At 68.4% G+C, this 54,373-nt stretch carries 58 protein-coding genes and 1 pseudogene (2 of these 59 running past the window's edge); 27 read left to right on the forward strand and 32 right to left on the reverse strand.

What is annotated here, in order from left to right:
* Together ACMGER_RS03335 and ACMGER_RS03340 are read right to left on the reverse strand one after the other, a co-directional pair.
* On the reverse strand, nt 1-125 hold the start of the coding sequence (locus ACMGER_RS03335) for a class I SAM-dependent methyltransferase (protein ID WP_436810697.1). The gene continues 616 nt to the left of window position 1, outside the view; 125 of the gene's 741 nt are visible here — the first part of the coding sequence; the start codon lies at nt 123-125; its stop codon lies beyond the left edge, outside the window.
* Between the two features lie 16 nt (nt 126-141).
* On the reverse strand, nt 142-558 hold the full coding sequence (locus tag ACMGER_RS03340) for a GtrA family protein (RefSeq protein WP_436810698.1): 417 nt from the start codon (nt 556-558) through the stop codon (nt 142-144).
* A gap of 152 nt (nt 559-710) precedes the next feature.
* On the opposite strand from ACMGER_RS03340, the gene ACMGER_RS03345 reads away from it, so the two are divergent.
* A complete protein-coding gene (locus ACMGER_RS03345) occupies nt 711-2,507 on the forward strand; it encodes an AcrB/AcrD/AcrF family protein (protein WP_436810699.1) in 1,797 nt (598 codons plus the stop codon).
* Between the two features lie 204 nt (nt 2,508-2,711).
* On the opposite strand, the gene ACMGER_RS03350 is transcribed toward ACMGER_RS03345, so the two are convergent.
* The 7 genes from ACMGER_RS03350 to ACMGER_RS03380 form a co-directional block, all read right to left on the reverse strand.
* A complete protein-coding gene (locus ACMGER_RS03350) occupies nt 2,712-3,332 on the reverse strand; it encodes a MarC family protein (RefSeq protein ID WP_436810700.1) in 621 nt (206 codons plus the stop codon).
* The gene (locus tag ACMGER_RS03355) at nt 3,329-3,607 is read right to left on the reverse strand and encodes a hypothetical protein (RefSeq protein ID WP_436810701.1); all 279 of its coding nucleotides are present in this window, start codon (nt 3,605-3,607) and stop codon (nt 3,329-3,331) included. The genes ACMGER_RS03350 and ACMGER_RS03355 overlap by 4 nt, the downstream gene beginning before the upstream one ends.
* A gap of 134 nt (nt 3,608-3,741) precedes the next feature.
* Nucleotides 3,742-4,617 (reverse strand): bifunctional methylenetetrahydrofolate dehydrogenase/methenyltetrahydrofolate cyclohydrolase FolD, encoded by an 876-nt coding sequence (gene folD / locus ACMGER_RS03360; RefSeq protein WP_436810702.1) that lies wholly within the window; start codon nt 4,615-4,617, stop codon nt 3,742-3,744.
* A gap of 95 nt (nt 4,618-4,712) precedes the next feature.
* Nucleotides 4,713-4,805 (reverse strand): DUF167 family protein, encoded by a 93-nt coding sequence (locus tag ACMGER_RS03365; protein WP_436811659.1) that lies wholly within the window; start codon nt 4,803-4,805, stop codon nt 4,713-4,715.
* Nucleotides 4,806-4,911: 106 nt separating this feature from the next.
* Nucleotides 4,912-5,211 carry a YggT family protein gene (locus tag ACMGER_RS03370; RefSeq protein WP_436810703.1) on the reverse strand — a complete coding sequence of 100 codons (300 nt, stop codon included), beginning with the start codon at nt 5,209-5,211 and terminating at the stop codon, nt 4,912-4,914.
* A gap of 53 nt (nt 5,212-5,264) precedes the next feature.
* Nucleotides 5,265-6,164 (reverse strand): acetylglutamate kinase, encoded by a 900-nt coding sequence (gene argB, locus ACMGER_RS03375; RefSeq protein ID WP_436810704.1) that lies wholly within the window; start codon nt 6,162-6,164, stop codon nt 5,265-5,267.
* A 10-nt stretch (nt 6,165-6,174) separates the two neighbouring features.
* Entirely contained in the window at nt 6,175-6,825 is a 651-nt protein-coding gene (locus ACMGER_RS03380; RefSeq protein ID WP_436810705.1) for a queuosine precursor transporter, read from the reverse strand.
* A 233-nt stretch (nt 6,826-7,058) separates the two neighbouring features.
* On the opposite strand from ACMGER_RS03380, the gene ACMGER_RS03385 reads away from it, so the two are divergent.
* The 9 genes from ACMGER_RS03385 (at nt 7,059) to ACMGER_RS03425 (ending at nt 16,019) form a co-directional block, all read left to right on the forward strand.
* Nucleotides 7,059-8,360 (forward strand): NupC/NupG family nucleoside CNT transporter, encoded by a 1,302-nt coding sequence (locus ACMGER_RS03385; protein WP_436810706.1) that lies wholly within the window; start codon nt 7,059-7,061, stop codon nt 8,358-8,360.
* 10 nt (nt 8,361-8,370) lie between these two features.
* On the forward strand, nt 8,371-8,886 hold the full coding sequence (locus ACMGER_RS03390; RefSeq protein WP_436810707.1) for an MAPEG family protein: 516 nt from the start codon (nt 8,371-8,373) through the stop codon (nt 8,884-8,886).
* Between the two features lie 232 nt (nt 8,887-9,118).
* Complete coding sequence (gene coxB / locus ACMGER_RS03395) at nt 9,119-10,249, forward strand: cytochrome c oxidase subunit II (protein ID WP_436810708.1); 1,131 nt, start codon at nt 9,119-9,121, stop codon at nt 10,247-10,249.
* 4 nt (nt 10,250-10,253) lie between these two features.
* Entirely contained in the window at nt 10,254-11,918 is a 1,665-nt protein-coding gene (gene ctaD / locus ACMGER_RS03400) for a cytochrome c oxidase subunit I (RefSeq protein WP_436810709.1), read from the forward strand.
* 103 nt (nt 11,919-12,021) lie between these two features.
* Nucleotides 12,022-12,684: a peptidylprolyl isomerase gene (locus tag ACMGER_RS03405; RefSeq protein WP_436810710.1), complete on the forward strand. Its 663-nt coding sequence runs from the start codon at nt 12,022-12,024 to the stop codon at nt 12,682-12,684.
* A 66-nt stretch (nt 12,685-12,750) separates the two neighbouring features.
* Nucleotides 12,751-13,653 carry a heme o synthase gene (locus ACMGER_RS03410; protein ID WP_436810711.1) on the forward strand — a complete coding sequence of 301 codons (903 nt, stop codon included), beginning with the start codon at nt 12,751-12,753 and terminating at the stop codon, nt 13,651-13,653.
* Entirely contained in the window at nt 13,650-13,787 is a 138-nt protein-coding gene (locus tag ACMGER_RS03415; RefSeq protein ID WP_436810712.1) for a cytochrome c oxidase system small membrane protein, read from the forward strand. The genes ACMGER_RS03410 and ACMGER_RS03415 overlap by 4 nt, the downstream gene beginning before the upstream one ends.
* A 47-nt stretch (nt 13,788-13,834) precedes the next feature.
* A complete protein-coding gene (locus ACMGER_RS03420; protein WP_436811660.1) occupies nt 13,835-14,326 on the forward strand; it encodes a cytochrome c oxidase assembly protein in 492 nt (163 codons plus the stop codon).
* A gap of 157 nt (nt 14,327-14,483) precedes the next feature.
* Nucleotides 14,484-16,019, forward strand: coding sequence for a tryptophan halogenase family protein (locus tag ACMGER_RS03425; protein ID WP_436810713.1), 1,536 nt, complete (start codon nt 14,484-14,486; stop codon nt 16,017-16,019).
* Nucleotides 16,020-16,102: 83 nt separating this feature from the next.
* On the opposite strand, the gene ACMGER_RS03430 is transcribed toward ACMGER_RS03425, so the two are convergent.
* The 4 genes from ACMGER_RS03430 to ACMGER_RS03445 are packed head-to-tail and all read right to left on the reverse strand — an operon-like array spanning nt 16,103 to nt 18,362.
* A complete protein-coding gene (locus ACMGER_RS03430; RefSeq protein WP_436810714.1) occupies nt 16,103-16,474 on the reverse strand; it encodes a tRNA-binding protein in 372 nt (123 codons plus the stop codon).
* Complete coding sequence (locus ACMGER_RS03435) at nt 16,475-16,822, reverse strand: GFA family protein (protein ID WP_436810715.1); 348 nt, start codon at nt 16,820-16,822, stop codon at nt 16,475-16,477.
* A 27-nt stretch (nt 16,823-16,849) separates the two neighbouring features.
* Entirely contained in the window at nt 16,850-17,845 is a 996-nt protein-coding gene (locus ACMGER_RS03440) for an ATP-dependent DNA ligase (RefSeq protein WP_436810716.1), read from the reverse strand.
* Between the two features lies 1 nt (nt 17,846).
* The gene (locus ACMGER_RS03445) at nt 17,847-18,362 is read right to left on the reverse strand and encodes a YciE/YciF ferroxidase family protein (RefSeq protein WP_436810717.1); all 516 of its coding nucleotides are present in this window, start codon (nt 18,360-18,362) and stop codon (nt 17,847-17,849) included.
* Between the two features lie 189 nt (nt 18,363-18,551).
* Here ACMGER_RS03445 and ACMGER_RS03450 point away from each other — a divergent pair, with 189 nt between their 5' ends.
* Nucleotides 18,552-19,313 (forward strand): endonuclease III domain-containing protein, encoded by a 762-nt coding sequence (locus ACMGER_RS03450; RefSeq protein ID WP_436810718.1) that lies wholly within the window; start codon nt 18,552-18,554, stop codon nt 19,311-19,313.
* 96 nt (nt 19,314-19,409) lie between these two features.
* A complete protein-coding gene (ung, locus tag ACMGER_RS03455) occupies nt 19,410-20,108 on the forward strand; it encodes a uracil-DNA glycosylase (protein ID WP_436810719.1) in 699 nt (232 codons plus the stop codon).
* Nucleotides 20,109-20,317: 209 nt separating this feature from the next.
* Here ung and ACMGER_RS03460 read toward each other — a convergent pair whose 3' ends face one another.
* Both ACMGER_RS03460 and ACMGER_RS03465 read right to left on the reverse strand, forming a co-directional pair.
* On the reverse strand, nt 20,318-20,611 hold the full coding sequence (locus ACMGER_RS03460; protein WP_436810720.1) for a LysR family transcriptional regulator: 294 nt from the start codon (nt 20,609-20,611) through the stop codon (nt 20,318-20,320).
* A gap of 405 nt (nt 20,612-21,016) precedes the next feature.
* On the reverse strand, nt 21,017-21,595 hold the full coding sequence (locus tag ACMGER_RS03465; RefSeq protein ID WP_436810721.1) for a 2'-5' RNA ligase family protein: 579 nt from the start codon (nt 21,593-21,595) through the stop codon (nt 21,017-21,019).
* A 104-nt stretch (nt 21,596-21,699) separates the two neighbouring features.
* Here ACMGER_RS03465 and ACMGER_RS03470 point away from each other — a divergent pair, with 104 nt between their 5' ends.
* From ACMGER_RS03470 to ACMGER_RS03500, 7 genes are all read left to right on the forward strand, one after another.
* Complete coding sequence (locus ACMGER_RS03470; protein WP_436810722.1) at nt 21,700-23,157, forward strand: S41 family peptidase; 1,458 nt, start codon at nt 21,700-21,702, stop codon at nt 23,155-23,157.
* Nucleotides 23,158-23,282: 125 nt separating this feature from the next.
* The gene (locus tag ACMGER_RS03475; RefSeq protein ID WP_436810723.1) at nt 23,283-24,080 is read left to right on the forward strand and encodes a Coq4 family protein; all 798 of its coding nucleotides are present in this window, start codon (nt 23,283-23,285) and stop codon (nt 24,078-24,080) included.
* A 21-nt stretch (nt 24,081-24,101) separates the two neighbouring features.
* Nucleotides 24,102-25,157 (forward strand): DNA replication/repair protein RecF, encoded by a 1,056-nt coding sequence (recF, locus tag ACMGER_RS03480; protein WP_436810724.1) that lies wholly within the window; start codon nt 24,102-24,104, stop codon nt 25,155-25,157.
* A 94-nt stretch (nt 25,158-25,251) separates the two neighbouring features.
* Nucleotides 25,252-26,607: a methyl-accepting chemotaxis protein gene (locus ACMGER_RS03485; RefSeq protein WP_436811661.1), complete on the forward strand. Its 1,356-nt coding sequence runs from the start codon at nt 25,252-25,254 to the stop codon at nt 26,605-26,607.
* Between the two features lie 15 nt (nt 26,608-26,622).
* Nucleotides 26,623-27,993, forward strand: a complete 1,371-nt coding sequence (locus tag ACMGER_RS03490; RefSeq protein ID WP_436810725.1) for a methyl-accepting chemotaxis protein — start codon at nt 26,623-26,625, stop codon at nt 27,991-27,993.
* Nucleotides 27,994-28,136: 143 nt separating this feature from the next.
* Nucleotides 28,137-28,835 (forward strand): SDR family NAD(P)-dependent oxidoreductase, encoded by a 699-nt coding sequence (locus ACMGER_RS03495; protein WP_436810726.1) that lies wholly within the window; start codon nt 28,137-28,139, stop codon nt 28,833-28,835.
* On the forward strand, nt 28,832-29,737 hold the full coding sequence (locus ACMGER_RS03500; protein ID WP_436810727.1) for a 50S ribosomal protein L11 methyltransferase: 906 nt from the start codon (nt 28,832-28,834) through the stop codon (nt 29,735-29,737). Before ACMGER_RS03495 ends, ACMGER_RS03500 begins: the two co-directional genes overlap by 4 nt.
* Before the next feature lie 212 nt (nt 29,738-29,949).
* On the opposite strand, the gene phhA is transcribed toward ACMGER_RS03500, so the two are convergent.
* Nucleotides 29,950-30,825, reverse strand: coding sequence for a phenylalanine 4-monooxygenase (gene phhA / locus ACMGER_RS03505; protein WP_436810728.1), 876 nt, complete (start codon nt 30,823-30,825; stop codon nt 29,950-29,952).
* Between the two features lie 24 nt (nt 30,826-30,849).
* Here phhA and ACMGER_RS03510 point away from each other — a divergent pair, with 24 nt between their 5' ends.
* Nucleotides 30,850-31,536, forward strand: a complete 687-nt coding sequence (locus tag ACMGER_RS03510) for a TIGR02117 family protein (RefSeq protein WP_436810729.1) — start codon at nt 30,850-30,852, stop codon at nt 31,534-31,536.
* Complete coding sequence (locus tag ACMGER_RS03515; RefSeq protein ID WP_436810730.1) at nt 31,482-32,267, forward strand: esterase/lipase family protein; 786 nt, start codon at nt 31,482-31,484, stop codon at nt 32,265-32,267. Before ACMGER_RS03510 ends, ACMGER_RS03515 begins: the two co-directional genes overlap by 55 nt.
* 92 nt (nt 32,268-32,359) lie before the next feature.
* Here the strand turns inward: ACMGER_RS03515 and ACMGER_RS03520 are convergent, their stop codons facing one another.
* Together ACMGER_RS03520 and ACMGER_RS03525 are read right to left on the reverse strand one after the other, a co-directional pair.
* Nucleotides 32,360-32,656, reverse strand: a complete 297-nt coding sequence (locus ACMGER_RS03520; RefSeq protein ID WP_436810731.1) for a hypothetical protein — start codon at nt 32,654-32,656, stop codon at nt 32,360-32,362.
* Nucleotides 32,657-32,665: 9 nt separating this feature from the next.
* On the reverse strand, nt 32,666-33,706 hold the full coding sequence (locus ACMGER_RS03525) for a glycerophosphodiester phosphodiesterase (protein ID WP_436810732.1): 1,041 nt from the start codon (nt 33,704-33,706) through the stop codon (nt 32,666-32,668).
* 126 nt (nt 33,707-33,832) lie between these two features.
* Here ACMGER_RS03525 and ACMGER_RS03530 point away from each other — a divergent pair, with 126 nt between their 5' ends.
* Both ACMGER_RS03530 and ACMGER_RS03535 read left to right on the forward strand, forming a co-directional pair.
* Nucleotides 33,833-34,750: an XdhC family protein gene (locus tag ACMGER_RS03530; RefSeq protein WP_436810733.1), complete on the forward strand. Its 918-nt coding sequence runs from the start codon at nt 33,833-33,835 to the stop codon at nt 34,748-34,750.
* Nucleotides 34,737-35,360, forward strand: coding sequence for a nucleotidyltransferase family protein (locus tag ACMGER_RS03535; protein ID WP_436810734.1), 624 nt, complete (start codon nt 34,737-34,739; stop codon nt 35,358-35,360). The genes ACMGER_RS03530 and ACMGER_RS03535 overlap by 14 nt, the downstream gene beginning before the upstream one ends.
* Nucleotides 35,361-35,412: 52 nt before the next feature.
* Here ACMGER_RS03535 and ACMGER_RS03540 read toward each other — a convergent pair whose 3' ends face one another.
* The 4 genes from ACMGER_RS03540 to ACMGER_RS03555 form a co-directional block, all read right to left on the reverse strand.
* Complete coding sequence (locus ACMGER_RS03540; protein ID WP_436810735.1) at nt 35,413-36,621, reverse strand: ABC transporter permease; 1,209 nt, start codon at nt 36,619-36,621, stop codon at nt 35,413-35,415.
* Nucleotides 36,622-36,778: 157 nt separating this feature from the next.
* Nucleotides 36,779-37,495 carry an ABC transporter ATP-binding protein gene (locus ACMGER_RS03545; RefSeq protein WP_436811662.1) on the reverse strand — a complete coding sequence of 239 codons (717 nt, stop codon included), beginning with the start codon at nt 37,493-37,495 and terminating at the stop codon, nt 36,779-36,781.
* 1 nt (nt 37,496) lies between these two features.
* Nucleotides 37,497-38,891: an efflux RND transporter periplasmic adaptor subunit gene (locus ACMGER_RS03550; RefSeq protein ID WP_436810736.1), complete on the reverse strand. Its 1,395-nt coding sequence runs from the start codon at nt 38,889-38,891 to the stop codon at nt 37,497-37,499.
* Nucleotides 38,891-40,402, reverse strand: a complete 1,512-nt coding sequence (locus tag ACMGER_RS03555) for an efflux transporter outer membrane subunit (protein ID WP_436811663.1) — start codon at nt 40,400-40,402, stop codon at nt 38,891-38,893. Before ACMGER_RS03555 ends, ACMGER_RS03550 begins: the two co-directional genes overlap by 1 nt.
* Nucleotides 40,403-40,539: 137 nt before the next feature.
* Here ACMGER_RS03555 and acs point away from each other — a divergent pair, with 137 nt between their 5' ends.
* Nucleotides 40,540-42,471: an acetate--CoA ligase gene (gene acs, locus ACMGER_RS03560; RefSeq protein WP_436810737.1), complete on the forward strand. Its 1,932-nt coding sequence runs from the start codon at nt 40,540-40,542 to the stop codon at nt 42,469-42,471.
* A gap of 28 nt (nt 42,472-42,499) precedes the next feature.
* Here acs and ACMGER_RS03565 read toward each other — a convergent pair whose 3' ends face one another.
* Complete coding sequence (locus ACMGER_RS03565) at nt 42,500-43,201, reverse strand: NnrU family protein (RefSeq protein ID WP_436810738.1); 702 nt, start codon at nt 43,199-43,201, stop codon at nt 42,500-42,502.
* A 62-nt stretch (nt 43,202-43,263) separates the two neighbouring features.
* Nucleotides 43,264-44,865, reverse strand: a complete 1,602-nt coding sequence (locus ACMGER_RS03570; protein ID WP_436810739.1) for a peptide MFS transporter — start codon at nt 44,863-44,865, stop codon at nt 43,264-43,266.
* Nucleotides 44,866-44,981: 116 nt separating this feature from the next.
* On the opposite strand from ACMGER_RS03570, the gene ACMGER_RS03575 reads away from it, so the two are divergent.
* Both ACMGER_RS03575 and ACMGER_RS03580 read left to right on the forward strand, forming a co-directional pair.
* Nucleotides 44,982-45,560, forward strand: coding sequence for a nitroreductase family protein (locus ACMGER_RS03575; protein WP_436810740.1), 579 nt, complete (start codon nt 44,982-44,984; stop codon nt 45,558-45,560).
* A gap of 37 nt (nt 45,561-45,597) precedes the next feature.
* On the forward strand, nt 45,598-45,954 hold the full coding sequence (locus ACMGER_RS03580) for a GntR family transcriptional regulator (protein ID WP_436810741.1): 357 nt from the start codon (nt 45,598-45,600) through the stop codon (nt 45,952-45,954).
* Between the two features lie 31 nt (nt 45,955-45,985).
* Here the strand turns inward: ACMGER_RS03580 and ACMGER_RS03585 are convergent, their stop codons facing one another.
* The 8 genes and pseudogenes from ACMGER_RS03585 to ACMGER_RS03620 all read right to left on the reverse strand — a co-directional run bounded on the left by ACMGER_RS03585 (nt 45,986) and on the right by ACMGER_RS03620 (nt 53,657).
* Nucleotides 45,986-48,058 carry a S9 family peptidase gene (locus tag ACMGER_RS03585; RefSeq protein ID WP_436810742.1) on the reverse strand — a complete coding sequence of 691 codons (2,073 nt, stop codon included), beginning with the start codon at nt 48,056-48,058 and terminating at the stop codon, nt 45,986-45,988.
* A gap of 9 nt (nt 48,059-48,067) precedes the next feature.
* The gene (locus ACMGER_RS03590; protein ID WP_436810743.1) at nt 48,068-48,244 is read right to left on the reverse strand and encodes a hypothetical protein; all 177 of its coding nucleotides are present in this window, start codon (nt 48,242-48,244) and stop codon (nt 48,068-48,070) included.
* A pseudogene (locus ACMGER_RS03595) lies at nt 48,211-48,591 on the reverse strand (beta-propeller fold lactonase family protein); the annotation flags it as partial. The pseudogene ACMGER_RS03595 and the gene ACMGER_RS03590, both read right to left, overlap by 34 nt.
* Nucleotides 48,592-49,429: 838 nt before the next feature.
* The gene (locus ACMGER_RS03600; RefSeq protein WP_436810744.1) at nt 49,430-49,963 is read right to left on the reverse strand and encodes a glycine zipper 2TM domain-containing protein; all 534 of its coding nucleotides are present in this window, start codon (nt 49,961-49,963) and stop codon (nt 49,430-49,432) included.
* A 354-nt stretch (nt 49,964-50,317) separates the two neighbouring features.
* On the reverse strand, nt 50,318-51,340 hold the full coding sequence (locus ACMGER_RS03605) for a sensor histidine kinase (RefSeq protein WP_436810745.1): 1,023 nt from the start codon (nt 51,338-51,340) through the stop codon (nt 50,318-50,320).
* Between the two features lie 184 nt (nt 51,341-51,524).
* Entirely contained in the window at nt 51,525-51,833 is a 309-nt protein-coding gene (locus ACMGER_RS03610; RefSeq protein WP_436810746.1) for a hypothetical protein, read from the reverse strand.
* On the reverse strand, nt 51,830-52,276 hold the full coding sequence (locus tag ACMGER_RS03615; RefSeq protein WP_436810747.1) for a ferritin-like domain-containing protein: 447 nt from the start codon (nt 52,274-52,276) through the stop codon (nt 51,830-51,832). The genes ACMGER_RS03610 and ACMGER_RS03615 overlap by 4 nt, the downstream gene beginning before the upstream one ends.
* Before the next feature lie 481 nt (nt 52,277-52,757).
* Nucleotides 52,758-53,657, reverse strand: a complete 900-nt coding sequence (locus tag ACMGER_RS03620; RefSeq protein WP_436810748.1) for a LysR family transcriptional regulator — start codon at nt 53,655-53,657, stop codon at nt 52,758-52,760.
* A gap of 128 nt (nt 53,658-53,785) precedes the next feature.
* Here ACMGER_RS03620 and ACMGER_RS03625 point away from each other — a divergent pair, with 128 nt between their 5' ends.
* Nucleotides 53,786-54,373: the 5' portion of an SDR family oxidoreductase gene (locus tag ACMGER_RS03625; RefSeq protein WP_436810749.1), read on the forward strand. The gene runs 153 nt beyond the window's last position; 588 of the gene's 741 nt are visible here — the first part of the coding sequence; the start codon lies at nt 53,786-53,788; its stop codon lies beyond the right edge, outside the window.

Raw genomic sequence — 54,373 nt, forward strand, 5'->3', positions numbered from 1 at the left:
ACGCGCGCGCCCTGCGGCAGCCTGCCGTAACGGATCAGGTAATCGGCCAGGATGTCGCGCCGGGCGCGATACCACCAATGGGTGGAATCGTGCGCCGCCATGCGATCGTAGACCACGCGTTCCATCAGAGGATCCTGGCCATCAGCCGAACACCCAGTTGCGGTTGAGCGCGAAGGTGGCGAGCGGCGTCACGAACAGGAGCGGCACCACCGGCGTCCATTCCGGCAGGTGCAGGATGTTGATGCAGAACCAGGTCCAGAAGGCATTGAGGCCATAGCTCACCAGGCTGACGACGAAGAAGCGGGTGGTGGTGCGCGCCACATTGTCGCGGCTGCCGTGCCCGCGGAAGCTCCACCGGCTGTGGAGCACATAACCGACCGCCACGCAAACCACGTAGGCGGCGAACATCGCGAGCTGCGGATGGATCGCGCTCGCCAGCACCAGCCCGGTATAGAGCACCGCGCCAAGCAGCGTGACGCCGCCACCCGTGATCGCATAGCGCACGAGCTGGCCGAGGACCGTATTGGCGTTGAGGTGATCGAGAGCCTTGGAAACCACTTGTCACTCCCCGATCCGTTCGCCCTGAGCTTGTCGAAGGGCCGCCCTTTTCTTTTTCGCCGGAAAGGTGAAAGGCGACCCTTCGACAAGCTCAGGGCGAACGGTGGTTGGGCGCGCGCACTATCTCCAACCGATTGAAGAGGGAAGCGGAATTGAACGACAGCCCGTCTCCGTCCCGGTTCGAGATCGAGATCGATCGCCGGTGGCTGACCGTCACCCTCGCCGCCTGGGCGATCATCGTCGCCTGGTATCTGTGGCAGCGCTGGAACAACATCTACTGGCTGTCGCTCGGCGACACCGACGACAACATGCGGCTGATGCAGGTGCGCGCGCTGCTTGGCGGTCAGGGCTGGTACGACCTGCGCCAGTACCGCCTCAACCCGCCGCTCGGCTTCGACATCCACTGGTCGCGGCTGGTCGACCTGCCGATCGCGGGGCTGATCCTGATCCTCAAGCCCTTTCTCGGCACCGCCTGGGCCGAGCGCTGGGCGTGCGGCATCGCGCCGCTGCTGCCGCTGGGCGTAACGATGGTGGGGATGGCGCTCGCCGTCCGCCGGCTGGTGGCGCCGGCCGCCTACCTCCTGGCCGGGATCATCCTGTTCGGCACCGGCGCGTCGATGACGATCGGCATGTTCGTGCCGATGCGCATCGACCATCACGGCTGGCAGCTCGCGATGCTGAGCCTCACCGCTGCCGGCCTCGCCGATCCGCGGCGGGCGCGGGGCGGCGCGACGGTCGGGCTGGCCACGGCGGTGTCGCTGACCATCGGGCTCGAGATGCTGCCCTATGGCGCGATCGCGGGGGCGATGGTGGCGCTGCGCTGGGTGTGGGACCGCGGCGAGGCGCGGCGGCTGGCCGCCTATGCGCTGACCCTGGCGGGCGGCAGCGCGCTCGGTTTCGCCGGCTTCGCCTCCTACGCCAACATGGCGATGCGCTGCGACGCGCTGACGCCGGTGTGGCTGTCGGTGATGGTCGGCTGCGGCGCGCTGCTGTTCGTCCTCGCCTGGGTCAGCCCGGAGAACCGGATCGTGCGGCTGGCGCTGGCGGCGACCGCCGGTGCGATCGTCGCCGGCGCCTTCGCCCATAGCTTCCCGCAATGCCTCGGCCGGCCGGAGGGCGTGTCGGACGAGCTCGTGCGGACCTGGCTCAGCAACGTGCGCGAGGCCAAGCCGATCTACCAGCATCCGCTCCGCGTCGCCTTCCCGATGGCGGTGCTGCCGGTCTCCGGGCTGGTCGGCGCGATCGTCGCCACCTGGCGCGCGCGCGGCACCGATCGCTTCGCCGGTTGGGTGTCGGTGACGCTGTTCGCCGCCTTCGCCGCCGCGATGCTGCTGTGGCAGATCCGCGCGGGGCCGGCGGCGGCGCTGATCGGCGTGATCGGCGCGACCGCGCTCGCCTGGATCGTGGTGCCGTGGTTCCTGACCCGCTCCTCGGTGGCGGTGCGGGTGCTGGGATCGGTCGCGGCCTTCCTGCTGATCTCCGGCCTCTTCGCGGGCATGACGCTTCGCCTCTTCCCGATCGATCCGCCCAATGCGCGGACCAAGATCGTCAACCGGGCCAATGCCCGCTGCTCGACCATCCCGGCGATGCGCCCGCTCGACCGGCTGCCGGCGACGGTGATCTTCACCCACGTCGACCTGGGGCCGCGGCTCATCACCCTCACCCATCACGATGCCATCGCCGGCCCCTATCACCGCAACGGCGACGCGATCCTCGACGTCCACCATGCCTTCACCGGCACGCCCGATGGCTTCCGCGCCATCGCCAGGCGGCACGGCGCGCGGCTGCTGCTGGTGTGCCCCAACATGGCCGAGACGACGATCTACCGCAGCCGCGCCAGGAACGGCTTCTACGCGCAGCTCGCCAAGGGCAGGATCCCGAAATGGCTGGTGCCGGTGCCGCTGCCGAAGAACTCGCCGTTCCGGCTGTGGCGGATCGACTATGACTAGGATGGCCATGCCGCGCGCGCCTTCGCGAAAGTGACGCGAAAGTGAAGGGAGTCGCGCCGCATTCGTTCACTTTGCTCCACTTATCCCCGCGGCTGCGCCACGGCAGCCGCCGGCGGATCCAAGCAGGGCAAATCCTATTAGGAAAGCGATTTCTTCGGGCCGGTATTTCCCACTGTCCCTCTCCCAATGGGAGAGGATTTTGGGTTACGCCAGGCTCGCCTTCACCCCGTCGATCACGAACTGCGCGGCGAGCGCGGCGAGGAGGACGCCGAGGAGGCGGGTGATCACCGCCTCGATCTTGGCACCCAGAAAGCGCATGATCGGCCCCGCCGCGAGCAGCGCCACCAGCGTCAGCGCCAGGATCGCCAACATCGCCCCCAGCACCACCAGCGAGCGCTCCAGCCCCTGGTTCTGCGACATCAGCAGCATGACCGTGGCGATCGAGCCCGGTCCCGCGATCATCGGCATCGCCATCGGGAAGATCGAGACGTCCTCGATTTCCGGCGTCTCGGCGATCTTCTGCGCGCGCTCCTCGCGGCGCTGGGTGCGGCGCTCGAACACCATCTCGATCGCGATCAGGAACAGCATGATGCCGCCGGCGATGCGGAAGGCGTCGAGCCCGATGCCGAGCGCGCGGAGCAGGTCCTCGCCGACCAGCGCGAACACCAGCAGGATGACCGTGGCGACGACCACCGCGCGGATCGCCATCGCCCGCGAATGGGCCGGCGTCGCGCCCGCGGTGAGACCGGCGTAGATCGGCGCGCAACCGGGCGGATCGATCACCACGAAGAAAGTGATAAGCGAGGAGACGAACAGCTCGATCATTTCGGCGGCGCCGCGATGCAATCGTCAATCACGGCCTCATCGCCGCGCCCTGTCCACAGCTCGGCGATGAAGCTGCGTGCGCCATCGGGCGCGACCTGCCAGCGCAGCGTCGCGTCGCCCGACGCGCCATAGCCGCTGGTGGCCTCGCGGTCGAAACCGGTGGCGCAACCCTCACCCCCGCACGCTGCCCGGCGGACGACGAGCTTGGCGACCCGCGCGTGTGGATCGAGCGGGGACGGACCGGCCTCGCCCGCGAGCAGCGCCAGCAGGATCACCGCGAAACCCGCAGAAAACCGTCGAAGGTCACGAAAGTCATAGGTAGACGCGCCCCCTTCGCCTGCCGCGCCGACCGGCCCTATCCGACGGCATCGCGCCCGTCAGGCTGACGGGCGAAATCCAACATTGCAAGTCAGATCGCGCCGTCCTCCAGCACGAGGCCGGCATTGCGGTGCGCGGCGACGATGGTGTTGCGCAGCAGGCAGGCGATCGTCATCGGCCCGACCCCGCCCGGAACCGGCGTGATCGCGCCGGCGACCGAGGCCGCGCCGTCGAAGTCGACGTCGCCGACCAGCCCCTCCGGCGTGCGGTTGATGCCGACGTCTATCACGGTCGCGCCGGGCTTCAGCCACTCGCCCTTGACGAAGCGCGGCCGGCCGACCGCCGCCACGACGATGTCCGCACGCTTGACATGGCCGGAGAGGTCGCGCGTCCTCGAATGCGCCAGCGTCACGGTCGCGCTGCGCGAGGTCAGCAGCGCCGCCATCGGCTTGCCGACGATGTTCGAGCGGCCGATCACCACCGTGTCGAGCCCGGCGAGATCGCCCAGCTCCTCCTCGAGCAGCATCAGGCAGCCGAGCGGCGTGCAGGGGACGAAGCCGTGCAGCCCGGTCGCCAGCCGGCCGGCGTTGACCGGGTGGAAGCCGTCGACGTCCTTGTCCGGAACGATCCGCGTCAGCACCGCGCTTTCGCGGATGTGCGCCGGCAGCGGGAGCTGCACGAGGATGCCGTCGACCGCCTCGCTCTCGTTGAGCGCGTCGACCAGCGCGATCAGCTCGTCCTCGGTGGTGCTTTCGGGCAGGCGATGCTCGAAGCTCGCCATGCCGGCGGCGACCGTCGCCTTGCCCTTGGAGCGGACATAGACGTCGGAGGCGGGGTCGTCGCCGACCAGCACCACCGCCAGGCCGGCCTGCCGCCCCGCCGCGGTCCAGAAGCTCGCCGCCAGCTCGCTGACCCGCTCGCGCAGCCGCGCGGCGGCCGCCTTTCCGTCGATGATCCGTGCCGTCATGGCTCGCTCCCATAGAGGCGGGCGGCGATCTGTGCCAGCGCTACGGAAATCGCCGGCGATGCGCTTGGTCCGGCCGGTCCCGCCGCTTAGGATCGTCACGTCACGTCCCGCTTCGCCACCCCAAACGCCCCGGCAAGCAAAGCGATCAATGCGGCGTTGGCCGCGCCGCCCGCCGGCGGCGCCGTCAGCCCGACCGCGAGGCTGCCTCCGGCCCCGCCCCGACCGCCTCGCGCGAGGCGCGCGGCGTCACCCGCGCGCGCAGCACCAGCCCATCGGGCCGCGGCGTCCAAGCGCTCACATGCCGTAGGCGACGGGTGCGTAGAGTCCTGGAATCACGATGTTCATCAGGATGTAGAGGACGATCAGCACGACCAGCGGCGACAGGTCGAGCGCCCCGAAATCGGGCAGGATGCGGCGGATCGGGCGATAGATCGGCTCGGTGATCACTCCCAGCGCATTCCAGACCGAGCGCACGAACTCGTTGTGGAGATTGATGACGTTGAACGCGATCAGCCACGACAGGATCGCCTGGATGATGATGACCCACCACAGGATGGTCAGCAGATACAGGATGATTTGCAGCAGGATGTTCAAGCGACGGCTCCTGGAAGGTGTGCTGTTACTATAGGACGCCCGATGCCCCCGCGCTAGCGCCGGACCAGCGTGCCGACGCCGCGCTCGGTGAAGATTTCCAGCAGCATTCCGTGCGGGATGCGCCCGTCGATGATCACCGCGGCGTCGACTCCGCCCTCGACGGCGGCGACGCAGGTCGCGAGCTTGGGAATCATGCCGCCGGTGACGGTGCCGTCGGCGCGCAGGCCGGCGATGTCGGCGGGGGTGAGGTCGGTCAGCAGCTCGCCGGCCTTGTCGAGCACGCCGGGCACGTCGGTGAGCAGGAAGAAGCGCGAGGCGCCGATCGCCGACGCGATCGCGCCGGCCATGGTGTCGGCGTTGACGTTGTAGGTCTCGCCGTCGTTGCCGAGCGCGATCGGCGCCACCACCGGAATGAAGCCCTGCACCGACAGCGTGTCGAGGATGGTGCCGTCGACCGCGACCGGCTCGCCGACGAAGCCGAGGTCGACGTGACGTTCGATGCCCTGGAGCTTGTCGGGCTCGGCGCGCGTCACCTTCTCGGCGCGGACGAGATTGGCGTCCTTGCCGGCGATGCCGACCGCCTTGCCGCCGGCGGCGGCGATCCAGGCGACGATCTCCTTGTTGATCGAGCCGGCCAGGACCATCTCGGCGATCTCGGCGGTGGGCTTGTCGGTGATCCTGAGGCCGTCGTGGAAGCGCGATTCGACGCCCAGCCGCTTCAGCATCGCGCCGATCTGCGGACCGCCGCCGTGGACGACGACGACGTTGATGCCGACCATCTTGAGCAGCACCACGTCCTCGGCGAAGTCGCGCGCGAGCTCCGGGTCGCCCATGGCGTGGCCGCCGTACTTCACGACGAAGGTCTTGCCGGCGTAACGCTGGAGATAGGGCAGCGCCTCGGTCAGCGTCTCCGCCTTGGCCAGCATCGCGGGATCGGGGGCGTGGTTGGTCATGTGCGCGCGATTACGCGGGCGGCGGCGCGCCGTCCAGCTTCCGCCCGATCGCGACGAACAGGTAGATGAGCGGCGGCACCAGCACCGCCGACAGGACGACCTTCGCCAGCATCTGCCCCGCCAGCAGCCCGCCGATCGGGAACACGCCGAGGAAGGCGATCGTCACGAACAGCAGCGTGTCGACGATCTGGCTGAGCGCGCTGGCGAGGGCGGCGCGCAGCCACAGCAGGCGGCTGCCCTCGCGGCCCTTGAGCCAGGAGAAGATGGTGACGTTGAGCGTCTGCGACACGCCATAGGCGACGATGCCGCCGAGCCAGATGCGCGGGGTCGAGCCCATCATCAGCGCGAAGGCGTCGCGCCGCGCCGGGTCCATCTCCGGCGAGGCGGGCAGCGCCATCACGATCACCGCCAGCACGAGGCTGGCGATCAGCGGGACGAAGCCGATCTGGACCAGGCGGTTGGCGATGGTCCGCCCGTGCAGCTCGGCGACCGCGCTCGACGTCACCACCAGCAGCAGGAAGGCGAAGATCCCCGCCTCGACCGCGAGCGGGCCGACCGACACCTGCTTGTTGCCGAGCACGCCGGCGATGCAGACCATGCCGCCGTAGAAGATCGCGAAGGCGAAGAGCGAGCGGGCGATGCCGCGGTCGGGGGTGTCCATCGCCGCGACGCTAGCGGATTTCGCGGGCGGGGGAAGATGGCTTTGCACCCCCTCCCCCGTTCGCCCTGAGCCTGTCGAAGGGCGACCATGCCTCAAGTGCGTCGCCTGCGGCTTTCGCCCTTCGACAGGCTCAGGGCGAACGGAGGGAGGGCTAGCGCAATCGGCTCTAGCCGCATCGGCCGCACCGTGTATTGTCGGTCCCTTCCGCGCCGGGGGCGTGGCGGAGGGATTTCATGCGTTACCTGATCGGGCTGGCCGGCATTCTCGTCATCCTGGGACTGGCCGTGCTGCTCTCGACCGATCGGCGCGCGATCCGGCCGCGGGTGGTGGGGGCCGCCTTCGCGCTGCAGGCGGGGATCGCGGTGCTGGTGCTGTACGTGCCGTGGGGCAAGGCGGTGCTCGAGTTCCTGTCGGGCGGGGTCGCCAACCTCCTGAGCTACGCCAACGCCGGCACCAGCTTCCTGTTCGGCAAGCTCGCCGACGATCCGCTCGGCAAGAATTTCGCGATCCAGGCGCTCCCCGTCATCATCTTCTTCGCCGCGCTGGTCTCGATCCTCTACTATCTCGGCATCATGCAGCTGGTCGTGCGCTGGATCGGCGGCGCGATCGAGAAGGTGACCGGCGTCTCCAAGGTCGAATCGCTGTGCGCGGCGGCGAACATCTTCGTCGGCCAGTCCGAATCGCCGCTGGTCATCCGGCCCTATCTCGCCAGCCTCACTCCGGCGCAGCTGTTCACGGTTATGACCAGCGGCATGGCCGGCGTCGCGGGGACGATCCTCGCCGCCTATGCGTCGATGGGCATCCGCATCGAATATCTGCTGGCGGCGAGCTTCATGGCCGCGCCGGGCGGCATCCTGATGGCGAAGATCATCATGCCCGACACGGTGCCGCCGAAGCTCGCCGACGAGGCGATCGCGCTCGCCGACACGCGGGTCAGCGGCCAGGGCCCGGCGGCGCTGCTGCCCGAGGGCGTCGCGCCCGAGCCGCCGCCGATGCCCGAGGCGACGCACGATGAGGAGAAGCCCGCCAACATCATCATGGCGGCGGCGCAGGGGGCGCAGACCGGCGTCCGGCTGGCGGTGGCGGTCGGCGCGATGGTGCTGGCGTTCGTCGCGCTGGTCGCGCTCGCCAACGGCATCCTCGGGGGAATCGGCAACCTGGTCGGCGTGCCGGGCCTCAGCTTCCAGGGGCTGCTCGGCTATGTGTTCGCGCCGATCATGTACCTGCTCAACGTGCCGTGGAGCGAGGCGGGGATCGCGGGCGGGCTGTTCGGCCAGAAGGTCGTGCTCAACGAGTTCGTCGCCTACATCAGCCTCGGCGCGCAGCAGGGCGCGCTCAGCCAGCGCACCATCGCGGTGGTGACCTTTGCCCTGTGCGGCTTCGCCAACTTCTCGTCGATCGCGATCCAGATGGCGGTCACGGGCAGCCTCGCCCCCAACCAGCGGCCGGTGATCGCCCGCCTCGGCATCCGCGCGCTGCTCGCCGGCAGCCTCGCCAACCTGATGTCGGCGGCGCTGGCGGGGCTGCTGATCTAACGCCATGGCGATGCCCGGTCGGTCCCGGTCGCTGCAGGTCCCCGTCGCGGCGGGCATGGCGGCGGCGACCGCGGTCACCGTCGGCGCCTTCTGGATCGCGCTCACTCATATGCCGGCGATCGATCCGGCGCCGGTCGAGGCGATCCGCACCGCCCTGCGCTGGCTGGTGCTGTCGGGCGCCTGTCTGCTCGCCGGCATCGCGCTGACCGCCGCTCACCGCTTCTCCTCGCCCGAGGCGATCGACGGCGGCTCGCCCGCGGGCGACGACCGGCTCACGCGGCTGCTGCGCTACAACCGCAACACGGCCGAACAGCTGCTGCTCGTCGCCGTCGCCTGGCCGGCGCTCGCCGCCACCCATCCACCCGCCGCGGTCGCGCTGATCCCGCCGCTGGCCGGGCTGTTCGTCGCCGGGCGGCTGGCGTTCGGGCTCGGCTATCGCAGCCCGCCCGTCCGGGCGATGGGGTTCGGGCTCTGCTTCTATCCGACCGTTGCGCTGTTCGGCTGGCTGATCGCGGCACTCACCTAAGGTCCATCTGGTTTGAGATCGAACCATCGCCGTTCCAGCGAAGGCGGGAATGAGAGAAATCATCGCTCGCCGGCAAAGCCGGAGGAAATCCCAACCACCTTCACCCTCCGATCCAAGATGCTTGAGGCCGGCCGGTCGCTTGCGTATAGGCCATGGCCTTGAGTGTTCCGCTCATTCCGCGCGGCCGGTTTCGTGGCCGTCTGACCAACAGGGACGTTACGCCACGATGCGAATGACTGGGTTGAAGTCGATCATCGCCGCCGCCGGGCTGGTGCTCGCCGGCTCGGGCGCGTTCGCCGCCAACAGCGCGGCGCCGCAGCCCGCCACCTCGACCGCCCCGGCGCTGCCGACGGTCGCCAACTCCACCCAGCCCGCGACCGTCGCGGCGCCTGCCACCGCGGCGCCGGCCGATCCGACGCTCGCGCAGGACGGCGCGCCCAAGCTTGCGCCGACCGAGCATGTCGGCCAGCCGAGCAACCGCTGGATCGGCATCCAGAAGCAGGTCACGCCGAACGGGCAGGAAGCGCTGTGGTTCCACAACGTGGTGCTGTTCCCGCTGATCACGATCATCTCGCTGTTCGTGTTGGCGCTGCTGCTGTGGGTGGTGTTCCGCTACCGCGCCGCGGCCAATCCAACCCCGTCCAAGACCAGCCACAACACATTCATCGAGATCGTGTGGACGCTGGTCCCGGTCCTCATCCTGGTCGCGATCGCGGTGCCGTCGATCCGACTGCTCGCGGCGCAGTACAAGCCGGCGCCCAAGGGAGCCGTCACGCTGAAGGCGACCGGCAACCAATGGTACTGGACCTATGAGTATCCGGATCACGGCGGCATCCAGCTCACCTCCAACATGCTGAAGGAGCAATCGGAGGTTCCCGCCGGCCAGCGTTACCGCACCGACGCCGACGGCCCGCGCCTGCTCGCGGTCGACCAGCGCGTGGTGCTCCCCGTGGGCGTGCCGATCCGCCTGATCACCACCGCCGCCGACGTGATCCACAGCTGGGCGGTGCCGGCGTTCTGGATCAAGCTCGACGCCATCCCCGGCCGCATCAACGAGACCAGCTTCACCATCGAGAAGCCCGGCCTCTACTTCGGCCAGTGCTCGGAGCTGTGTGGCGCCCGCCACGCCTATATGCCGATCGCGGTCGAGGCGGTGTCGCCGGCCGAGTTCGCCGCCTGGGTCAGGGCCAAGGGCGGCGCGATGCCGGGCGCGGCCAAGCCGTCGGAGGCGACGCCGGCGCAGCCCGGCGCCGAGGCCGCCGCCGGCAACACCACCACCGCGCCGGAGGGCGCGCCGGTCGAGAACGTCACCGTTCCCGCAGAGACCACAAATCAGGCCGCGACGGCCAACCCCGGAAACTGAGCCGATGACCGACACCACCATCGACGCGCTCGACGCGCACGGCCACCACGACGCGCACGCGCATCATGACGCCGATCACAAGCCGGGCTTCTTCGCCCGCTGGTTCATGTCGACCAACCACAAGGACATCGGCACGCTCTACCTGATCTTCGCGATCGTCGCGGGGATCATCGGCGGCGGCATCTCGGGCCTGATGCGGCTCGAGCTGGCCGAACCCGGCATCCAGTACCTCCAGGGCTGGGCCAGCATGTTCCACGGCGGCGAGCAGTCGTTCGACGAGGCGCTGCACTTCTGGAACGTGCTGATCACCGCGCACGGCCTCATCATGGTGTTCTTCATGGTGATGCCGGCGATGATCGGCGGTTTCGGCAACTGGTTCGTGCCGATCATGATCGGCGCGCCGGACATGGCGTTCCCGCGCATGAACAACATCAGCTTCTGGCTGCTGATCCCGAGCTTCACCTTGCTGCTCGCCTCGCCCTTCTTCGGCGGCGCCGGCAACGGCTGGACGCTCTATGCGCCGCTCTCCACCTACGGCGAGCCGGGGCCGTCGACCGACATGGCGATCCTGTCGCTGCATCTCGCCGGCGCCTCGTCGATCCTGGGGGCGATCAATTTCATCACCACCATCTTCAACATGCGCGCGCCGGGCATGACGCTGCACAAGATGCCGCTGTTCGCCTGGTCGGTGCTGGTCACCGCCTTCCTGCTGCTGCTCGCGCTGCCGGTGCTCGCCGCGGCGATCACCATGCTGCTCACCGACCGCAACTTCGGCACGACCTTCTTCGATCCCGCCGGCGGCGGCAATCCGGTGCTCTATCAGCACCTCTTCTGGTTCTTCGGCCACCCGGAGGTCTATATCATGATCCTGCCGGGCTTCGGCATGATCAGCCACATCGTCGCGACCTTCAGCCGCAAGCCGGTGTTCGGCTATCTCGGCATGGCCTATGCCATGGTCGCGATCGGCGTGGTCGGCTTCATCGTGTGGGCGCACCACATGTTCACCACCGGCCTCAGCGTGAACGTGAAGATGTACTTCACCGCCGCGACGATGGTGATCGCGGTGCCGACCGGCATCAAGATCTTCTCGTGGATCGCGACGATGTGGGGCGGATCGCTGCGCTTCCCGACGCCGATGCTGTGGGCGCTGGGCTTCATCTTCATGTTCACGGTCGGCGGCGTGACCGGCGTCGTGCTCGCCAACGGCGGTGTCGACGACTATATGCAGGACACCTATTACGTGGTGGCGCACTTCCACTACGTGCTGAGCCTCGGCGCGGTGTTCTCGCTGTTCGCGGGCTTCTACTACTGGTTCCCGAAGATGTCGGGCCGGATGTACAACGAGCTGCTCGGCCAGCTGCACTTCTGGGTGTTCTTCATCGGCGTGAACGTGCTGTTCTTCCCGATGCACTTCCTGGGCCTGCAGGGGATGCCGCGGCGCTATCCGGACTATCCGGACGCCTTCCAATACTACAACCACATCGCGAGCTGGGGCTATGTGATCATGGCCGCGGGCATGGTGGTGTTCTTCGTCAACCTGGTCATCTCGCTCGCGGCGGGACGCAAGGCCGGGGACAATCCCTGGGGCGAAGGCGCGACCACGCTCGAATGGACGCTGTCGAGCCCGCCGCCCTACCACCAGTTCGAGACGCTGCCGAAGGTCGACTGACCCCGGCCGGAGCATCACCGATCCGATCAGCGGAACGCCCCGGCCCCCTGCCGGGGCGTTTTCGTTTGCAAGGGTTGCGGGCAGGCCGCTAGCGGGCAGGCCGATGCGCCAGATCCTCCAGCTGCTCGCGCTGCTCGCGTTCGTCCTGCCGGCACCGACACGGGCGCAGGACGCCAACCGCCCCGCACCCGGCCTCGTCCGTGTGCGGCTCGTCACCTCGGCGGGGGCGATCGTGCTCGCGCTCGATGCGCGGCGGGCGCCCAGAACCACCGCCAATTTCCTCGCTTACGTCGACGACGGACGGTTCGACGGCGTCGATTTCTATCGCGCGGCGCGCAAGAAGGTCGCGCCCAGCTTCGGCTTCATCCAGGGCGGCATCCGGACCGATGCACGCCGCATCCTGCCGGGATCGGTGCCGCTCGAGCGGACGGACCGGACCGGCATCAGGCATCTCGACGGCACCATCTCGATGGCCCGCGGCGCCAATCCGGATTCGGCGGCCGGCAACTTCAGCATCATGGTGGGGCCGATGCCGTCGCTCGACGCCGCGGGCCGGTATCCGGGCTATGCCGCTTTCGGCCACGTCGTCGCGGGGATGGACGTGGTGAAGCGCATCCTCGCGCTGCCGACCGGCGGCGGATCGGGGCCGATGAAAGGACAGATGATCCTGCAGCCGGTCACCATCCTCCGCGCCGAACGGCTCGACGGCACGCCCAAGCCCACCGGCGGGGTCAAGCCGTGGCTGATCGGAACGCCGGGACGGTAGCGAGCGGCGGAGAAGAACGCGAACCGCTTTCCCCGACGCCACCAACGGCCTATAGCGCCGGCCAACATGGCCACCGCCAGCGATCCGTTGACCCTTCCCGCCGACTGGCGGGATTTCCTCGCGCTCACCAAGCCCCGCGTGATGACGCTCGTCGTCTTCACGGGGCTGTGCGGGATGCTGGCGGCGCCGGCGCATGTCGATCCGGTGATCGGCTTCACCGCGATCCTGTGCATCGCGCTCGGCGCCGGCGCGGCGGGGGCGCTCAACCAATGGTATGAGGCCGACATCGACGCGGCGATGAAGCGTACCGCCCAGCGCCCGCTCCCCGCCGGGCGGATGGAGCGGCAGTCGGCGCTGCATTTCGGCGTGGGGCTCGGCGCCTTCTCCGTACTTCTGATGGGGTTGGCGGTGAACCTCGCCGCGGCGGCGATCCTCACCGTCTCGATCCTGTTCTACGTGCTGGTCTACACCGTGTGGCTCAAGCGCCGGACGCCGCAGAACATCGTGATCGGCGGCGCGGCGGGCGCCTTTCCGCCGCTGATCGGCTGGGCGGCGGCGACAGGCGACGTCGCGTGGCTGCCGGTGCTGCTGTTCGCGACCGTGTTCCTGTGGACGCCGCCGCATTTCTGGAGCCTCGCGCTGTTCGTGCGCACCGATTACGCCAATGCGGGCGTGCCGATGCTGCCGGTGGTGGCGGGCGAGCGGGTGACGCGGCACCAGATCGGGCTCTACACGCTGCCGATGGCGGCGGCCGCGGTCGCGCCGTGGCCGCTGGGGCTGGCCGGTGCGATCTATGGCATCGCCTCGATCGCGCTCAGCGCGGTGTTCGGCGCGATGGCGCTGCAGGTGGCGCTGCGCACGAGCCAAGAGAGCGACGCGATGCTGCCGGAAAAGCGGCTGTTCCGCTTCTCGCTCCTTTATCTGGCGCTGCTGTTCGCGGCGGTGGTGATCGACAGGTGGATGGCATGACCCCGCAGGAAGAAGAACAGTATCGCGCCCGGCAGAAGTCACGCGCCCGCGTGATGGCGCTGCTGCTCGGCGCCTTCGTCATCCTGATGTTCGCGATCACCATCGCCAAGATCAAGGCGGGGATGACGCCGTGAACCGCAACACGCGCACCGCCACACTCGCCGTTCTCGGCATCTGCTGCATGACCGGGCTCGGCTTCGCGAGCGTGCCGCTCTACCGCATGTTCTGCGAGGCGACCGGGCTCGACGGCACCACCAATCGCGGCAGCAAGGCGCCGGGCGCCACCGGCGAGAAGATCAGCATCGCCTTCGACAGCAACGTCAGCCCCAAGCTCGCCTGGACCTTCAAGCCCGAGCTCGAGCAGGAGACGATCGACGTCGGCGCGCGCGACATGGCGTTCTTCACCGCCACCAACCGCTCGAACGTGCCGGTCACCGGCACCGCGACCTACAATGTCACGCCCTATCAGGCGGCGAAATATTTCACCAAGATCCAGTGCTTCTGCTTCACCGAGCAGACGCTGCAGCCGGGCGAGACGGTGCGGATGCCGGTGATCTTCTTCGTCGATCCGAAGCTGCGCACCGATCCCGATACCAAGGACGTCGAGACGATCACGCTCAGCTATACATTCTACCCGGTGGATTCCGGGAAAACTGCGAGCCAGGGCCTGTAATCGCGATCGGCAGAGCGTATCGCACCGGCTGTTCAAGGCCTAAGAAGATCCATATTTCTGACCGTCATTCACGCGAAAGCGGGGATCCAGAACCAAACGGGCCGTCGCTTGCGACCCTGGATTCCCGCTTTCGCGGGGACGACGATGGGATGGACGCATGTCGCGCACCGGCGCCAACGAAGAGGAGCGGATCAGGCGGGTCGTGATCCTCGGCGGCGGCACCGCCGGATGGATGACCGCGACCGCGCTGGCCCGGACCTTCGGCCGGCATCTTTCCGTCACGCTGCTCGAGTCCGACGAGATCGGCATCGTCGGCGTCGGCGAGGCGACGATCCCGACGATCCACTGGTTCAACCAGCTGATCGGCCTCGACGAGCCCGCCTTCCTCCGCGCGACCAAGGCGACGTTCAAGCTGGGGATCGAGTTCGTCGACTGGGCGCGGCCCGGCCATCGCTATCTCCACCCGTTCGGCCAGTACGGCGTGCCGCTGCCCGGCGTCGCCTTCCACCACCGCTGGCTCAAGGCGCGGGCGGAAGGGCTGGACCTGCCGCTGTCCGCCTTCTCGCTCGCGACGCGGCTCGCGCTGGAGAACCGCTTCGCCAAGCCGGCGAGCGATGCGCGCTCGATCCTATCCACTCTCGGCTATGCCTATCATTTCGACGCCGGCCTCTATGCCCGCCATCTGCGCGAGCTGGCGGAAGCGGCCGGCGTGGTGCGCGTCGAGGGCAGGCTCGGCGCGATCGAACGGCATTCCGAAACCGGCTTCGTCACTGCGCTCACCACCGAGCGCGGTGATCGGCTGGCCGCCGAGCTGTTCGTCGACTGCTCGGGCTTCCGCGCGTTGCTGATCGAGGGGGTGATGGCGGCCGGCTACGACGACTGGTCGCACTGGCTCCCCTGCGACCGCGCGGTCGCGGTGCCCTGCACGCGCGTCGCAGAGACGACGCCCTACACGCGTTCCACCGCGCGGCCCGCCGGCTGGCAATGGCGCATCCCGCTCCAGCACCGCACCGGCAACGGCTATGTCTACGGCAGCGCGTTCGTGAGCGACGACGAGGCGGCCGCGGCATTGCTCGCCAATCTCGACGGCGAGGCGATGGCCGAGCCGCGCTTCCTGCGCTTCACCGCGGGACGGCGCCGGCGTGCGTGGATCGGGAACGTGGTCGCGATCGGCCTGTCCGCAGGATTTCTGGAGCCGCTCGAATCGACCAGCATCCACCTCATCCAGAGCGGCATCGCCAAGCTGCTCGCGTTGTTCCCGGATCGCGGCTGCGATCCCGCCCTCGCCGCGCGGTTCGACCGGCTGCTCGCCGGCGACATGGACAATATCAAGGACCTGCTGATCCTCCATTATCACGCAACCGAGGGCCGGTCCGAGCCGCTATGGACGCACTGCCGGCACATGGCGCTGCCGGAGACGCTGGTGGAGCGCGAGGATCACTACCACCGTTCCGGCCGGCTGATGATCGGCAGCGACGAGCTGTTCCGCGATGCGAGCTGGCTCGCGGTGCTCAATGGCCAGGGCATCCTGGCCGAAGGCCATCACCCCGTCGCCGATACGATCGACCCGGAGGTCAACCGCACCCAGCTTCGCCGGATCAGCGATGCGATCGCGCAGGCGGCTGTCGCGCAGCCCAACCATGACAAGGCACTGGCGGAGCTGATCGGCGGGGCGTCCACGGCGCGGTCGTGAGCCGGGGCGATCGGCTCGCTCCGCCGGGGCAGCGCGACGCGGACGATGGAGCGCCGCCCGCCGCGCCGCATTGTGAGCGGCCCCTAGAACAGCCGTCCGCCGTTCGGTACTTCCTGCGACGGGCCGATCAGCACGACCTTGCCGTTCTCGTCCGGAAAGCCGAGCGTCAGCACCTCGGACATCATCGGACCGATCTGGCGCGGCGGGAAGTTGACCACCGCCGCCACCTGCCGGCCGATCAGCGTCTCCGGCGCATAATGCTCGGTGATCTGCGCCGACGACGCCTTGCGCCCGATCGGCTCGCCGAAATCGATGGTCAGGCGATAGGCGGGCTTGCGCGCCTCCGGGAACTCGCGCGCCTCGACGATGGTGCCGACGCGGATGTCGACCTTGAGGAAATCGTCGAAGCCGATCGTCGCCGCCGGCGGCGCGCCGGCGCCATGGTTCACGTGCATCTAGAGGCTCGCGCCGTCGAAACGGGCGATCTCGAGCGCGTCCGGGTCGATCCCGTCGGTGCAGCGCAGGTTGATCGCGACCATGGCCTTGCCGTCGGGCGCGGTACCTTCGGCGAAGGGCGCGCAGCCGCAGGTGGCGCAGAAATGGTGGCGGATATTGTGCGACTTGAAGGTGTAGGTGGTGAGCGTCTCGCGCCCCTCCACCGTCACCGCGTCGGCCGGGGCGAAGTGGAGCAGCGAGCCCTTGCGCCGGCAGATCGAGCAGTTGCAGGCCATCGCCTTGGTCGGCGCCGGCGCATCGAGCGTATAGCTGACGGCCCCGCAGTGGCAGCTTCCGGTGACGGGCATAGGCGAATCTCCTCTCCTCCCCATCCCTTAGCCCGCCAAAGCCGCACCGACCACAGCCGGACTCGCCTCGGGTTCGAGCTGGTCGAGCGTGCACTGGCGCGGCGCCTTGTCGGGACGCCAGCGCAGGAACGCGGTGCCGTGGCGGAAGCGCTGGCCGGTGACGTGATCGTAGCGGACCTCCACCACCAGCTCGGGCCGCAGCGGCTGCCATTCGGCCGAGCGCTCGGTCGACCAGCGGCTGGGACCGCCCGGCGCGTCGCCGGTGAAGCCGGGCGCCTCGATCAGCGCCTCCAGCCGTTTCGCGAGCTCGGCGCGATCCGGCATGTTCGAGGTGAAGCCGACATGGTCGAGCCGTCCGCCCTCGTCATAGAGCCCGAGCAGCAGCGATCCGACCACCGGCTTGCCGGCCGCATAGCGGAAGCCGCCGACCACGCAGTCGGCGGTGCGCAGGCGCTTGACCTTCACCATCGCGCGCTCGCCGGGCCGGTAGGGCTCGTCGAGCCGCTTGGCGACCACGCCGTCGAGCGCGCCGCCTGTCTCCGCCAACCACTCGCGGGCACGGACGGGATCGCGGGTGACGGGCGACAGGTGGAGTGCGGGCGAAGGATTCGCCCCGACGAATGTCTCCAGCGCGGCGCGGCGTTGGGCCAGCGGCGCGGCCGGATCGGCGAGGTCGTCGAACAGCATCAGCTCGGCAGGGGTCTCACCGGCGAGCCTGGCCACCCGCCTGGCCGAGGGATGCAGCCGCATCTGCAGCGCGGCGAAGGACAGGCTGCCGCCCACCGGCACGATCAGCTCGCCGTCGAGGCGGAAGCGCCTCGCCCGCAGCGCGGCGAGCGCGGCGACGACCTCCGGGAAATAGCGGCCGAGCGGCTTGCCCGCCTTCGACCACAGCTCGATGCGGTCGCCGTCGCGCAGCGCAATGCAGCGGAAGCCGTCCCATTTGGGCTCGAACTGCCAGCCCCCGTCCGATGGAAGCTCGGCGGCAAGCTTCGCCTCCATCGGTACGATCGGAGCTGCCACGTCAGGCGTCGGTGAACTCGGCCTCGGCGTTGACCTGGCCTTCCGCCATCGTCGTCAGCTTCTCGTCGGTCGCCTTCTCCTCGGCCAGCGTCTCGGCGAGGATCGACGCCGCCTGGCTCTGGCCGAGCTGATTGGCCCAGGCGATCAGCGTGCCGTAGCGGGTGATCTCGTAATGCTCGACCGCCTGGGCGGCGGCGATCAGCGCGGCGTCGAGCACCTTCTTGTCGGCGACGTCGCCGGCGATCTCATTGGCTTCCTTGATGATGCCGTCGATCGCGGGGCAGGTGACGCCCTGGGGCTCCTTGCCGAGCAGGCCGAAGACCTGGTCGAGGCGGCGGATCTGGCCTTCGGTCTCGCTGAGATGGACCTCGAACCCCGCCTTGAGATCGGGCGAGGTCGCCTTTTCGATCATCTTCGGCAGCGCCTTGGTGATCTGGTTCTCGGCATAATAGACGTCCTGCAGCGTGTGGAGGAACAGGTCGTCGAGCGTTGCGATGTCCTTGCTGAACAGGCCCATGACGGACTCCCATCGTTGATCGGTTACGGATGCGCCGCCGCGCAAGGGGGGGGAACGCGACGGCGCCAGGCAACAACGCGGCGCCGGGGCTCAAGTTGCTGCACCAAAGAGTCTTTTGCCGCCGAACGCGACCAGCCGAGCGCGACGGCCCTTTATGTAGTTCACGATATGTTCTATGGTGACCGTGCCATGCAGGGACGATTCGCCTTCGGTGCTGAGATGGAGATCGAGCGCTGGCAAGCCGCATTGGCGCCGCTGGCCGCCACCGTGGTGCCGGGCAAGCCGCGGACTCCGATCGGCCAGCTCGTCAAGTCGATGATCAGCGGCCGCACGCGCGACGAGGTGTCGCTCGAAGCCTATCGACGGCTGGGCCGCCGGTTCGGATCGGTCGGGCGGCTGGCGGCGGCGGAGCGGCGCGAGGTGCTTGCGGCGATCCGCGACGTCACCTTCGCCGAGGACAAGGCCGCCTATCTCCTCGAGACGCTGCATCGGATCGGGCACGAGCGGGGCGGCTACACGCTCGATTTTCTCGGCGAGGCGCTGCTCGACGACGCGCTGGCCTGGTTGGAACGATTCCCCGGCGTGGGGCGCAAGGTGGCGGCTTCGACGCTCAACGCGAGCACGCTCGCGCGGCCGGTGTTCATCGTCGACAGCCATGTGCTGCGGGTGCTGCGGCGGCTGGGCTTCGTCTCCGGGGCAGCGGAAGCGCGGGCGGCGAGCGAGGCGGTGACCGCGGCGATGCCGCTCTGGTCCGGCGCCGACTTCCTGAGGTTCCACATCGCCTGCAAGCGGCTCGGCCAGACGCTGTGCCGGCCGGAAGCGCCGCATTGCGCCGCCTGCCCGCTCGCCGCCGACTGCAGGCGCCAAGCGAAAGCCCATCCTGCTCGGGTCGCAGCAGCGCCAGTGCTCCAGCGAAGGCAGGAGCCTTGGCCGCAAGCGACCGGCCCGTGATCCAGGGCTCCTGCCGTCGCAGGAGCACGGCTCCACGTCATCCGGGCGGGCTCTAACCGATTGACATCCGCCTGAGCACCCGCCCATCGAATGGTCATGGCCGAGATCAAACTGCATCCGAGCTGGCTGGAGCCGCTGCGCGGCGAGTTCGACAGCCAGTATATGGCGGACCTGCGCAGCTTCCTGGTCGAGGAGAAGGCGCGCGGCAAGCGCATCTTCCCCGCTGGCGGCGAATGGTTCCGCGCGCTCGACCTGACGCCGCTCAATGAGGTGCGCGTGGTCATCCTGGGGCAGGATCCCTATCATGGGCCCGGTCAGGCGCACGGCCTGTGCTTCTCGGTCAAGCCCGGCGTCCGCACGCCGCCGAGCCTGGTCAACATCTTCAAGGAGATGGAGAGCGACCTCGGCATCACGCCCGCGCGCCACGGCTTCCTCGAACATTGGGCGAAGCAGGGGGTGCTGCTGCTCAATGCGGTGCTGACGGTCGAGATGGGCCTCGCCGCCTCGCACCAGGGTCGCGGCTGGGAACGGTTCACCGACGCGATCGTGCGGCAGGTCAACGCCAAGGAGGAGCCGGTCGTGTTCCTGCTGTGGGGCAGCCACGCCCAGCGCAAGGCGGCGGCGGTCGACAGCATCGAGCGCGGCGGGCGCCATCTGGTGCTCAAGGCGCCGCACCCCTCGCCGCTGTCGGCGCACAACGGCTTCTTCGGCTGCCGGCATTTCTCCAAGGCCAACGCCTTCCTCGAAAGCCGCGGCCTGCCGCCGATCGACTGGGCGCTGCCCGTGCCGGAATAGGGCCGGCCGAGGTTGACCAAATTGACTCGGCGGCGTGGTTTGCGTGGGCCGTACGAGGGGAAGGCAAGGCCGGCGCGGCGGCGAAGCGGCGGGAACGTGGCGGCGGCGCGCCACCGACGCGCCACCTGCGCGGCAGGCAGGCGGCGCCGGCGCGGCGGGTAGGCGCCACCGGCGCGCGCGGTTCGCGTCGGTGACGCGCCGCCCCCGCGTCACGCGCGCGCCGGAGACGCGGCGGGCTGACCGGCCGGCGCGGTATCGTGCGCGAACGGATCGGCCATCCGGCGGGCATGGAGCGCGAGCGCGTGATCCCACAGGCGGTCGAACGGCGTGCCGGCGAGGCGCCGGCGCAGCCGCTGCGCGCTCGACCGCGACATGCCCGCCGCCCGCGCCGCGCGCACGACGCTGCCGCTCTCGCTCAGCGCGGCGAGGAAGATGCGCTGCCGGGCGGGCGTCCATTGCGTGCGGTCCGGCGGGACGCGCGGCTGGAGGGTTTGGGGAGCCACCGGCGCGGCGTCACGCGCGGGCGGAGGCGGAGTGGGGTGTCGGTGCTGTTCCATCGACGAGGATAGAACAGATGAAATCCTACATTGGAAGGGTTTTGCGGGGCGCCGAGCCCGACCGGCGCCAGTAAATTGGTTCATGCGAAGACGCGAAGAAGAAGGGAGATTTTGTCGCGCAGGGGCGCAGAGAGCGTAGAGGTGGTTCGCTTGTGGCCCCGTCTCGCGTCAGCGAAACCTTTGCCTTTTATGCGCGACGAGCTTGAAGGCCGCTGGCGCGGCTGGATGTGCGGCGAGCGATGTAATCTCCGCGCTCTCTGCGCCTCTGCGCGAAAATCTTTCTCCTTTCTTCTTCGTGTCTTGTGAATCTCTTCTTCCTGCCATCCGCACCTGTCGGAGCACGATTCCGTTTCACTGGAACAGCGGCAGCTCCGGCATCAGCCGCCAGCGCCCGACGATCTCGTGCCGGGTCGCGCCGACGTGGCTGTGGATCAGCACGAACTCGTCGACCTGCCAGGTGATCGGCACGACGGAACGGGCGAACGCCTCGCCCTCGCGATAGCCGAGCGTCAGGTGCGGGCTGAAGCTCCACCCCTTGCGCACTCCAAGCCCGGCGCGCTCGACCTCGGCATGGATCGCGCGCTGGAGCAGCACGAGCCCGGTCGAGCGCCGTCCCGGCCGCAGCGCCACCGATCGGACGGTGCCGACCACGCGATCGAGCGACAGCGGGAAGGCCGACGCCCCTACAGCATTGCCGATCGCGACCAGCTCGGCGATCAGCTCGTCCGGCCGGCGGGGATGATCGTCGAAAATCTCGAGCGTGATGTGCGCGTGCTCGGACCGGACCGGTGTCCCGTCGTCGCAATAGGTCCGGCGCATCCCCGCGATCGGCGGCAGCGCCTCGTCCGCCGGCTTGATCGCGAAGAACGGACGGTACCGGACGGGCGTAGACCCCGGCAGCTGCTGAAACATCCATACCTCGCGAATCATCAACTATGTTCTCTATATGTTCTCATCGCCGGGAAGTCGAGGGCGATTGACGCGGCCATCGTCCGCGCCGACAAGGGAAGCGTCATCGACCGGGGGAAGCGGCAATGGCGATATCGGGACGTTTTGGTGCGGCGCTGGCTCTGGCGGCGCTGTTGGCAGGATGCGGAGGCGGAGGGGGCGGCCCCGGCGCGGTGGTCACGCCGAGCCCGACGCCCACGCCGAGCCCGACGCCCACGCCGACGCCGACCTCCGTCGCCGGCTGCAGCCTGCGCGAGCGGCAGGACTGGGTCGGGGCGCAGATGCGCGAATGGTATCTGTTTCCCGAGACGCTGCCGGCGAACCTCGATCCGGGCGTCTATCCGACCGTGGACTCCTATCTAGACGCGCTGACCGCGACCGCGCGATCGCAGGGGCGCGACCGTTATTTCACCTATCTGACCTCGATCGCCGAGGAGGACGCATATTATGAATCGGGATCGAGCGCCGGCTTCGGCTTCCGGCTCGGCCTCGGCGGGCAGCGGCTGTTCATCATCGAAGCTTTCGAGGGCGGGCCGGCGCTGAACGCGGGAATCGATCGCGGGGCCGAGATCCTGGCGATCGGCACGACAGCCTCGAACCTGCGCAACGTCAGCGACATCATCGCGAGCGAGGGTACCGCCGGCCTCACCGATGCGCTGGGCCCCGACACCGCCGGCACCTCGCGCGTGCTGCGCGTCGCCGATGCGAGCGGCACGCGCACCGTCACCCTCGCCGAGACCGACTTCGCGCTGCCGCCCGTCTCCACCCGTTACGGCGCCAAGGTGATCGACGACGGCGGGCGCAAGATCGGCTACGTCAACCTGCGCACGTTCATCGAGACCGCCGACCCCGCCCTGCGCCAGGCCTTCGCCGATTTCCGCGCGCAGGGCATCACCGAGTTCATCGTCGACCTACGTTATAACGGCGGCGGACTCATCTCGATCGCGGACCTGATGGGGGACCTGATGGGCGCCAACCGCGCCACCTCCGACGTGCTGCGCTACATGACTTTCCGTCCCGAGAAGGCGTCGGAGAACGAGACCTATACGTTCCATCCGCAACCGCAGTCGGTGGCTCCGACCCGGATCGCCTTCATCGGCAGCAGCGGCACCGCGTCGGCGAGCGAGCTCGTGATCAACGGCTTCCTGCCCTATCTCCACACCAGCATGGCGCTGGTCGGCACCAACACCTACGGCAAGCCGGTCGGCCAGATCGCGCTCGACAAGAACGAATGCGACGATCGCCTGCGCATCATCGCGTTCGCGATCGAGAACGCCAACCATCAGGGCAGCTATTTCAACGGCCTCGCCAACACCGTCGAGGCGAGCTGCCAGGCGAGCGACGATATCAGCTATCCGCTCGGCGACCCGCGCGAGGCTTCGACCAAGGCGGCGCTGGATTTCCTCGCCGGGCGGAGCTGCACGCGGATCAGCTCAGCCAGCGCGGCCACGCGCGAGCTGAAGGTGGGCGCGCCGGGCGGCCGCGAGCTGCTGGCGCCGGTGCGGCCGAGCACGATGCAGCGCGAGGTGCCGGGCGCGTTCTAAGGATCGATCGACACGCCCCCAAGGCTTTCTCGGACTGGCCCGGTGGGCTCGTATCGTTCCGGATGGAACTTGATTTCCTGCTCGCAGTTGTCTACTGACACGATTGTCAGTAAGGATTCGCACCCATGGCGACGCAAGCGATCGATACCCTGCCGCGCACGAAAGTGGAAGCCGCGCCGGCACCCGTGATCAACGCCGGATTGCCGATGAAGCGCGATTGGAAGGCTGCGCTCACCGCGCTCCGCAAGCTGATGGCGAACGGCGACGACACCGTGCAGGTGTTCCGCATCATGCGCGCGCTCAACGCCGACACCAGCCACAAGAACTACCGCCGGCTGCTGACCAGCGTCGAGGGCGGCCGCATCGCCTATCGCCGGGTCAGCCTGGCCGAACGGTTCAGCGACCGCGCCTGGCTCGAGTCGCTGCCCGAAGGATCGGTCGGCGCGCATTACCGCGCCTTCCTCGACCGGACCGGCTTCTCGGCGATGGGGCTCGCCGACATCAGCCATCAGGACGGGACCGGCTGGGAACAGGCCGAGCACCCGCACGTCTGGTTCGGCCAGCGCGAGCGCGACATCCACGACATCTGGCATATCCTCACCGGTTATACCGCCGAGGAGCATCTCGGCGAGCTGTGCCTCGTCGCCTTTTCCTACGCGCAGACCAGGGGGCTCGGCTGGGGCGCGATCGCGCTCGCCGGGGCGCTCAAGAGCATCCGCATGACCAGGAGCCTCAAGGTCGTGCGCGCGGTGATCGAGGGCTATCGTCACGGGAAAAGGGCCAAGTGGCTGCACGCCGAGGATTATGAGGCGCTGCTCGCCGAGCCGCTCGAAGCCGCGCGGCGGCGGCTCAACATCCTGCCGGCGATCCAATATCACGAAGCACAGATCCATCTCGACCAGATGGGCGTGCAGGCGATCTGATCTTCGCTTAAGCGAGGCGCGATGCTGTCGCGCCTCGTCCTCACCGATTTCCGCAACCATGCGGCCGCGACGCTGGCGCCGGGGTCGGGTTTCGTCGTGCTCACCGGCGACAACGGCGCGGGCAAGACCAACGTGCTGGAGGCGGTATCGCTGCTTGCGCCCGGACGGGGGCTGCGGCGCGCGCCACTGTCGGAGATGGCGCGGCAAGGCGGCGCGGGCGGGTTCGGGGTCGCGGCAGCGTTCGCGGGCGGAACGGAGATCGGCACCGGCACCCAGCCCACAGCGCCCGAGCGTCGGATCGTGCGGATCAACGGTGCGCCGGCGTCGGCGACGGCGCTCGCCGAATGGGTGTCGGTGCTGTGGCTGACCCCGGCGATGGACCGGCTGTTCGTCGAACCCGCGTCGGAGCGGCGCCGTTTCCTCGACCGGCTCACGCTGGCGCTGGCTCCCGCACATGCCCATCATGCCGCCCGCTACGACGCGGCGATGCGCGCGCGCAACCGGCTGCTGGCGGAGGAGGCACCGGCCGACCCCGATTGGCTCGCCGCGCTGGAGGCGGCGATGGCCGAGCATGGCGCCGCGATCGAAGCGGCGCGCCGCGCAACCGTCCTGCGGCTGAACGAGCGTCTCGCCGATGCGCCCGGCGGGTTCGCCCGTGCGGGACTGGCGATCGAGGGAGAGTCGGTGGACGATCTCGCCGCGGCGCTCAGGGCAGGCCGCCGCCGCGATGCTGTCGCGGGCCGGACGCTGGTCGGGCCGCATCGCCAGGACCTGGCGGTGACGCATCTCGACAAGGACCAGCCGGCCGCGCTCTGTTCGACCGGCGAGCAGAAGGCATTGCTGTTCGGCATCGTCCTCGCCCATGCCGCCCTCGTCGCCGAGGCGACCGCCCGCCCGCCCGTGCTGTTGCTCGACGAGGTCGCCGCGCATCTTGATCCCGGCCGCCGCGCCGCGCTGTTCGTCGCACTCGCCGGTATCGGCCAGGTGTGGATGACCGGCACCGAGGCCGCGCTGTTCGCCGGGGTGCCCGAGCCCGCCACCCGCTACCGCGTCGCCGACGGCGTGATCGAAGGCTAACCGCCGCTTAACCATTCCCGTCATATCTCCGGCGAGAAGTGCGCGGCATCATGGGTGCGCCGCGCTGATGCTGGAGACCGAGTTGACCAAGGATCTGCCGCCGCCGGGAAGCCTGAGCGCCCAGGTCGACCTGCCGACGCGGCTGCGCGTGTTCGGCGTGGACGATGCGTTCGTCGAGACGGCGCGGGCGGTCTGGGACGTGATCGAACCCGAGGCGGAAGGCGTTGCCGCGGCCTATTGGGAGCAATGGCTGGCGAGCTTCGCCGACCAGCGCGACGGCCAACGTCACTGGGCGCCGCACGAGACGCAGAAGATGATCGAGCTCGGCGTCGCCTTCCTCAGCAACCGTTTCCTCGACACGCGCGGCCGCGCCTGGATCGATTCGATCGAGCGCTCGGTGGCGTCGGCCTATGCCGCGGACATCGAGCCGATGGCGCTGCGCTCGATGATCTGCGCGAGCGACCGCGTCGCGCTCGAGGCGCTGCTGCGCCGGGTCGAGCCGGCCGATCCCCGTTTGCCGGCGATGATCGACGTCATCATCCGCCTCTCCAGCCTCGAAGGCGAGATCACCGAATCGATCTACAGCCTGTTCAGCGCGCACGGGCAGCGGATCGCACGCGACCGGCTGGCGGCGGATTTCCGCAACAGCATCGCCTCCACCGTCGAAAGCGCGTCGGCACGCGGCGTCGCCCTGCGCGACCAGGCGAGCGGGACGTCGCTCGCCGCGCGGGGGATGCTGGGGAAGACGAGCGAGGTGGCGGCGGCGGCGGAGCAGTCGGCGTTGGCGATGCGGGAGGCGGCGCAGACGGCGGCGGGGCTGATCCGGGCGATCGAGGATGCGCGGCTGGAGGTGGAGGCGGCGGCGGAGATCGCGACGCGGGCGGGAGCCCAAGCGAGCCAGGCGGTGGAGATGAGCGGGACGCTGAGCGACCATGCCAAGTCGATCGAATCGATCCTGGGTCTGATCCGCGACATTGCGGGACAGACGAACCTGCTGGCCTTGAACGCGACGATCGAGGCGGCGCGGGCGGGGGATGCGGGGCGGGGCTTCGCGGTGGTGGCGCAGGAGGTGAAGAGCCTGGCCAACCAGACGGCGCGGGCGACGGACGACATTGCGGCGAAGATCGCGGCGATCCAGTCGGCGACGCGCTCGACGGTGGAGACCAATGCGTCGATCCGGATGACGGTGGACGAGGTGCAGACGTCGGCGGAGCGCATCCGGGGTGCGATGGAGGCGCAGGCGACCACCGTCACCGCGATCACCGCGGCGGTGGACGAGACCGCGCTGGCGGCCGACTCGATGTCCGCCACCATCGCCGCCATCCGCGCCGACACCGAAGCCGTCGCCTCCGAGATCGACCGGGTGGGCGAGGGCTTCGCCGCGCTCGACGGACAATTGGGCGCGCTCAAGACCAATGCCAGCGATTTCGTCACGAGAGTCGCGGCCTGATGGGTAGGAGGATTTATGGCGGAGCGGCTTCAGGCTGACCTCGGCCGCTGGAGCGGCGGCGAGCGCAGCCTCGCCGAGCGCGTCGGCGACTATGACTGGGACGGCGCCATCGCGCCCGCCTGCGCCGAGATCGTCGTGCTGGCGGGCGACCAGTTCGAGGCGATCGCGCGGGGCTTCTGGGACCATTATCTCTCGCTGGCGGCGACCGCATCGATCCGCGACCGCTACACGCCCGAGACGCTGGCCGAGCAGGTGGCGCTCAGCGCCCATTACACCCAGGCCAAATACGGCCGGCCCTTTGCCGAGGAATGGCGCGTGCTTGCCGAGAAGCACGCCGCCCAGTCGCATCGCGCCGGCGTGCCGCTGCCGGCGCTGCTCGCTGCCTTGTCCTTCGCGCACAGCCGGACGCTGGCCGCGGTCGAGGCGAGGGTCGACGGCGATCCGGTGCGGCTGGCGCGGATCGCCGACGTGATCCAGCGGCTCGCGCTGATCGAGGCCGAACTGCTCGCGTCGCACCTCGGCGAGCGCGACGCGCGTCAGGCCCACAAGGAACGCATGGCCCGCTCGCGCGAGTTCAAGGCGAGCATCGCCGAATCGATCGCCGGCACCAGCACGCTCGGCAACGACATCCGCGTCCAGGCCGGCCAGACCGGCGCCTCCGCGCGGGGGATGCTGGGGAAGACGAGCGAGGTGGCGGCGGCGGCGGAGCAGTCGGCGTTGGCGATGCGGGAGGCGGCGCAGACGGCGGCGGGGCTGATCCGGGCGATCGAGGATGCGCGGCTGGAGGTGGAGGCGGCGGCGGAGATCGCGACGCGGGCGGGAGCCCAAGCGAGCCAGGCGGTGGAGATGAGCGGGACGCTGAGCGACCATGCCAAGTCGATCGAATCGATCCTGGGTCTGATCCGCGACATTGCGGGACAGACGAACCTGCTGGCCTTGAACGCGACGATCGAGGCGGCGCGGGCGGGGGATGCGGGGCGGGGCTTCGCGGTGGTGGCGCAGGAGGTGAAGAGCCTGGCCAACCAGACGGCGCGGGCGACGGACGACATTGCGGCGAAGATCGCGGCGATCCAGTCGGCGACGCGCTCGACGGTGGAGACCAATGCGTCGATCCGGATGACGGTGGACGAGGTGCAGACGTCGGCGGAGCGCATCCGGGGTGCGATGGAGGCGCAGGCGACCACCGTCACCGCGATCACCGCGGCGGTGGACGAGACCGCGCTGGCGGCCGACTCGATGTCCGCCACCATCGCCGCCATCCGCGCCGACACCGAAGCCGTCGCCTCCGAGATCGACCGGCTCGGCCGCGAGTTCGGGGCGGTCGACGACCGGCTCGCCGCGCTCAAGCAGGCCGCGGACGACTTCTCGGCCTCGGCGGCGGCCTGAGTCCATCCTGTTCGGATCGAAGCAGTGTCGGTGCTCCTGCGAAGGCAGGAGCTCGGGCCGCTGGCGATACCCTTGTTTCCAAGGCTCCTGTTTTCGCAGGAGCACGATTCCACTTCGCTCGGACAGGCTCTAGAGAGGAGGCGATGACCCACATCCTCCTCACCGGATCGAGCCGCGGCATCGGCGCGGCGATCGCCGATGCGCTCGACCGGCCGGGCGTGCGCTGCGTCGGTCACGGCACCGCGAGCGGCATCCGCGCCGACTTCGCCGATCCCGCCGCGCCCCGGCAGCTCTGGGCGGAAGCGATCGAGACGCTCGACGGGCGGATCGACGTGCTCGTCAATAACGCCGGCGTATTCGAGGCCAGTTCGCTGGACGGCGACCATGACGCCTGGGTCGCGGGCTGGGAGCGGACGATGCGGATCAACCTCACCGCCGCGGCGGAGCTTTGCCGCCTCGCGGTGCGTCATTGGCAGGAGCGGGATGCAGGCGGCCGCATCGTCAACGTCGCCAGCCGCGCCGCCTATCGCGGCGATTCGCCGGCGCATTGGCATTATGCCGCATCCAAGGCCGGCATGGTCGCGATGACCAAGACGATCGCGCGCGGCTATGCGCGGGACGGCATCCTTGCCTTCGCGATCTGTCCGGGCTTCACCATGACCGGCATGGCCGACGACTATCTGGCGAGCCGGGGCGGCGACAGGCTGCTGGCCGACATCCCGCTCGGGCGGGTCGCCGAGCCGGCCGAGGTGGCGGAGGCGGCGCGGTTCCTGGCACTGGAGGCGCCGCCGTCGATGACCGGCGCGGTGATCGACATCAACGGCGCGAGCTACGTGCGATGACGAGCTGGAAGCTGTCTCTCCCCTGCACCCGCGCCGAGGCTGAGGCGATCGAGATCGGCGACGTGCTCGCCGCGATCGAGCCGGTGCCGGTGCTGATGACCAGCGAGCGCGTGGTCGACGATCCGGACGCGTGGCAGCTCGATGCCTATTTCGAGGCGAAGCCCGGCAAGGCGGCGATCGCCAGCCTCCGCGCGCTGGTGCCGAGTGCAGGCGGTGTTGCCCCGGTGATCGAGAAGCTGGCGGACGAAGACTGGGTGACGCTGAGCCAGGCCGGCATCGAGCCGGTGGCGACGCGACGTTTCTACGTCCACACCGGCACCAACAAGCGCGAGGTGCCGGCGGGCGCCAAGACGTTCCGGATCGAGGCGGGGCTCGCCTTCGGCACCGGCACGCACGAGACCACCTCGGGTTGCCTGATGATGCTGGAGGCGATCCGGGCGCAGGGCGCGGTGGTGCGCAACTTCATCGACCTCGGCACCGGCACCGGCCTGCTCGCCTTCGCCGCGATGCACCTGTGGCCGCGCGCCTATGCCACCGCGACCGACATCGATCCGGTGGCGATCGACGTCACCCAGGAGAATGCAGCGGTGAACGGCGTTCCGCTGGGCCTTCGCGCAGGGGAGCTGGCACTGACCATCGCCAATGGCGCCGCCGATCCGATGGTTCTGGCGCGGGCGCCCTATGACCTGGTGATCGCCAACATCCTCGCCGGACCACTGATCGCCATGTCCGCCGACTTCGCCGCGCTGGCCGCGCCGGGCGGGCAGATCGTGCTGGCGGGACTCCTCACCAGCCAGGCGAACGCGGTCGCCCGTGCCTATCGCCGGCACGGCTGCCGAGTGGCGGGGCGGATCGAGCGGGGGGACTGGACGATCCTGCGGCTGAGGAAGCGGCGGCGCTGATTTTTTGTTCACACGAAGGCGCAAAGAAGAAGGAGATAGGAGGTTCGCGCAGAGGCGCAGAAGGCGCGGAGAAATATCGCCTGCCGCGCCGTCGACCGCGCCCGCGGCCTTCAGGCTTGTCGCACCCCACGAATATCGGAAGGTCTCGCTGACGCGAGACGAGCGGCACAGGCGATGCCCCGCGTCTTCGCGCTTTCGCGCAAAAAACCGGCTCACACCTGAGCCGCTCTCTCCCGTGCATAGGCCTGGGTGCCGTGGGTGATCACCTCGTCGCCCGCGACGATCTCGCCGACCGGAATGTCGGGGAGCGGCAGGATCTCCGCATAGAGCGGCGCGAAATCGGTCTCGACCGTCACGCGCAGCAGCTCGTCGAAGCTCGGGATGACGAAATAGTTCTGCTGGAAGTCGTCGATCCGGTATTCGGTCCGCATCACGCGCTTGAGGTCGAACATGATCCGGTTGGGACTGGGATCGTCGAGCGCGAACTGCGATTCGGCATGGCTCGAGACGATGCCCGAGCCATAGATGCGCAGCCCCTCCGGCTCGGCGACCAGGCCGAACTCGACCGTGTACCAGTAGAGGCGGGCGAGCTGCTTGAGCGCGCCCAGCTCCAGCGCCCTGAGGCCGCCGCGGCCATAGGCGGCGAGATAGTCGGCGAACACCGGGTCGGCGAGCATCGGCACATGGCCGAACACGTCGTGGAAGACGTCCGGCTCCTGGAGATAGTCGAGCTGGTCGGGGCGGCGGATGAAATTGCCCGCGACGAAGCGGCGGTTGGCCATGTGATCGAAGAACACGTCGTCCGGCACCAGCCCGGGCACCGCCACCACCTGCCAGCCGGTCAGCTTCGTCAGCCGCTCCGACAGCTCCTCGAAATTGGGGATGCCGCCGTCGGAGAGCTTGAGCGCGTGGAGCCCGCGCAGATACGCCTCGGACGCACGGCCGGGGAGCAGCTTCGCCTGGCGGGCGAACAGCGTGTCCCAGGTGGCGTGCTCCTCCGCGGTATAATGCTGCCAGTCCTGCGGGATCGTCCAATCGGCGGCAGCGCCTTCCGGCGGGGAATCGAGTACATGGGTGTCTTCGGCCATCGCGCGAGCATAGCATAGTTGCAGATGAAACGAAGTGGCGGGCGACGGATCGCGACATGGCTCGGCCGGGCGGCGATCGCGGCCCTGCTGATGGTATTCGCCTATGCCGCGGCCGGGCTGGTCGGCGGCAGCATCCCGGCGAATCGCGGCTGGCGCCCGCCGGAGCAGGGCGTGCGCATCTATGTCGAGGACAATGGCGTGCACACCGGCATCGTCGTGCCGGTGTCGGCGGCGGGGATCGATTGGAGCGATCTGGTGCGGCCCGAGCATTTCCGCGATCCGCGCTATGCCGGCTACGCTTGGCGGAGCTTCGGCTGGGGGGACCGCGACTTCTATCTCAACACGCCGACCTGGTGGGACGTGAGCCCGCGCCTCGTCCTGCGCAGCGCGATCGGCAGCGACTCCACGGTGGTGCACGTCGACGCGATTCCCGAACCGCGCGTCGGGCCGGGCGTGCGTTCGATCATGCTGCGGCCCGAGGAATATCGCCGCCTCGCCGCGTTCATCCGCGCGACCTTCGCGGAACAGGCGCGCCATCGCTTCGGTTATGGCGCCTATGACGTCTTCTACACCGCGCGCGGCCGCTACAGCGCGATCCGCACCTGCAACGGCTGGACCGGCGAGGCGCTGCGTGCGGCTGGGGTCAGGATGGGCGCATGGACGCCCTTTCCCGTGACGGTGATGGCGTGGCTGCCGGCGCCCCGCGGCTGAAGCCGCCGCCCGCGCGGCTGTGGATCAGCGAATGGCCGCGCGGTGCGATCAACGCGGCGCGGCTGGCGGGGGCGCAGCGGCGGCTCAAGGCGGTGCCCCGCGGCGACGGGCGGCCGGTGCTGGTGCTGCCCGGTCTGTTCAACTCGGACCGGTCGAACTTCGCGCTCAGGGGCTACCTCAACCGGCTCGGCTATCGCGCCGTTCCATGGACGCTGGGGCGCAACTTCGGCGCGCGGACGATCGGCGCGGAGGGCGAGCGGCTGTTCGCGCGGATCGAGGCGGTGGCGGTGGAGGCAGGGGCGCCGGTGACGCTGATCGGAGTGAGCCTCGGCGGGATCATGGCGCGGCTGGCGGCACATCGCCGGCCCGATCTGGTGCGCGAGGTGATCACGGTGAGCTCGCCCTTCGCCGGCGATCCGCGCGCGACCAACGTGTGGCGGACCTTCGAGTGGCTGACCGGCGAGCGCATCGACGATCCGCGTGTCGCGGCGCTGCGCGAGGAGATCGCGCGGCCGCTGCCGGTCTCGGCGACCGCGATCTGGAGCGCGTCCGACGGGCTGGTGAACGGGCTCGCCTGCCGGATCGAGGGGGAAGCGGCGATCGAAGTGGTGAGCAGCCACGTCGGCGTACAGCTCAATCCGGACGTGCTGGTGGTGATAGCGAAGGTGCTGGGCAACACTGTTCCTCTCCCCGTGGGAGAGGGAAGGAGCGCCGAAAGCGCGGGAGGGTGAGGGCGGCTGAGGTGGCGGCAGTCACCCTCACCCTCCCACTCGGCTCCGCCGAGCGGGCCCCTCCCTCTCCCAACGGGAGAGGGGGTTAAGGATCAGTTCTGGCTGGTCGGATCGCCCGCCTGGTAGCCGGTGTATTGCGCGCAATTGGAGTCGTCGGGGTTCTTCTTGCAGTGCTTTTCCCATTTCTTGCGCTGCTTGCCCTCTTCCGCCTCCTGCTTGCGCATCTTGCGGCCGTAGTTGCGGTCGGCCTCCTCCTGGCTGGTGGTCGACCAGTCGACGGCCTGGCTCCCTGCCTTCACCGGCAGCGTGGCGACGTCCCACGCCGCCTTGGCGACGCAGCCGCCGGTCACGAGGCCGGCCAGCGGCACGAGAAGCACGAACTTACGCATTGGACATCCTCAGTGGCCGGTGACGAAATGGTCGCGGGCCTCGACGCCATCTAGCGGAAAATCGGTGAAAAAGCCATCGATGCCGATCTTGAGTTGGCGCGCGATGTCGTCGCGGATGCGGCCATGCGTGCGCGGATCGGGGCCGGTGCGCAGCGACGGCGGGAGGAAGACATTCTCCGCGCGGAAGGTCCAGGGATGGACCTTGAGCCCCGCGGCATGGGCATCGGCGACCAGGCTGGAGGGCGGGCCGTCGCCCTTCGCCACCATGTCCTTGTTGGGGCCGATGCCATAGGCATAGGCGGCGATCGCCTTCAGCCCCGCGGACGTCGCCATCGCGGCATAGCTCGGCACGGCGCCGTCGGCCGGACCGCCCTCCGCGTCCATCAGCTGGATCAGGCGCACCTTGGTCTGTCCGTGCAGGCGCTTCAGGTTGTTCACCTCGAACGACTGGATGAACACCGGCGCGTCGGCGCGGTCCCAGCCGGCCTTTTTGAGCTCGGCGAGCAGCAGGTCGTCGGTCGGGTGGCCGATCGCGGCGAAATAGGTCGGGTGCTTGGTCTCGGGATAGACGCCGACATGGTGCCGCTTGGCCAGCGCGATCACCTCGGCGAAGGTCGGGATTTCGAAGCGGCCGTCGTATTTCGCATTGTCCGGGCGGAGCTGCGGCAGGCGCTCCTTCGCGCGCAGCGTCTTGAGCTCCGCCAGGGTGAAGTCCTCGGTGAACCAGCCGGTCATCGTCACGCCGTCGATCGTCTTGGTCGCCTTGCGGTCGGCGAATTCGGGATGGCCGGCGACGTCGGTGGTGTCGGTGATGTTGTTCTCGTGCCGTGCGACCAGCACGTCGTCCCTGGTCGGGACCAGATCGGGCTCGATGAAGTCGGCGCCCTGCGCGATCGCGAGCTCGTAGGCGGCGAGCGTGTGCTCGGGCCTCATGCCGCTGGCGCCGCGATGGGCGATGACGATGGGGTTGGGGCTGTCCATCGCGCCAGCCTGGACCGGCGCGGCGAGCAATGCCAGCAGGAGGATGTTGCCGAGGCGGAGCGATCGCATCATCATTGTCATCAGGAAACCAACCTATCTCCAAGCGTTGGCGCGGCCTATGTGCCGGGGCGAGACCGATCCATTCCACCGTCAGGAGTCAGGCGTATGACGCCGTGCCCGAAGGCCGCATGAACCATGGCCGATAACGACAGCGTCCTTGCCGCCGCCCGCGCGTGGAGGGGGGCGCCGATGGCGCTCGCCACCGTGGTGTCGACCTGGGGATCGGCGCCGCGGCCGAGGGGTTCGCACATGATCGTCCACCGGGACGGACGGTTCGAGGGATCGGTGTCGGGCGGCTGTGTCGAGACCGACATCCTCACCGCCGCCGCCGAGGTGATCGCCGGCGCGCCGGCGGTGCTCAGGACCTATGGCGTCGCCGATGCCGCGGCCTGGGACGTCGGACTGCCGTGCGGCGGCGAGATCGCGGTGCTGGTGCAGCCGGTATCGGCGGAGGGCTTCGACCCCGAGCTGTTCGACCGCATCGACGAGGCGCGTGCCGAGGGACGGCCACTCACCGTCATCACCGATCTCGCCAGCGGCCAGAGCAGCCTCAGGCCGCTGGAAGCGGGGTTCGCCAACCGCTACGATCCGCCGCGCCGGCTGCTGATCGTCGGCGCGGTGCAGATCGCGCAGGCGCTCGCCGGCATGGCGCGCGAGCTGGGGGTGAAGACGGCAGTGATCGACCCGCGCGCCCGCTTCCTGACCGAGGAGCGGTTTCCCGGCATCGCGCTCGACGACCGCTGGCCCGACGAGGCGATCGCCGCCTATGCCCCCGATCCGGCGACGGCGGTGGTGACGCTGAGCCACGATACCAAGATCGACGATCCCGCCCTCATCGCCGCGTTACGGGCGCCGACCGGCTATGTCGGCGCGCTGGGATCGCGCCGGAGCCACGCCGCCCGGCTTGAACGCCTGGCCGCGGCGGGCGTTGGAGAGGCCGATCTCGTGCGGATCGACGGGCCGGTCGGGCTCGACATCGGCGCGGTCGGGCCGGCCGAGATCGCGCTTTCGATCGCTGCCGCCATGGTGAAGGCCTTCCATGATCCCCGCTGAAGACACCGCCCTCGTCCTGCTCGCCGCCGGCCGCTCGCTCCGTTTCGACGGCGCCAGCCGCGACAAGCTCGCCGAGGAGTTCCTCGACAAGCCGCTCGCGCTCCATGTCGTGACCGCGCTCGAAGCCGTGCCGTTCAAGCGCCGGATCGCGGTGGTGTCCGGCACCGTCGTCGATTTCGCGGCGCGCGGCTACGAGGTCGTCACCAACCCGGAACCGGAGCGCGGCATGGCGCGCTCGCTGTGCTTCGGGATCGAGGCGGCGCGCAACGCCGGAGCGGAGGCGGTGATCGTCGCGCTCGCCGACATGCCGCGGGTCACCGCCGCGCACATCTACCGCCTGCTCGACTATGCGCGCGGGCCGGGCGCGATCCTCGCCTCCAGCGACGGCGTGCGGCCGCGCCCGCCCGCGCTGTTCGGGCGCGACCATTTCGACGCGCTGATGCGGCTCGAAGGCGACCAGGGCGCGCGACAGATGATCGCCCGCGCGCACCACGTCATCACATCGGAGGCCGAGCTGGTCGACGTCGACACCGTCGAGGACCTGGAGCGGCTGCGCGCGCTCTATGGCCTGGATGACGACGGGCTGGGCCACGATCGCGCCGAACATTAGGGTGCGATACGGCACGAGATCCCGGCCTTCGCCGGGATGACGGATAGAGGAGCTATTCGTGGCGCAGCGCGTCGATCGGGTTGAGCGCCGCCGCCCGCTGGGCCGGGAAATAGCCGAACACCACGCCGATCAGCGCCGATATGGCGAAGGCGATGAAGTTGATCTGCGGATCGAACAGATAGTCGACCTGCATCAGCGGCGCGATCACGATCACTGCGATCTGCGCGATCACCAGGCCGATGACGCCGCCCAGCATCGACAGCACGATCGATTCGACCAGGAACTGCATCAGCACCTCGCGCGCCACCGCGCCGATCGCCAGGCGGATGCCGATCTCACGCGTGCGCTCGGTCACCGACACCAGCATGATGTTCATGATGCCGATGCCGCCGACGACGAGGCTGATCGCCGCCACCGCCGCGACGATGCCGGTGAGCAGGTTGGTGGTGCCGGTCAGCGTGTCGCTGATCTGCTTGGTGTCGAAGATGTTGAAGTCGTCGTCCTTGCCCTGGGTGATGTTGCGCCGCTCGCGCAGCAGGTCCTCGATCGAGGCCTGGACAGTGGCGGTCGAATAGGCCTGGTCGACGCCGACCAGGATCAGGCGGATGTTGCGGTTGCCGGTGAAGCGGCGCTGCACCGCCTTGATCGGCATGATGACGACATCGTCCTGGTCGCCGCCGAAACCCTGCTGGCCGCGGGTCGAGAGCACGCCGATCACGTCGCACGAGATGCCGCCGATCCGCATCCGCGTGCCGACCGCACGCCCGCCGCGATAGAGGTTGGTGTAGACGGTGTTGCCGATGATGCAGCTGGCCTTGCCCGCCGCTTCCTCCATCGGCGTGAAGGTGCGGCCCTGCCGCATCGGCCAGGGCTGGACCTGGAAATAGGCGTTGGTGGTGCCGTTGATCGTGGTCGACCAGTTGGAGCCTTCGTAGATCGCGGTGGCGGTCGACTGCGCCTGCGGGGCGACCGCGGTGACGCCGGTGATCTGGCGCTGGATCGCCTCGACGTCCTCGGGCTCGAAGTCGGGCGGCCGCGGCCCGCCGCCGCCGCGGCCGAAGCCCTGGCCGGGGCGGATCTGGAGCACGTTGGTGCCGAGCGCGGCGATCTGCTTCTGCACCGCCGCGGTGGTCGCCTTGCCCAGCGTCACCATCGTCACCACCGCGGCGACGCCGATGACGATGCCGAGGATGGTCAGGAACGAGCGCAGCAGATGCCGCCGGATCGACCGGATCGCGAGGACGAAGGTCGTGCCGATCATAACCGCTCTCCCTTTGGGAGAGGGGCAAGTCGCCGGAGGCGACGCGGGGTGAGGGTGAGCGCGAAACGCTCTCCGCGAGTCACCCTCACCCTTCCGCCGCCCGTTGGGCGGCTCCCTCCCTCTCCCAACGGGAGAGGGAATTTTGTCCGAATCGCCGTCATGTCACCGGCGCTCCCTGCCGGTGCCGCGCCTCGATCCGCTCGACCAGCCCGTCCTTGAAATGAACGACGGTGCGGGCGAACGCCGCCATGTCGGGCTCGTGCGTGACCATGAGGACGGTGATGCCGCTGTTCCTGTTGAGATCGGTGAGCAGCTCCATGATCTCGATCGAGCGTTCGCTGTCGAGATTGCCGGTCGGCTCATCGGCGAGCAGCACTGCGGGCTGGGTCACGATCGCGCGGGCGATGGCGACGCGCTGCTGCTGGCCGCCCGAAAGCTCCGCGGGGGTATGGTCCCACCATTCGGCGAGTCCGACCTTATCGAGCGCGGCCATGCCTGCGTCGTGGCGCGCCTTGCGGTCTTCGCCGCGGTAGAGCAGCGGCAGCTCGACATTCTCGAGCGCGCTGGTGCGCGAGAGCAGGTTGAAGCCCTGGAACACGAAGCCGAGGTAGCGCCGCCGCAGCAGCGCGCGCTGGTCGCGGTCGAGCGCCTCGACACGATGACCGCGGAACAGGAAGGTCCCCTCGGTCGGCACGTCGAGGCAGCCCAGAATGTTCATCGTCGTCGACTTGCCCGAGCCCGACGGCCCCATCACCGCGACGAAATCGCCGCCCATGATGTCGAGGTCGACGCCCTTCAGCGCCTGGAATGCCGTCGGCCCCTCGCCATAGGTTTTGGTGACCCCGCGCAGCGAGATGATCGGATCACCGGCCACGTCAGCCACCGCCGCCCGGACCGCCCGAGCGCTGGCGCGGCTGACTCTTGGCGGCGGCGCCGCTGTCGCCGGAGAGCTGGCCGGTGATCACCTGCATCCCGGGCTTCAGCCCGCCGCCGGTCACTTCGGTGACGGTGCCGTCGGTGTCGCCGGTGGTGATCTGGATCGGCTTGGGATTGCCCTGCTCGTCCTTGACGTAGATCGTCTGCTGCGCGCCGCGATCGGTAGTGACCTCGCGCTGCGCCCGGTTGCCGAAGCGGCGCGGCCGCATCCCGATCGCGCCGGTGATGCCGCCGCCAGACTGGCTCGCGCTCGCCGTCTGCGGGCGGAAGCGCAGCGCCGCATTGGGCACCAGCAGCACGTTGCTCTTCTCGGTAGTGACGATGTCGGCGGTCGCGGTCATGCCGGGCCGCAGCTCCAGCGTCGGGTTGGCGACGGTGAGGTCGGCGGCATAGGACACGACCTGCCCCTGGGTGCTCGACGTCGAGCTGGTCGAGGAGGAGGACGAGGAGGTCGCGTTGGCGACCGTCAGGTTCGATCCCAGGTCGACGCGGGTGATGATCGCCGGGAAGGTCTTGCCTGGGAAGGCGTCGACGGTGAACTGCGCCTTCTGCCCCAGCTTGACCTGGCCGACGTCGGCCTCGTCGATCGCGACCTCGAGCTTCATCTTCGAAAGGTCCTCGGCGATCACGAACAGCGTCGGCGTGTTGAACGAGGCGGCGACGGTCTGGCCCGGATCGACCTGGCGCGCGAGCACCACCCCCGATACCGGCGAGACGATCACCGCACGGGCGCGCTGGGTGCGCGATTGGGCGAGCTGCGCCTGCGCCTGCGTCACCGCCGCCTGCGACGCCCTGAGCGAGGCGACCGCGCGCTGGTAATTGGCCTGCGCCGTCTGCATCTCCGTCTTGGCCGGCACCCGGCCGCCGGACAGGCGCGACACCTCCTCCATCCGGCGGAGCTGCGCCTGCGCCTCGGCGACGGTCGCCTGCTGGACGCGGACCTGCGCCTGGTTGGCGGCGATCTGCGCCTCGCCCTGGCGGATCTGGTCGTCGATCTGCTCGGGATCGATCAGCGCGAGCGGCTGGCCGGCGGTGACGCGGTCGTTGACGTCGACCATCACCTTGGTGACCAGGCCCGAGAGCTGCGAGCCGACCGTCACCTGATTGGTCGGCGCGAGCTTGCCCGTCGCCGAGACGGTGACGGTGAGGTTGCCCTGCCGCGCCGCCTGGGTCTCGAACTTGGGCGTGCTGGCGGTGCCGAACACGCAGCGCGAGACGAGCAGCGCGAGCAGCAGCAGGACTACGGCGATCACCGCCCATTTCGCCCAGCGCCGCCAGGCGGGCACCGGCTTGGCGCCGAGGAAGTCGTTGAGCTCTGCGGTGTTGGTAGCCATCAGCGGTCCTGCAGCGGTGGCGAAGGGGGAGTCCCCAGCGAGACGGTGCCCTGCGGCGAGCCGGGAGACGGCGCTTCGGGGACGGCGGCGCTGTTCCAGCCGCCGCCGAGCGCGACATAGAGCTGGACGAGCGCGGTCGCGCGGTCGGCCTGCGCCTGGGTGAGCCCGTTGCGCGCGGAGAGCAGCGACGCCTCGGCCTGGTTGAGCGTGGTGAAGTCGGTAAGCCCGGCTTGATACTGGCTGCGCGAGAGGATCGCGGTATTGTTCGCCGCATCCAGCGCCACCGCGAACTCGCGCTCGCGCGCCTCGGCGGCATTGAGCGCGACGATCGCGTTCTCGACGTCCTCGAGCGCGGTCAGCACCGTCCCCTTGTAGGCATAGAGCGCCCCGTCCGCCGCCGCCTCGCTGGAGCGCACCTGCGCGCGGGCGCGGCCGCCGTCGAAGATGAGCTGGCTGAGCCCGGCGAACACGCTGCCGGTGATGATGTCGCCGATCGCGCCGATCGCGTTGGCGTTGGTGTCGATGCTGCCCGTCAGGCGCAGCGCCGGATAGAGCTGCGCCTTGGCGACGCCGATCTCGGCGGTCGTGGCGGCGAGGTTGCGCTCGGCGGCGAGCACGTCGGGGCGCTGGCGCAACGTCTCGGCCGGGATGCCGACGCCGACCGTCTCCGGTCCCTTCGGGATCGGCCTTATCGCCTCCATCTCGCCCTTGAGCGCACCCGGCGCCTGGCCGGTCAGCACCGCGAGGCGTGACACCGCCGAATTGTAGCTCTGCTCGATCGGCGGGATCGAGGCGGCGGTCTGCGCCCGCTGCGAACGCGCCTGCTCCTGGTCGAGCGAGGAGACCAGCCCCGCCTGCACGCGCCACTCCGCGATCTGGAGATTGTCGTCCTGGATCGCGAGCGAGGCCCTGGCATTGGCGAGGTTCGCCTGCGCCTGCCGCGCGAGCATGTAGTTGCGCGCGATCTCGGCCTGGGTCGAGATCAGCACCGACGCATAGTCGTAGCCGGACGCCTGATATTGCGCGCGGCTGCTCTCGATCCCCCGCCGGACGCCGCCGAACAGGTCGACCTGGTAGGATGCGTCCGCGCCGATCGAGAAGCTGTCGTTCGCGCTGCGCGAGATGGTGGTGACGGTACCGTCGGGCAGCGTGATCGTGCCGGTGCCGCCGCGGATGTTGACGTTGCGCGAATAGCCGGCCGATCCGCTGACGCTGGGGAGCAGGTCGGCGCGCGACTGCACCAGCGCCTCGCGCGCCTGGCGGAGCCGCGTCACCGCCTGCGCCACGTCGAGGTTGGTGGCGGCGGCGCTGGCGACCAGCCGCTGCAGCAGCGGATCGTCGAAGCGCGTCCACCATTGCGTCAGGTCCTCGCGCTGCGCGCTGTCCGCCGGCACCGAATAGGCGCCGGGCACGCCGAGCTGGTCGGCGGTCTTCGGCCGATAGTCGGGCCCCACCGCGCAACCGGCGAGCACGGTCGAGGCGGACAGGATGATGAGCAGGCTACGCGGCATCATGTGCGATGAGATGACCGGACAAGGTCGAACCGTCCAGCGGATTTGTGTCGCGAATTGTCGCCGGCGGGAAATGTCCGTTCAGGCTTGCACCGGCCCCTGCGCCTTGGGCAAAGGGGCCCCGAAGGAGAGCGAGCATGGCCGACATCTATCCGGTTCCCGAGGAGTGGGAGCGCCATGCGCGGGTCGACGCGGCCTGTTACCGGACGATGTACGAGGCGTCGCTCGCCGATCCCGACGGCTTCTGGCTGGAGCAGGCCAAGCGGCTCGACTGGATCGAGCCGCCGAGCAAGGCGGGCGAATGGAGCTTCGACGAGGCCGACTTCGGCATCCGCTGGTTCGCCGACGGCAGGCTCAACGTCGCCGCCAACTGCCTCGACCGCCATCTCGCCAGCCGCGGCGGCGACACGGCGCTGATCTGGGAGCCCGACGATCCCGCGGCGGAGCCGAGGCGCTTCACCTATCTCCAGCTGTTCGAGGAGGTATGCCGCTTCGCCAACGTGCTGAAGGCGGAGGGCGTCGGGAAGGGCGACCGCGTCACCATCTACATGCCGATGATCCCCGAGGCGGCGTTCGCGGTGCTCGCCTGCGCGCGGATCGGAGCGGTCCATTCGGTGGTGTTCGGCGGCTTCTCCCCGGATGCGCTGGCGGGCCGCATCCAGGACTGCGATTCGAAGATCGTCGTCACCGCCGACATCGGGCGGCGGGGCGGCAAGACCGTTCCGCTCAAGGCCAATGTCGACGCCGCCGCGGCCCGTGCGCCGAGCCTGGAACGGGTGATTGTGGTGCGCACCAGCCGCGAGCCCGTTCCGATGACGGAGCGCGACCGCTGGTACGACGAGGCGGGCGCGTTGGTGTCCGCCGACTGCCCGGCTGAGGCGATGGACGCCGAGGATCCGCTGTTCATCCTCTACACCTCGGGCTCGACCGGGAAGCCCAAGGGCGTGCTCCATACTTCCGGCGGCTATCTGCTGTGGGCGAGCCTGACGCACGAGCTGGTGTTCGACTACCGGTCGGGGCAGGTCTATTGGTGCGCGGCAGATATCGGCTGGGTGACCGGGCACAGCTACATCCTCTACGGTCCGCTCGCCAACGGCGCGACCACGCTGATGTACGAGGGCGTGCCCAACTGGCCCGACGCCGGCCGCATCTGGCAGGTGGTCGACCGCCACCGGGTCGAGATCCTCTACACCGCTCCCACGGCGCTGCGCGCGCTGATGCGCGAAGGCGACGAGCATGTGACGCGCACCAGCCGCAAGAGCCTCAAGCTGCTCGGCACCGTCGGCGAGCCGATCAATCCCGAGGCATGGCGCTGGTACCATGAGGTGGTCGGCGAAGGCCGCTGCCCGATCGTCGACACCTGGTGGCAGACCGAGACCGGCGGGCATATGATCACCCCGCTGCCCGGCGCGGTCGACCTCAAGCCCGGCAGCGCGACGGTGCCCTTCTTCGGCATCGAGCCGCAGGTCGTGGATACGGAAGGCCGCGTGCTGGAGGGCGCGACCGAAGGCAACCTCGTCATCGCACGGAGCTGGCCGGGACAGATGCGCACCGTGTGGGGCGACCATGCGCGCTTCTTCCAGACCTATTTCACCACCTATCGCGGCAAGTATTTCACCGGCGACGGCTGCCGCCGCGACGAGGACGGCTATTGGTGGATCACCGGCCGGGTCGACGACGTCATCAACGTCTCCGGCCACCGCATGGGCACCGCCGAGGTCGAGAGCGCGCTGGTGCTCCACCCCAAGGTCGCCGAGGCGGCGGTGGTCGGGATGCCGCACGACCTGAAGGGGCAGGGCATCTACGCCTATGTCACGCTCAACGCCGGCGAGGCGGCGAGCGAGGCGCTGCGCGGCGAGCTGGTCAAATGGGTCCGCACCGAGATCGGTCCGATCGCGACCCCCGACGCTCTCCAGTTCGCGCCGGGCCTGCCCAAGACACGCTCGGGCAAGATCATGCGCCGCATCCTGCGCAAGATCGCGGAAGGGGACGTGTCGAACCTCGGCGACACGAGCACGCTCGCCGATCCGGCGGTGGTGGACGATCTGGTGGCGAACAGAGTCAAATAAGCTCTTCCCCTCCGGGGGAGGGGCTAGGTTAGCCGATCCACTTCCACACGCCCGCGGGCCATCCGGTGAGCGGGACGTGCGCCCAGGTGGCGGCGAGCCACAGCGCGAAGCCGCCGAGCACCGGTCCCACCCCGGCCGGAGTGAACCGCGTCCGCCCCGCGGCGATCGCGGCGAAGGGCCAGTAGCTGGTCTTCGCCTCCCACGCCCGCCAGCGTTCGCCCTGGAGCGCCTCCTTCTTCCGGTCCTGCAGCGCTGCGCCGATCAGCGCGAGCACGGTGATCGCGCCCGCCAGCACCAGGTTCGACGCGATCGGCATCACCAGCATGTGCGTCACGCCCCATAGCGCGAACGCCCACATCATCGGGTGGCGCGTCACGCTGAACACGCCGCGCGGCTCCGGCACATCGGTCGGCGGCGGCGCGCCCGGTCGGGTCGGGAAGGCCGGGTTGCGCGCGAACGAGCCGATCAGCAGCACGCTCGCGACATACGTGAGGAGCGTGCCGACCACCCACAGCCCGTCGCCGACCGGCCACAGCGGCGTCTCCGCCGGCATCGCCCAATAGGCCCAGCCGAGCCAGATCAGCGTCACCCAGGCGGTAAGCAGATAGAGCGCGAAAAAGCCCCGCTCGCCCACCGCCCGCGTCACCGGCGCGCGCAGCGGATGCGACAGCAGGAAATGCGAGCCGACGAACGCGATCGCGGCGACGACGACCCAGCCGAGCGGCGTCATGACAATCTCCCCTTGTTCGGGGAGAGAATAGCGCATCATCGCCCGGCGCGCATCCTCCGCATCTAGGCCTTGAGTCCGCGGCTGGCATCCAGCCCGGCCGCCGCGCCCTCGGCCAGCTCGCCTTCTCCGGCCAGGGCATGGTCGACCTGCGGCTCGCCGAACGAGTCGAGATGCATCAGCCGGGTGACGAACGGCGCGGCGGCGAGCGCGATCACCCCGATCCCGATCGACCACCAGCCGATCTTGGCATAGACGTCGAGCATCCCCTCGACCCCCGCGCCCTCCGCGCCGGTCGCCTGGGCGATCAGCCCGGCGAGGAAATTGCCGGCCGCCATCGCCAGGAACCAGCTGCCCATCATGAGGCCGGTCATCGACGGGATCGACAGCCGCGTCATCGACGACAGGCCGACCGGCGAGAAGCACAGCTCGGCCGCCGAGTGGAAGAAGAACAGCAGGATGACGTACATCGCCGGGGTCAGGCCGTCGCGCCCGGTTCCGGCGCCGACGATGACGGCGAAGAAGCCGACGCCAACCAGGATCAGCCCGATGCCGAACTTGAAGGCCGCGGTCGGCTCGAAGTCGCGCTTGTTGAGCCAGGTCCACAGCCCCGCGAACATCGGCGCGCACAGGATGATGAAAACCGAGTTGATCGACTGGAACAGCGACGCCGGCACCTCCCAGCCGAAATAGACGCGGTCGACCGAGCGGTCGGTGAAGATGTTGAGCGACGATCCCTGCTGCTCGAACAGCGCCCAGAACAGCGGGCACAGCGCGATCAGGTAGAGCGCCGCGAACACGCGGTTGCGCTCGACCCGCGGCAGGGTGGCGACCGCGCGGTAGAGGACGTAGACGAAGGTGACGAGCGCGAACGCGACCAGCGCCCAGCCGACCGCGTTCTGATACTGGATCACCCAGCCAATCGCGAGCACGCCGAGCGCCGCGGCGAGATAGGTCGCCCATTCGCGCGACAGGCCGGGGACGACCGGCGCCTTGAGCGCCTCGCGCGACGGCGGCTCGCCCGCGCCGTGCAGCTCGCGCTGGAACAGCACGAACACGACCAGGCCGAGGATCATGCCGATCCCGGCGGCGCCGAACCCCCACGACCAGCCGACGCGCTCGCCGAGATAGCCGACGACAATCGGCCCGAGGAACCCGCCGAGGTTGATCCCCATATAGAAGATCGAGAAGGCGGGATCGCGGCGCATATCGTCCCGCGCGTAGAGCTGGCCGACCAGCACCGAGATGTTCCCCTTGAGGAAGCCGGTGCCGACGATGATCGCGGCGAGCGCGAGATAGAAGCCGCCGAGATAGCCGCCCCGCATCCCGTGCGGGCCCTCGACCAGCGCGATCAGCAGGTGGCCGAAGGCGATGAACGCGCCGCCGGCGAGCACCGCCTTGCGCGCGCCGAGATACCGGTCGGCGATCATCCCGCCGATGACGGGGGTGATGTAGACCAGCGCCGTATAGGCGCCGTAGATCGCATAGGACGGCTGGTCGCCGAGCAGGAAATGCTTGGTGAGATAGAAGACCAGGATCGCGCGCATTCCGTAGTAGGAGAAGCGCTCCCACATCTCGGCGAAGAACAGCATGTAGAGGCCGCGCGGATGGCCGAGGAAGGTCTTGGCATTGGCGGGAACACCGCCGCCTGCGGAACTGATGATCATCGAAGTGGAAGATCCCTAAAGCCGTGCGTACGGCTATGATGGGGAATCAGACTAGCGCGGAATCCAGCGCTGTGAAGCGGTTGTTGCCGTTTCGGCCGGCTGATACGGGCATCATCATGCTCAACGACATCTCTTCCCCGCTCGCGCTGCTCGCCACCCGCCGCTCCGGCAAGCCGCGCGACATGGCCGGTCCCGGTCCCGACGAGGCGCAGCTCGACGCGATGCTGGAGATCGCCGCGCGCGTGCCCGATCACGGCAAGCTCGCGCCGTGGCGCTTCGTGATCGTGCCGGCCGAGGCGCGCGACGCCTTCGCCGCCAAGCTGGTCGCCGCCTATCGCGCCGAGCGGCCCGAGGCAGGGCGGCTCGAGATCGAGGCGATGGAGGGCTTCGCACGCCAGGCGCCGGCGCTGGTAGTGGTGCTATCCTCGCCGAGGCCCGACAGCCACATTCCGCTGTGGGAGCAGGAGCTGTCGGCAGGTGCCGCCTGCATGAACCTGCTCCATGCCGCCACGGCGATGGGCTTCGCCGGCGGCTGGCTGACCGGCTGGGCCGCCTATTCCGACGCGGTGCGCGACCTGTTCGGCGCGGCGCCGGAACGGATCGCCGGTTTCGTCTTCATCGGCACGCCCTCCCGACCGCTCGAGGAGCGGCCGCGTCCGGAAATGAACAGCATTGTCCGGAAGTGGACAGGATGAGGGTGGACGTACCGGCGAATCGGTGTATTATGGCAGCATGACAGCGCTCGAGCACGAAGACGGCCCCGTATATCTCAAGCTCCGCGCCGCGATCGCGGCGGCGATCCTCAGGGGAGAATATCGTGCCGGGGACCAGCTCCCTTCGGTCCGCGCCTTCGCCGCCGAGCAGGGCGCGAACCCGCTGACCGTCGCCAAGGCGTACCAGAGCTTCCAGGACGAGGGCTATGTCGAGGTGCGGCGTGGGGTCGGCATGTTCGTGCTGCCCGGCGCGGTCGACCGCCTGCGCGTCGCCGAGCGCGAGCGATTCCTGACCGGCATGTGGCCGCGCGTCCGCGACTATATCGCGCTGCTCGGCCTCGACGCCGCCGAGCTGCTGGAGAGCGAGCCGGCCTAATAAACCTCCCCGAGCTTGCTCGGGGAGGATCTTAGTCGGTCGCCCCCATCTGCCACAGGATGAACGCCATCTCCTCGGCGGCCTCGCGCAGGCTCTCCCACCGACCCGACTTGCCGCCGTGCCCCGCGCCCATGTTGGTCTTGAGCACCAGGACATTGCCGTCGATCTTGGTCGCGCGCAGCTTCGCCGCCCATTTCGCCGGCTCCCAATAGGTCACGCGCGGGTCGTTGAGCCCGCCCGAGATGTAGAGCGGCGGGTAGGCCTGCGCCTGGACGTTGTCGTAGGGCGAATAGCTGCGGATCAGCTCGAACGCCGCCTTGTCCTCGATCGGGTTGCCCCACTCCGGCCATTCGCCGGGGGTGAGCGGCAGGCTGGCGTCGAGCATCGTGTTGAGCACGTCGACGAACGGCACGTCGGCGACCACCGCGCCCCACAGCTCGGGATCGGAATTGACGACGGCGCCCATCAGCTCGCCGCCTGCGGAGCGGCCGGCGATGGCGATGCCGCCCCGGTGGGTGAAACCGCGCTCGATCAATCCCTTCGCGACATCGACGAAATCGTTGAACGTATTTTCCCGCTTCTCGAGCTTGCCGTCGTGATACCATTGCTGGCCGAGGTCGTCGCCGCCGCGGATGTGCGCGATGGCGAACGCCATGCCACGGTCCAGGAACGACATCCGGCCGGTCGAGAAGCCCGGCGGGATCGCATAGCCGTAGGCGCCATAGGCATAGAGGTAGAGCTTGCCCGATCCGTCGCGCGGGAAGCCCTGGGGATAGACTATCGAGCAGGGCACCTCGGTGCCGTCGCGTACGGTGATCCTGAGCCGCTCGGTCGCATATTTCGACGGGTCGTAGCCGGAGGGGATCTCCTGCACCTTGAGCGTGGTCAGGCTGCCGTCGGCGAGGTCGTAGTCATAGACGGTGCCGGGCGTCACCATCGATTCATAGCCGAGCCGGAGCTTGTCGACCGCATATTCCGGGTTATCGCCGACGCCGGCGACATAGCTCGCTTCCGGAAAGCCTATGCGGCGTTTCGGGCGGCCGTCGTAATAATGGATCTCGATCTGATCGAGCCCGTCCTCGCGTCCCTCGACCACGAAGACGTCGGCGAAGGTGGTGATGCCGGTCATGTAGAAATGCGCGTCGGGCGCGATCAGCTCGGTCCAGCTGCCGGGATCGCTGATCGGCGCCGTCACCAGCCGCCACATCGGATCGGTGTCGTTGGTGTGGATATAGAGCGTGCCGTCATGCTCCTCGACGTCATATTCGCGGCCCGGCCGCCGCGGCGCGACCAGGATCGGCTCGGCGAAGGGATCGTCGGCGGGGAGCAGGCGCACCTCGCTCGTCACATGGTCGCCGGTCGAGACGATCAGCCATTTGCGCGACTGAGTCTCGCCGACGCCGACGCGATAGCCCTCGTCGTCCTCATGGTAGAGCTCGACATCCTCGGCCGGGTCGCTGCCGAGCCGGTGGTAACGGGCGTTGTCGGTGCGCCACTGGTCGTTGGCGAGGCCGTAGAGGAAGCCCTTGTCGTCGCTGGTCCAGACGATGTCGGAGAGGATGCCGGGAATCTCGTCCGCCAGATGCTCGCCGGTCTCGAGGTCCTTGACCTTGAGCAGGAACCGCTCGGAGCCGTTGTCGTCATAGGCATAGGCGAGCCAGCGGCCATTGTTCGACACCGAGAAGCCGCCGAGCCGGAAATATTCCTTGCCATTCGCCAATGCCGGCTCGTCGAGGATGAGCTGGTCCCTACCGCTGTCGAGGCCGCCGCCGACGGGTTTGCGCCACCAGCGGCGATATTCGCCGCCGGTCTCGAAATCGGTCCAGTAGAGGAAGTCGCCGTCCTTCTGCGGTACCGACGAATCGTCTTCCTTGATCCGCCCGCGCATCTCCGTGAACAGCGTGTCGGCGAGCGGCTTCAGCGGCGCCATCACCGCCTCGTAATAGTCGTTCTCCGCGTTGAGGTACGCGAGCACGTCGGGATCGGTGACCTTGGGATAGCCGGGATCGCGCAGCCATGCCCAATCGTCGTGGAGCTCGACGCCATGATGGGTGGACGTGTGCGGGCGCCGTTCGGCGACGGGGGGCGAAGGGAGTTTGCTCATGAGGCCGCCCTAGCGGGTCGGCCGGGGCCTCGTCGAGACGGGCGTGACGAACGCGGCGCCGGGGACCGTCAGCGAGGCTCCGGTCGGCTCCGGCGGGGCGTCGTCGCGCAGCGCGAAGGCGGCGACGATGCCGTCGTTCTCGTGCACCGCGATCAGGCGGCCGACATCCTCGAGCAGCACGAACATGCGGGGCGACGACCATCGCTTGCGGAATGACCGATCGGGGCCGCATCCCCGGTCTCGTCGAGCCTGAACGCCGCGATGCTGTCGTGCCCGCGATTGGTGACGAACAGCCGCCCGGCGGTGCGGTCGAGCTCGATATGGCCGCCGAGGTCCACGACCGGCAGCTCACCGCCGCCGGTCGTGAAGCCGGCCCAATGCGCATGAGGCAGCGCCTGGCGCTCGCGGTTCGGGCGATTGCGGAACAGCTGCGCCGTCGCGTTCGGCAGCCCGTCGCGGGATCGAGCGTGAACACCCCCGCTGCCGCTCGCATAATTGGCGGCGGCGAGCCGCGTCTCGTCGGCATCCAGCGCGACGAAGCAAGGTCAAAAGCTGGACCGCAAGCCGACTGGCGGCTTTCGGAGAGTCAGATCGTGAAAGCAGACACTGCGTCAGTCCGCCCGATGATGGGATTGCAACTCGTCGCTTGCGCATCGCCATGCGAAACGACAAGGCGAACTACCGCCATCGCACAGCGCTTGAGGCGTGAACGCCGACGTCACCGTCTATCCGCGCTCCGGGCACATGGTCATCGTGCTGTGCAACCGTGGACATCCTCACGCATCGGACTTGGCCGAGTTCGTTGGCGATCGGTTGCCAGGAGCTGAGCAGCGGCGTGACGCGCTGCCCGGTCTCCCTGCTTGGGGGAGGTCCAACACCGGGCAGCATCAACATCCTGAGCGCTTCGCATTGGGCTGTGAGGGGCCCTGGGTCGGTTGCGCTGGCGCTCAAGCAAGTACTGCCGTTGTGTCTCCCTCTCGAGAGTGGGATAAGCAGCAGCGTCGCACTGTAAGGATCGGGAAGCCAGCCCTACGTCCCGATGGCCCCTATTCGACGCGGACAAATACGCTGAGCTCGCCTCAGCTCTGACTCTATCCATTATTGCTTCCCCGAACGATGCGCTCCCGCAGCTTTCTACGGGCGACGCGGCGTACGTAAGTGCGGTGCAATAGCGTCCACACGCACACGCTGACGAGCAACGCGATTACGCCAGCGAGAATGTACGTAATGAAGAGATGCAGCTCGATAGATAATTCCAGCCTTGGAGTTCATGCGCTCAGTGCGACACCGCAATTCCAGATCGATCGAGGCCAGGTGCTCGAAGAAGGCGGAGGTTTCCCACCGCCTTCCACGCGAGATTGTTGCGATGCCTTATCGGCAGCGAACGTTGCCGCGTTCGATCGCTCGACCTGCAACTGCACCGCCGGCGGCGCCGATCAGGGTTCCCAGAATCTGACTGTCGCCGCGCACGATGGTGTTGCCGAGCAGCCCGCCGGCGGCGGCACCGATGATCAGCCCGGTCGTGCCGTCCGGACGGCGACAATAATAGCGCCCGTTCTGGCCGCGGTAGACGCGGTCGTTATAGGCGAGCGTGCGGGTCTGATAGTAGTTGCCACTGCGATAATAGCGCCCGGCATCATAGCGATCCCTCCCGGGCTCGCGACGGTCCCAGTCATAGTTGCCGTATCCTCGCCAGCCACGATTGGCCTGCCGCGCGTTGCGATCAGCCTTGGCGAGATTGCGCGCATGTTCGCGCCGGGCTTGGCGAACGTCGCGCGGATTGTCGGCATCGCGAAGATCCTCGCGATACTCCCGGTCGGCCGCACGGGCGTCTCGACGCTGTTCGCTCCAGCCTTGATCGGATTGCGCCAAGGCGGGCACAGTCGGAGCTGCGACGGCCACCATAGCGGCCGCTAGAAATATTTTTCTCATGATCGTTACTCCTGACCTCAAATAAGGTCATGCGCACAACGCTCCGCAACAATATAAGTTTCAGTAAACTAGAAATTAAAAAGAAAATATGGAGCGATATGATTTAGAAATCATCTATCGCCATTATTAAGGAATATTCATCCGCCTTAATAATACTGAGCATATTAGGACCCATTTCTATCATCATATCCGCCGCGACGGCACGGCTAGAGCCCGTTAAGCTGACTGCAAGGTCGCACCAGCTCGAAGCCTTGGAGTGGCGCGCGCGGAGATTCCGGCCTTTCAGCCGCGATGGCAACGCTTTCCGCCGCCAGCTTCTTTACGGCCTCAAACGACCGACAATTCGGTATGCGTGATGGAGACCGTCGTTCCGGGATACCCACCCTCGGTCTCAACAGCGGCGTCAAGCTGATTGGCGAGGGCTTGGACGATGCTGGTGCCGAGACCCGGCCTTGCCGCCGACAACGCTTCCGGAGTGCCAACGCCATTGTCGCTTACCGACAGGGTCCAGTTCGATCCATGCGCGTGATAATCGACGAGGATCCTGCCGCTGCGGTTCCCCGGGAAAGCATGTTTGAGCGCATTGATCACCAGCTCGGTAACGATCAGTCCAAGACTGACCGAGATGTCCGCATTCACGCTGCTGCGATCCGCGGTCACCGCAATAGAGATCAGGTCATGATCGTGAATCATCGATGCACCAAGGCTCGCGCCGAGCCGGGTGAAATAGCCGCGAAGCTCCACATCGCCTAAGCTCGACGCAGCGAGCTGCTGCTGGAGAGTGGCAATCGACATGACCCGGTGATGTGCGTCGTGGAGATGGCCTCGCACCTCCTCCGACTGCACTCGCCGCGCGCTCTGCATGAGCACGCTGGCGATGATCTGAAGGCTGTTGGCGACGCGATGCTGGAGTTCCCGGAGCAGGATAGCCTTCTCGCGCAGCAGGTCGTCCTTCAGCCTTGCGCTGGCCCGCGCCTCGGTGACATCGCAGATCGTCACGAGCAGGCGGACCTGCTCGGCATCGCCATAGTCGAGCTTTCGGGCATTGAGGACAAGCCGACGGGGAGCGCTGTCGCCCTTGAGATCCATCTCGTAGGCTTCGATTCCTGCTTCGGAAAGGGTGACATCGAGCAGCGAGCGAAGCTGCGGCACGTCCCACTCGCCGCCGCCGAGCTCGAACAGCGGCTGCCCGGCCACATTCTCCGGCTCGAGAGCAAAGGTACGGTAGAATGAGTCGCTGGCGGCAATGACGGCGAGGTTTCCGTCGAGCAGCAGGGCAGGCGCGTCGGAAGAGGCGAGGATCGCCAGCGCCAGGCTATGCGCGACGTCGGGATGAGCAATTCGATGCATGATCTTGGCCCCTTCCCAGGGGGAACCGGGGGCTCGCGGAAATGAAAGCTGGTCCGGGTAGTTCCGAGCGCGCGCCCCTGCCGGGGCATATCGACTCGCTGCCCCACTATAGCATGGTCGGCATCGCGACCCGGAGTCTATTCGACGCTGGACAACAGCCGTCGAGGGGCGGTCGGTAGCTTGGTCAGACGCCTTGCAGGGACAGCCGATAATATTCGGTCACTCGTTGACCATGGGCCTCATCGAAGAGCGGGGCGGAGTCGGGCCCATAGGCGGAGGCGCCTTCCAGCACGCACTTGTCGATGGCAACGGTATAGCGGTCCAGCTTGTCGCCGTCGCGGCCATGCACGACTGTGCCCCGCGCCTGATCCGCGGAAATCAGCGTGGCCGCACCGATCGCACCACTGGAAGCCTCTGCATTGGGGCCATGTCCGTTCTCCTTCCGGAAATGGTAGCGGACGATAGATCGACGCCAGCTGCCCTCCTGCCTCACACCATGTTGTGTTTCAGCGCCCTCGCCTGGTCATGGCTCGCCTTGACCGAGGTGAAAGCCTCGCGGATCACGGTCAAGGTCGCCGGTTGAAGCTCGGTATCGTTCAAGGCATCCTCGAACTTCGCCTTGATATGGTCCTCGCCGCGCTCGACCTCGTCTATGATCGCCTTGTCGTTCTTGCCGGTGAGCGCCTGCTTGAGGTCTATGAAACCGCGATGTGCAGCGCCCAGGAAGCTGCCGCTTTCTTCGGGCTCTCCGCCAAGGGCGCCAACTTCAGCTTGCAGGGAGGCGACCACTCGCCCGCGATCACGGGCGAAATCCGCGAACAACGAGGCGAGCCGTGTGCTCTCCACATCCTCGACGGCGTCTTCATATCCCTTCATACTGGCGAGAGCGGTGGCAGTCAGTCCATTGAGGACTGAAATGTCATGCTGATCGTTCATCTTCTGAATTCTTTTCCGGGTTAGGTAGAACGATCCGTCCGGGCAATCGGGTACGGCCCTCTATTATTTACTATAGCCTCAGCCTTTCCCGGACTTTGGCCGCTTGTAGTAATATGCCTCGCCGCCCCCATATAGGGGCTACCCTACTTATGCCCTGGGCGCGGGTGCGGCTGAGAGATGGTTCATGCTCCCGCTCGAAGACGGAGAGGAGCTATGGCTACACCCCACACTTTGGTGAACGCGCGGAAAGCAGTTTTCGTCCCGCCGGGCGCTCCGGCATTGCCTGATGCGCGACATTCCGCCGGTCGATCACGGGCCGAAGACAGCTGGGAAAACGAGGGTGGTCACCTCCCGGGTTTCAGGGGCGTAAAACCTGGCACAGCAGTGAACCGCGGCTTTTAGGATCGTTCGGGGATCGGCTGAATGGCTGCAATTAAGGCGCATAGCTGCCTTCCCCCGCCGAACGCCGGTTTACGGCCGTTTACGACAAGCCCCGCATGACCAGGAAGCGCTGGACTGCCCAATCAATGAACACCCGCACGCGGGGGGAGAGCTGCCGGCTGCGTGGATAGAGTATGGAGACCGGCGCTGACGGCACGGAATAGCCCGCCAGGACACGCACCAGACGCCCTTCGGCAAGGTCGCGCACGACGTGGAAAAGGGGCATCTGCGCAAGCCCCAGCCCAAGCAGGACCGCTTCGCGAAAGGTTTCCGTGCCAGTGGCGGAAAAGGGCGCAGCCATATCAACGCGCCTCACGCCGTCCGCTTGCACGAACTCGATCGGGGTAAGCGCGCCGGTTGAGATCAAACGGATCCCGACCACGCGATGATCCTTCAGCTCATCCGGAGTCTGTGGGCAGCCGTATCGCTCCAGATAGGCCGGTGCCGCGCAGGTGATGCGCTCAAGCGTCGTGACGGGCCGCGCAACAAGATCGCTGTCCGGCAGCGCCCCATAGCGAAGGACGCAATCGACGCCCTCGCGCACCACATCGACCCAGCGGTCGCTTTCGCTCATCGCTATTTCGATTTCGGGATAGCGCTCGAGAAACGCCGGCAGGCCGGGCAACAGGAAGTGCCGGGCGATCGTGCCCTGCACCTCGACCCGCAACATGCCCTTGGGCGCCGCGCCGCGGAACGCACCTTCCGCGTCCTCGATGTCGTCGAGGATCGCAAGACATCGCCGGTAATAGGCCTCACCGTCGAGCGTGGGCCGCACGGTGCGCGTCGTGCGCTGGAGCAGTCTTACGCCAAGTCGGCTTTCGAGCTGCCGGATCACCTGGGTAGCGGTTGAACGCGGAATGTCGAGGTCGTGCGCCGCCTGGGTGAAGCTGCACCGATCGACCACCCGTGTGAACAGCCGCATTGCGTCGAGCCGATCCATGGCGCTTTTGATTATTCCATCATCGCGAACAGTATTGCTGCATCTAGCCTGATTATCTCCATGTCGCCAGCGGGCACATTGCCCCTCATCGGCCCGGCAGGGTCCGTGATGACGAAGGAGATTCCACAATGAGCAAAGATACGGACAAGGTGGCGATCGTTACCGGCGCGTCGCGCGGCATCGGCGCTGCTATCGCGGAGCGACTGGCGGCAGACGGCTTCACGGTCGTCATCAACTATGCCGGTGGCGCGGTGGACGCCGAGGCTTTGGTCGCGAAGATCGAAGCTGCCGGCGGCAAGGCCATTCCGGCTCAGGCGGACGTTAGCGACGCGGACGCCGTGGCGCGCATGTTCGACGCCGCACAGACCGCTTTCGGCGGCGTGGACGTGCTGGTGAACAACGCCGGCATCATGAAGGTGGCGCCGCTCACCGAGAGTGACGACGCCCTGTTCGACAGCCAGGTGGCCGTCAATCTGAAAGGCAGCTTCAACACCCTGCGCGAGGCGGCCCGGCGGCTGCGCGAGGGCGGCCGGATCATCAACCTCTCATCCAGCGTCGTCGGGCTCTATCACCCGAATTACGTCGTCTATGCCGCGACCAAGGCCGGCGTGGAAGCCATGACGCACGTCGTCTCCAAGGAGATGCGCGGGCGGAACATCACGGTCAACGCCGTGGCTCCTGGCCCGACCGCGACGGCGCTTTTCCTCGATGCCAAC

It is taken from the genome of Sphingomonas astragali (genome assembly GCF_051400615.1).
Classification (GTDB): domain Bacteria; phylum Pseudomonadota; class Alphaproteobacteria; order Sphingomonadales; family Sphingomonadaceae; genus Sphingomonas.

What these genes read in the sequence shown, in the direction of transcription:
- ACMGER_RS03350 (WP_436810700.1), bottom strand. Translation starts at nt 3,332, where the DNA reads ATGATCGAGCTGTTCGTCTCCTCGCTTATCACTTTCTTCGTGGTGATC.
- folD (WP_436810702.1), bottom strand. Translation starts at nt 4,617, where the DNA reads ATGACGGCACGGATCATCGACGGAAAGGCGGCCGCCGCGCGGCTGCGC.
- argB (WP_436810704.1), bottom strand. Translation starts at nt 6,164, where the DNA reads ATGACCAACCACGCCCCCGATCCCGCGATGCTGGCCAAGGCGGAGACG.
- ACMGER_RS03380 (WP_436810705.1), bottom strand. Translation starts at nt 6,825, where the DNA reads ATGGACACCCCCGACCGCGGCATCGCCCGCTCGCTCTTCGCCTTCGCG.
- ACMGER_RS03385 (WP_436810706.1), top strand. Translation starts at nt 7,059, where the DNA reads ATGCGTTACCTGATCGGGCTGGCCGGCATTCTCGTCATCCTGGGACTG.
- ACMGER_RS03390 (WP_436810707.1), top strand. Translation starts at nt 8,371, where the DNA reads ATGCCCGGTCGGTCCCGGTCGCTGCAGGTCCCCGTCGCGGCGGGCATG.
- coxB (WP_436810708.1), top strand. Translation starts at nt 9,119, where the DNA reads ATGACTGGGTTGAAGTCGATCATCGCCGCCGCCGGGCTGGTGCTCGCC.
- ctaD (WP_436810709.1), top strand. Translation starts at nt 10,254, where the DNA reads ATGACCGACACCACCATCGACGCGCTCGACGCGCACGGCCACCACGAC.
- ACMGER_RS03405 (WP_436810710.1), top strand. Translation starts at nt 12,022, where the DNA reads ATGCGCCAGATCCTCCAGCTGCTCGCGCTGCTCGCGTTCGTCCTGCCG.
- ACMGER_RS03410 (WP_436810711.1), top strand. Translation starts at nt 12,751, where the DNA reads ATGGCCACCGCCAGCGATCCGTTGACCCTTCCCGCCGACTGGCGGGAT.
- ACMGER_RS03415 (WP_436810712.1), top strand. Translation starts at nt 13,650, where the DNA reads ATGACCCCGCAGGAAGAAGAACAGTATCGCGCCCGGCAGAAGTCACGC.
- ACMGER_RS03420 (WP_436811660.1), top strand. Translation starts at nt 13,835, where the DNA reads ATGACCGGGCTCGGCTTCGCGAGCGTGCCGCTCTACCGCATGTTCTGC.
- ACMGER_RS03425 (WP_436810713.1), top strand. Translation starts at nt 14,484, where the DNA reads ATGTCGCGCACCGGCGCCAACGAAGAGGAGCGGATCAGGCGGGTCGTG.
- ACMGER_RS03430 (WP_436810714.1), bottom strand. Translation starts at nt 16,474, where the DNA reads ATGCACGTGAACCATGGCGCCGGCGCGCCGCCGGCGGCGACGATCGGC.
- ACMGER_RS03435 (WP_436810715.1), bottom strand. Translation starts at nt 16,822, where the DNA reads ATGCCCGTCACCGGAAGCTGCCACTGCGGGGCCGTCAGCTATACGCTC.
- ACMGER_RS03445 (WP_436810717.1), bottom strand. Translation starts at nt 18,362, where the DNA reads ATGGGCCTGTTCAGCAAGGACATCGCAACGCTCGACGACCTGTTCCTC.
- ACMGER_RS03450 (WP_436810718.1), top strand. Translation starts at nt 18,552, where the DNA reads ATGCAGGGACGATTCGCCTTCGGTGCTGAGATGGAGATCGAGCGCTGG.
- ung (WP_436810719.1), top strand. Translation starts at nt 19,410, where the DNA reads ATGGCCGAGATCAAACTGCATCCGAGCTGGCTGGAGCCGCTGCGCGGC.
- ACMGER_RS03465 (WP_436810721.1), bottom strand. Translation starts at nt 21,595, where the DNA reads ATGATTCGCGAGGTATGGATGTTTCAGCAGCTGCCGGGGTCTACGCCC.
- ACMGER_RS03470 (WP_436810722.1), top strand. Translation starts at nt 21,700, where the DNA reads ATGGCGATATCGGGACGTTTTGGTGCGGCGCTGGCTCTGGCGGCGCTG.
- ACMGER_RS03475 (WP_436810723.1), top strand. Translation starts at nt 23,283, where the DNA reads ATGGCGACGCAAGCGATCGATACCCTGCCGCGCACGAAAGTGGAAGCC.
- recF (WP_436810724.1), top strand. Translation starts at nt 24,102, where the DNA reads ATGCTGTCGCGCCTCGTCCTCACCGATTTCCGCAACCATGCGGCCGCG.
- ACMGER_RS03490 (WP_436810725.1), top strand. Translation starts at nt 26,623, where the DNA reads ATGGCGGAGCGGCTTCAGGCTGACCTCGGCCGCTGGAGCGGCGGCGAG.
- ACMGER_RS03495 (WP_436810726.1), top strand. Translation starts at nt 28,137, where the DNA reads ATGACCCACATCCTCCTCACCGGATCGAGCCGCGGCATCGGCGCGGCG.
- ACMGER_RS03500 (WP_436810727.1), top strand. Translation starts at nt 28,832, where the DNA reads ATGACGAGCTGGAAGCTGTCTCTCCCCTGCACCCGCGCCGAGGCTGAG.
- phhA (WP_436810728.1), bottom strand. Translation starts at nt 30,825, where the DNA reads ATGGCCGAAGACACCCATGTACTCGATTCCCCGCCGGAAGGCGCTGCC.
- ACMGER_RS03510 (WP_436810729.1), top strand. Translation starts at nt 30,850, where the DNA reads ATGAAACGAAGTGGCGGGCGACGGATCGCGACATGGCTCGGCCGGGCG.
- ACMGER_RS03515 (WP_436810730.1), top strand. Translation starts at nt 31,482, where the DNA reads ATGGACGCCCTTTCCCGTGACGGTGATGGCGTGGCTGCCGGCGCCCCG.
- ACMGER_RS03520 (WP_436810731.1), bottom strand. Translation starts at nt 32,656, where the DNA reads ATGCGTAAGTTCGTGCTTCTCGTGCCGCTGGCCGGCCTCGTGACCGGC.
- ACMGER_RS03525 (WP_436810732.1), bottom strand. Translation starts at nt 33,706, where the DNA reads ATGCGATCGCTCCGCCTCGGCAACATCCTCCTGCTGGCATTGCTCGCC.
- ACMGER_RS03530 (WP_436810733.1), top strand. Translation starts at nt 33,833, where the DNA reads ATGGCCGATAACGACAGCGTCCTTGCCGCCGCCCGCGCGTGGAGGGGG.
- ACMGER_RS03535 (WP_436810734.1), top strand. Translation starts at nt 34,737, where the DNA reads ATGATCCCCGCTGAAGACACCGCCCTCGTCCTGCTCGCCGCCGGCCGC.
- ACMGER_RS03540 (WP_436810735.1), bottom strand. Translation starts at nt 36,621, where the DNA reads ATGATCGGCACGACCTTCGTCCTCGCGATCCGGTCGATCCGGCGGCAT.
- ACMGER_RS03550 (WP_436810736.1), bottom strand. Translation starts at nt 38,891, where the DNA reads ATGGCTACCAACACCGCAGAGCTCAACGACTTCCTCGGCGCCAAGCCG.
- ACMGER_RS03555 (WP_436811663.1), bottom strand. Translation starts at nt 40,402, where the DNA reads ATGCCGCGTAGCCTGCTCATCATCCTGTCCGCCTCGACCGTGCTCGCC.
- acs (WP_436810737.1), top strand. Translation starts at nt 40,540, where the DNA reads ATGGCCGACATCTATCCGGTTCCCGAGGAGTGGGAGCGCCATGCGCGG.
- ACMGER_RS03565 (WP_436810738.1), bottom strand. Translation starts at nt 43,201, where the DNA reads ATGACGCCGCTCGGCTGGGTCGTCGTCGCCGCGATCGCGTTCGTCGGC.
- ACMGER_RS03570 (WP_436810739.1), bottom strand. Translation starts at nt 44,865, where the DNA reads ATGATCATCAGTTCCGCAGGCGGCGGTGTTCCCGCCAATGCCAAGACC.
- ACMGER_RS03575 (WP_436810740.1), top strand. Translation starts at nt 44,982, where the DNA reads ATGCTCAACGACATCTCTTCCCCGCTCGCGCTGCTCGCCACCCGCCGC.
- ACMGER_RS03580 (WP_436810741.1), top strand. Translation starts at nt 45,598, where the DNA reads ATGACAGCGCTCGAGCACGAAGACGGCCCCGTATATCTCAAGCTCCGC.
- ACMGER_RS03585 (WP_436810742.1), bottom strand. Translation starts at nt 48,058, where the DNA reads ATGAGCAAACTCCCTTCGCCCCCCGTCGCCGAACGGCGCCCGCACACG.
- ACMGER_RS03590 (WP_436810743.1), bottom strand. Translation starts at nt 48,244, where the DNA reads ATGTTCGTGCTGCTCGAGGATGTCGGCCGCCTGATCGCGGTGCACGAG.
- ACMGER_RS03600 (WP_436810744.1), bottom strand. Translation starts at nt 49,963, where the DNA reads ATGGTGGCCGTCGCAGCTCCGACTGTGCCCGCCTTGGCGCAATCCGAT.
- ACMGER_RS03605 (WP_436810745.1), bottom strand. Translation starts at nt 51,340, where the DNA reads ATGCATCGAATTGCTCATCCCGACGTCGCGCATAGCCTGGCGCTGGCG.
- ACMGER_RS03615 (WP_436810747.1), bottom strand. Translation starts at nt 52,276, where the DNA reads ATGAACGATCAGCATGACATTTCAGTCCTCAATGGACTGACTGCCACC.
- ACMGER_RS03620 (WP_436810748.1), bottom strand. Translation starts at nt 53,657, where the DNA reads ATGGATCGGCTCGACGCAATGCGGCTGTTCACACGGGTGGTCGATCGG.